The organism is Chromobacterium vaccinii, from assembly GCF_000971335.1.
In the GTDB taxonomy this organism is placed as follows: domain Bacteria; phylum Pseudomonadota; class Gammaproteobacteria; order Burkholderiales; family Chromobacteriaceae; genus Chromobacterium; species Chromobacterium vaccinii.
The window spans coordinates 1-56,431 of the sequence record NZ_JZJL01000004.1 but is presented as its reverse complement, the minus strand read 5'-3'; the positions used below and the strand labels follow the sequence as shown (position 1 = coordinate 56,431).

General features: G+C 63.2%; 55 protein-coding genes and 2 riboswitches (1 of these 57 cut by a window edge). Of the genes, 16 read left to right on the top strand and 39 right to left on the bottom strand.

Features of this window, described 5'->3' with window-relative positions; genetic code table 11:
- The 3 genes from VL52_RS03035 to VL52_RS03025 all read right to left on the bottom strand — a co-directional run.
- Positions 1-264 carry the beginning of a pyridoxal-phosphate dependent enzyme gene (locus VL52_RS03035; protein ID WP_046155657.1) on the bottom strand. It extends 1,107 nt beyond the left edge of the window, so the window shows 264 of its 1,371 coding nt (coding positions 1-264); it begins with the start codon at positions 262-264; the stop codon falls past the left edge of the window.
- A gap of 107 nt (positions 265-371) precedes the next feature.
- Complete coding sequence (locus VL52_RS03030) at positions 372-1,208, bottom strand: class I SAM-dependent methyltransferase (protein ID WP_046155745.1); 837 nt, start codon at positions 1,206-1,208, stop codon at positions 372-374.
- A 172-nt stretch (positions 1,209-1,380) separates the two neighbouring features.
- Complete coding sequence (locus VL52_RS03025) at positions 1,381-2,568, bottom strand: DesA family fatty acid desaturase (protein WP_235429184.1); 1,188 nt, start codon at positions 2,566-2,568, stop codon at positions 1,381-1,383.
- 160 nt (positions 2,569-2,728) lie between these two features.
- Here VL52_RS03025 and VL52_RS03020 point away from each other — a divergent pair, with 160 nt between their 5' ends.
- Positions 2,729-4,330: a YdgA family protein gene (locus VL52_RS03020; RefSeq protein ID WP_235429183.1), complete on the top strand. Its 1,602-nt coding sequence runs from the start codon at positions 2,729-2,731 to the stop codon at positions 4,328-4,330.
- Between the two features lie 60 nt (positions 4,331-4,390).
- Here the strand turns inward: VL52_RS03020 and bfr are convergent, their stop codons facing one another.
- Together bfr and VL52_RS03010 are read right to left on the bottom strand one after the other, a co-directional pair.
- Entirely contained in the window at positions 4,391-4,867 is a 477-nt protein-coding gene (gene bfr / locus VL52_RS03015) for a bacterioferritin (protein WP_046155655.1), read from the bottom strand.
- Between the two features lie 121 nt (positions 4,868-4,988).
- Positions 4,989-5,189, bottom strand: a complete 201-nt coding sequence (locus VL52_RS03010; RefSeq protein WP_021478607.1) for a (2Fe-2S)-binding protein — start codon at positions 5,187-5,189, stop codon at positions 4,989-4,991.
- Positions 5,190-5,249: 60 nt separating this feature from the next.
- Between VL52_RS03010 and VL52_RS03005 the strand changes: the two genes are divergently transcribed.
- From VL52_RS03005 to mnmA, 3 genes are read left to right on the top strand one after another with little or no spacing between them, the layout of a single operon-like run.
- Entirely contained in the window at positions 5,250-5,717 is a 468-nt protein-coding gene (locus tag VL52_RS03005; protein WP_046155654.1) for an NUDIX hydrolase, read from the top strand.
- Between the two features lie 22 nt (positions 5,718-5,739).
- Positions 5,740-6,333 carry a hypothetical protein gene (locus VL52_RS03000; protein ID WP_046155653.1) on the top strand — a complete coding sequence of 198 codons (594 nt, stop codon included), beginning with the start codon at positions 5,740-5,742 and terminating at the stop codon, positions 6,331-6,333.
- Positions 6,330-7,406: a tRNA 2-thiouridine(34) synthase MnmA gene (gene mnmA, locus VL52_RS02995; RefSeq protein ID WP_046155652.1), complete on the top strand. Its 1,077-nt coding sequence runs from the start codon at positions 6,330-6,332 to the stop codon at positions 7,404-7,406. The genes VL52_RS03000 and mnmA overlap by 4 nt, the downstream gene beginning before the upstream one ends.
- A 48-nt stretch (positions 7,407-7,454) precedes the next feature.
- On the opposite strand, the gene VL52_RS02990 is transcribed toward mnmA, so the two are convergent.
- Positions 7,455-8,702 (bottom strand): MFS transporter, encoded by a 1,248-nt coding sequence (locus VL52_RS02990; RefSeq protein ID WP_052729076.1) that lies wholly within the window; start codon positions 8,700-8,702, stop codon positions 7,455-7,457.
- A 100-nt stretch (positions 8,703-8,802) separates the two neighbouring features.
- On the opposite strand from VL52_RS02990, the gene VL52_RS02985 reads away from it, so the two are divergent.
- A complete protein-coding gene (locus tag VL52_RS02985; protein ID WP_046155651.1) occupies positions 8,803-9,687 on the top strand; it encodes a LysR family transcriptional regulator in 885 nt (294 codons plus the stop codon).
- Here VL52_RS02985 and VL52_RS02980 read toward each other — a convergent pair.
- Together VL52_RS02980 and VL52_RS02975 are read right to left on the bottom strand one after the other, a co-directional pair.
- On the bottom strand, positions 9,684-10,424 hold the full coding sequence (locus VL52_RS02980) for an SDR family oxidoreductase (RefSeq protein ID WP_046155650.1): 741 nt from the start codon (positions 10,422-10,424) through the stop codon (positions 9,684-9,686). The genes VL52_RS02985 and VL52_RS02980 overlap by 4 nt on opposite strands.
- A gap of 2 nt (positions 10,425-10,426) precedes the next feature.
- Complete coding sequence (locus VL52_RS02975; RefSeq protein WP_200895947.1) at positions 10,427-11,317, bottom strand: prephenate dehydrogenase; 891 nt, start codon at positions 11,315-11,317, stop codon at positions 10,427-10,429.
- 81 nt (positions 11,318-11,398) lie between these two features.
- Here VL52_RS02975 and VL52_RS02970 point away from each other — a divergent pair, with 81 nt between their 5' ends.
- Positions 11,399-11,659 carry a DUF4936 family protein gene (locus VL52_RS02970; protein ID WP_046155649.1) on the top strand — a complete coding sequence of 87 codons (261 nt, stop codon included), beginning with the start codon at positions 11,399-11,401 and terminating at the stop codon, positions 11,657-11,659.
- Positions 11,660-11,831: 172 nt separating this feature from the next.
- Here the strand turns inward: VL52_RS02970 and VL52_RS02965 are convergent, their stop codons facing one another.
- From VL52_RS02965 to VL52_RS02915, 11 genes are all read right to left on the bottom strand, one after another.
- On the bottom strand, positions 11,832-13,013 hold the full coding sequence (locus VL52_RS02965; RefSeq protein WP_046155648.1) for a dicarboxylate/amino acid:cation symporter: 1,182 nt from the start codon (positions 13,011-13,013) through the stop codon (positions 11,832-11,834).
- Positions 13,014-13,167: 154 nt separating this feature from the next.
- Positions 13,168-13,980, bottom strand: a complete 813-nt coding sequence (pabC, locus tag VL52_RS02960) for an aminodeoxychorismate lyase (protein ID WP_046155647.1) — start codon at positions 13,978-13,980, stop codon at positions 13,168-13,170.
- The gene (locus VL52_RS02955) at positions 13,980-15,272 is read right to left on the bottom strand and encodes an aminodeoxychorismate synthase component I (protein ID WP_046155646.1); all 1,293 of its coding nucleotides are present in this window, start codon (positions 15,270-15,272) and stop codon (positions 13,980-13,982) included. Before VL52_RS02955 ends, pabC begins: the two co-directional genes overlap by 1 nt.
- A 131-nt stretch (positions 15,273-15,403) precedes the next feature.
- Positions 15,404-16,645: a beta-ketoacyl-ACP synthase II gene (gene fabF / locus VL52_RS02950; protein ID WP_046155645.1), complete on the bottom strand. Its 1,242-nt coding sequence runs from the start codon at positions 16,643-16,645 to the stop codon at positions 15,404-15,406.
- A gap of 165 nt (positions 16,646-16,810) precedes the next feature.
- Complete coding sequence (gene acpP / locus VL52_RS02945) at positions 16,811-17,050, bottom strand: acyl carrier protein (protein ID WP_021478594.1); 240 nt, start codon at positions 17,048-17,050, stop codon at positions 16,811-16,813.
- Positions 17,051-17,160: 110 nt separating this feature from the next.
- Positions 17,161-17,898, bottom strand: coding sequence for a 3-oxoacyl-ACP reductase FabG (gene fabG / locus VL52_RS02940; RefSeq protein ID WP_046155644.1), 738 nt, complete (start codon positions 17,896-17,898; stop codon positions 17,161-17,163).
- A 91-nt stretch (positions 17,899-17,989) separates the two neighbouring features.
- Positions 17,990-18,919: an ACP S-malonyltransferase gene (gene fabD, locus VL52_RS02935; RefSeq protein WP_046155643.1), complete on the bottom strand. Its 930-nt coding sequence runs from the start codon at positions 18,917-18,919 to the stop codon at positions 17,990-17,992.
- Positions 18,920-19,044: 125 nt separating this feature from the next.
- The gene (locus tag VL52_RS02930) at positions 19,045-20,004 is read right to left on the bottom strand and encodes a beta-ketoacyl-ACP synthase III (RefSeq protein WP_046155642.1); all 960 of its coding nucleotides are present in this window, start codon (positions 20,002-20,004) and stop codon (positions 19,045-19,047) included.
- A 5-nt stretch (positions 20,005-20,009) separates the two neighbouring features.
- Positions 20,010-21,047 (bottom strand): phosphate acyltransferase PlsX, encoded by a 1,038-nt coding sequence (gene plsX / locus VL52_RS02925; protein WP_046155641.1) that lies wholly within the window; start codon positions 21,045-21,047, stop codon positions 20,010-20,012.
- Between the two features lie 57 nt (positions 21,048-21,104).
- Positions 21,105-21,284, bottom strand: coding sequence for a 50S ribosomal protein L32 (gene rpmF, locus VL52_RS02920; protein WP_011136965.1), 180 nt, complete (start codon positions 21,282-21,284; stop codon positions 21,105-21,107).
- Between the two features lie 45 nt (positions 21,285-21,329).
- A complete protein-coding gene (locus tag VL52_RS02915) occupies positions 21,330-21,833 on the bottom strand; it encodes a YceD family protein (protein ID WP_046155640.1) in 504 nt (167 codons plus the stop codon).
- A 118-nt stretch (positions 21,834-21,951) separates the two neighbouring features.
- Here VL52_RS02915 and VL52_RS02910 point away from each other — a divergent pair, with 118 nt between their 5' ends.
- The 3 genes from VL52_RS02910 to pncB are packed head-to-tail and all read left to right on the top strand — an operon-like array spanning position 21,952 to position 24,472.
- Positions 21,952-22,533 carry a Maf family protein gene (locus tag VL52_RS02910; RefSeq protein ID WP_046155639.1) on the top strand — a complete coding sequence of 194 codons (582 nt, stop codon included), beginning with the start codon at positions 21,952-21,954 and terminating at the stop codon, positions 22,531-22,533.
- Positions 22,530-23,234: an SAM-dependent methyltransferase gene (locus VL52_RS02905; protein ID WP_046155638.1), complete on the top strand. Its 705-nt coding sequence runs from the start codon at positions 22,530-22,532 to the stop codon at positions 23,232-23,234. The genes VL52_RS02910 and VL52_RS02905 overlap by 4 nt, the downstream gene beginning before the upstream one ends.
- A gap of 8 nt (positions 23,235-23,242) precedes the next feature.
- Complete coding sequence (gene pncB / locus VL52_RS02900; protein WP_046155637.1) at positions 23,243-24,472, top strand: nicotinate phosphoribosyltransferase; 1,230 nt, start codon at positions 23,243-23,245, stop codon at positions 24,470-24,472.
- A 92-nt stretch (positions 24,473-24,564) separates the two neighbouring features.
- On the opposite strand, the gene VL52_RS02895 is transcribed toward pncB, so the two are convergent.
- Positions 24,565-25,419 (bottom strand): Rossmann-like and DUF2520 domain-containing protein, encoded by an 855-nt coding sequence (locus tag VL52_RS02895; RefSeq protein ID WP_046155636.1) that lies wholly within the window; start codon positions 25,417-25,419, stop codon positions 24,565-24,567.
- A 651-nt stretch (positions 25,420-26,070) separates the two neighbouring features.
- Between VL52_RS02895 and VL52_RS02890 the strand changes: the two genes are divergently transcribed.
- Positions 26,071-27,120 (top strand): porin, encoded by a 1,050-nt coding sequence (locus tag VL52_RS02890; RefSeq protein ID WP_046155635.1) that lies wholly within the window; start codon positions 26,071-26,073, stop codon positions 27,118-27,120.
- Positions 27,121-27,334: 214 nt separating this feature from the next.
- Here VL52_RS02890 and VL52_RS23085 read toward each other — a convergent pair whose 3' ends face one another.
- The 9 genes from VL52_RS23085 to gluQRS all read right to left on the bottom strand — a co-directional run bounded on the left by VL52_RS23085 (position 27,335) and on the right by gluQRS (position 40,575).
- Positions 27,335-27,985, bottom strand: a complete 651-nt coding sequence (locus VL52_RS23085) for a TetR/AcrR family transcriptional regulator (RefSeq protein ID WP_082106974.1) — start codon at positions 27,983-27,985, stop codon at positions 27,335-27,337.
- A gap of 369 nt (positions 27,986-28,354) precedes the next feature.
- Positions 28,355-29,938, bottom strand: coding sequence for an ABC transporter substrate-binding protein (locus VL52_RS02880; RefSeq protein WP_046155634.1), 1,584 nt, complete (start codon positions 29,936-29,938; stop codon positions 28,355-28,357).
- A gap of 185 nt (positions 29,939-30,123) precedes the next feature.
- On the bottom strand, positions 30,124-32,118 hold the full coding sequence (locus VL52_RS02875) for a putative bifunctional diguanylate cyclase/phosphodiesterase (RefSeq protein WP_046155633.1): 1,995 nt from the start codon (positions 32,116-32,118) through the stop codon (positions 30,124-30,126).
- A 205-nt stretch (positions 32,119-32,323) separates the two neighbouring features.
- Positions 32,324-32,884, bottom strand: coding sequence for a class I SAM-dependent methyltransferase (locus tag VL52_RS23080; RefSeq protein ID WP_052729074.1), 561 nt, complete (start codon positions 32,882-32,884; stop codon positions 32,324-32,326).
- Between the two features lie 290 nt (positions 32,885-33,174).
- Positions 33,175-36,027, bottom strand: a complete 2,853-nt coding sequence (gene gcvP / locus VL52_RS02865; RefSeq protein WP_046155632.1) for an aminomethyl-transferring glycine dehydrogenase — start codon at positions 36,025-36,027, stop codon at positions 33,175-33,177.
- Between the two features lie 92 nt (positions 36,028-36,119).
- A complete protein-coding gene (gene gcvH / locus VL52_RS02860) occupies positions 36,120-36,506 on the bottom strand; it encodes a glycine cleavage system protein GcvH (protein WP_021478577.1) in 387 nt (128 codons plus the stop codon).
- A 64-nt stretch (positions 36,507-36,570) separates the two neighbouring features.
- Positions 36,571-37,659: a glycine cleavage system aminomethyltransferase GcvT gene (gene gcvT / locus VL52_RS02855; RefSeq protein ID WP_046155631.1), complete on the bottom strand. Its 1,089-nt coding sequence runs from the start codon at positions 37,657-37,659 to the stop codon at positions 36,571-36,573.
- Between the two features lie 41 nt (positions 37,660-37,700).
- Positions 37,701-37,799, bottom strand: a riboswitch (glycine riboswitch).
- Between the two features lie 14 nt (positions 37,800-37,813).
- Positions 37,814-37,904: riboswitch (glycine riboswitch) on the bottom strand.
- Positions 37,905-38,076: 172 nt separating this feature from the next.
- Complete coding sequence (locus VL52_RS02850; protein ID WP_046155630.1) at positions 38,077-39,360, bottom strand: amino acid permease; 1,284 nt, start codon at positions 39,358-39,360, stop codon at positions 38,077-38,079.
- 330 nt (positions 39,361-39,690) lie between these two features.
- Positions 39,691-40,575, bottom strand: a complete 885-nt coding sequence (gluQRS, locus tag VL52_RS02845; RefSeq protein WP_200895950.1) for a tRNA glutamyl-Q(34) synthetase GluQRS — start codon at positions 40,573-40,575, stop codon at positions 39,691-39,693.
- A gap of 106 nt (positions 40,576-40,681) precedes the next feature.
- Between gluQRS and fdxA the strand changes: the two genes are divergently transcribed.
- The gene (fdxA, locus tag VL52_RS02840) at positions 40,682-41,005 is read left to right on the top strand and encodes a ferredoxin FdxA (RefSeq protein ID WP_046155628.1); all 324 of its coding nucleotides are present in this window, start codon (positions 40,682-40,684) and stop codon (positions 41,003-41,005) included.
- Positions 41,006-41,073: 68 nt separating this feature from the next.
- Here fdxA and cheD read toward each other — a convergent pair whose 3' ends face one another.
- From cheD to VL52_RS02795, 10 genes are all read right to left on the bottom strand, one after another.
- On the bottom strand, positions 41,074-41,685 hold the full coding sequence (cheD, locus tag VL52_RS02835; RefSeq protein ID WP_046155627.1) for a chemoreceptor glutamine deamidase CheD: 612 nt from the start codon (positions 41,683-41,685) through the stop codon (positions 41,074-41,076).
- The gene (locus VL52_RS02830; protein ID WP_046155626.1) at positions 41,682-42,758 is read right to left on the bottom strand and encodes a protein-glutamate methylesterase/protein-glutamine glutaminase; all 1,077 of its coding nucleotides are present in this window, start codon (positions 42,756-42,758) and stop codon (positions 41,682-41,684) included. Before VL52_RS02830 ends, cheD begins: the two co-directional genes overlap by 4 nt.
- Positions 42,755-43,609 (bottom strand): CheR family methyltransferase, encoded by an 855-nt coding sequence (locus VL52_RS02825; RefSeq protein WP_046155625.1) that lies wholly within the window; start codon positions 43,607-43,609, stop codon positions 42,755-42,757. The genes VL52_RS02830 and VL52_RS02825 overlap by 4 nt, the downstream gene beginning before the upstream one ends.
- A 68-nt stretch (positions 43,610-43,677) precedes the next feature.
- Positions 43,678-45,939, bottom strand: a complete 2,262-nt coding sequence (locus tag VL52_RS02820; protein ID WP_052729071.1) for a methyl-accepting chemotaxis protein — start codon at positions 45,937-45,939, stop codon at positions 43,678-43,680.
- Entirely contained in the window at positions 45,936-47,306 is a 1,371-nt protein-coding gene (locus VL52_RS23075) for a PAS domain-containing protein (RefSeq protein WP_052729069.1), read from the bottom strand. The genes VL52_RS02820 and VL52_RS23075 overlap by 4 nt, the downstream gene beginning before the upstream one ends.
- A gap of 27 nt (positions 47,307-47,333) precedes the next feature.
- Complete coding sequence (locus VL52_RS02815) at positions 47,334-47,834, bottom strand: chemotaxis protein CheW (RefSeq protein WP_046155624.1); 501 nt, start codon at positions 47,832-47,834, stop codon at positions 47,334-47,336.
- 16 nt (positions 47,835-47,850) lie between these two features.
- Positions 47,851-50,103 (bottom strand): chemotaxis protein CheW, encoded by a 2,253-nt coding sequence (locus VL52_RS02810; RefSeq protein ID WP_046155623.1) that lies wholly within the window; start codon positions 50,101-50,103, stop codon positions 47,851-47,853.
- 27 nt (positions 50,104-50,130) lie between these two features.
- Complete coding sequence (locus tag VL52_RS02805; protein ID WP_021478565.1) at positions 50,131-50,496, bottom strand: response regulator; 366 nt, start codon at positions 50,494-50,496, stop codon at positions 50,131-50,133.
- 523 nt (positions 50,497-51,019) lie between these two features.
- The gene (locus VL52_RS02800) at positions 51,020-51,334 is read right to left on the bottom strand and encodes an STAS domain-containing protein (protein ID WP_031296840.1); all 315 of its coding nucleotides are present in this window, start codon (positions 51,332-51,334) and stop codon (positions 51,020-51,022) included.
- Positions 51,335-51,399: 65 nt separating this feature from the next.
- Positions 51,400-52,557, bottom strand: a complete 1,158-nt coding sequence (locus VL52_RS02795; protein ID WP_235429182.1) for a sensor histidine kinase — start codon at positions 52,555-52,557, stop codon at positions 51,400-51,402.
- A 176-nt stretch (positions 52,558-52,733) separates the two neighbouring features.
- Between VL52_RS02795 and VL52_RS02790 the strand changes: the two genes are divergently transcribed.
- The 5 genes from VL52_RS02790 to VL52_RS02770 form a co-directional block, all read left to right on the top strand.
- Positions 52,734-53,687, top strand: coding sequence for a chemotaxis protein (locus VL52_RS02790; RefSeq protein WP_021478562.1), 954 nt, complete (start codon positions 52,734-52,736; stop codon positions 53,685-53,687).
- A 39-nt stretch (positions 53,688-53,726) separates the two neighbouring features.
- The gene (locus VL52_RS02785) at positions 53,727-54,668 is read left to right on the top strand and encodes a chemotaxis protein (RefSeq protein WP_021478561.1); all 942 of its coding nucleotides are present in this window, start codon (positions 53,727-53,729) and stop codon (positions 54,666-54,668) included.
- 51 nt (positions 54,669-54,719) lie between these two features.
- A complete protein-coding gene (gene cheY / locus VL52_RS02780; RefSeq protein WP_021478560.1) occupies positions 54,720-55,115 on the top strand; it encodes a chemotaxis response regulator CheY in 396 nt (131 codons plus the stop codon).
- A 44-nt stretch (positions 55,116-55,159) separates the two neighbouring features.
- On the top strand, positions 55,160-55,918 hold the full coding sequence (gene cheZ, locus VL52_RS02775; RefSeq protein ID WP_046155740.1) for a protein phosphatase CheZ: 759 nt from the start codon (positions 55,160-55,162) through the stop codon (positions 55,916-55,918).
- Positions 55,919-55,960: 42 nt separating this feature from the next.
- Positions 55,961-56,431, top strand: a 471-nt coding sequence (locus tag VL52_RS02770) for an Hpt domain-containing protein (protein WP_046155621.1), incomplete at its 3' end; no start/stop codon positions are given.

The window sequence follows — 56,431 nt, the reverse complement described above, 5'->3', positions numbered from 1 at the left end:
CAGCGGGTAGCCCTTCTGCGCCGCCACCAGCGCGAGGCCGAGCCCGGTGTTGCCAGCGGTGGCCTCGATGATGGCGCCGCCGGGCTTCAGTTTGCCGTCGCGCTCGGCCGCCTCGATCATGGTCAGCGCGATGCGGTCCTTGATCGAGCCGCCCGGGTTGTGGCTTTCCAGCTTCAGATACAGCTCGCACGGACCGGTGTCCAGATGGCTGACGCGGACCAGCGGCGTATTGCCGATCAACGATAGAACGCTATTGTCCTGCATTTCAATACTCCTGGCTATTTTAAAATTACTTTTAGTAATTTTTTGTTATATAACAATTGCAAAATCTTCTACAAAATCGAAGTAGTCCTACTAAATATAATAAGCCTTCACACCACCGCACTGGCCTGCATGAAGCTATAGAAGAATACCAGTTCCGGGTCGCTCCTCAGCAATCTTAATTCCCTTGTCATTGACTCGACCAGCTCGGCGTCCACCCTGCCCGCTTCTATCAGCTGGTCGGCGGCGGACAGCAAGAGCTCGGTCCAGTAATCCAGCACCAGCTGGCGCCGGTGCGGCTCGCGGCTATCCAGATGCCAGGTTTTCACCTTGGTCTCCACATGGCGGAAGCCCAGCCGCATCAGGATGTTGCCCAGCTTGGCGCCGACGAAGGGATCGCCGCCCACCGACAGCTGGTGGTCGTTGAAAGCCATCCAATACTTTTGCAGATTGGCCGAATAGGGCGCCAGGAAGAAGGTGGCGTTCATCGCCTCCGTCGCGTACAGCCTGGCTCCGGGCTTCAGCACCCTCCGCACCTCGGCCAGCACGCGCTCCGGCGAATGCACATGCTCGAGAATCCAGCACAGGAAGGCGCCGTCGAAGCTTGCGGGCGGGAAGTCCAGATCCTCGGCATCCATGTGCAGCAGCGTCGCCCTGCCGTGCTCGGGGCTGCCCTGCAAGCGCTGGCGCGCCACCGCCAGCTGCCGCTGGCTGAAATCAAGACCGGTGATGTCGACGTCGGGGAAGCGGCGCAGCAGGATCTCGGTCTGCGCGCCCACGCCGCAACCGACCTCCAGCAACTTTTGCACGCCGGAAAAATCGACGTCGCGGTACACCATCGCCTCGGAAAAGCGCGCCTGGCGCACCAGCCTCGCCTGCTCGGTGGCGGAAAACCCGTGGATGTAAGGCAGATCGGACTGCGTCTGCGTCAATTGCAATGCACTCATCTCGATGACCTCGCTCGGATAGCAACAGGCCATCATTATATTTCTTTCAGCTATTTTGAAATCAAACTTTATTTTATATTTGAATATAGGAAAAAACTCTAACGGCATGCCGGACGATAAAAAACCCCGCATTGTCGGATGCGGGGTTGGCGATGAAAACGGGAATCAGGCTTCAGGCCAGCGCGGTCTGCCTCAGATTCTGCGAGAAACGCTGCAGCGCGGCGATGCCGGACGCTTCGGCGCGCGCGCACCAATCCTGCAACTCCTGCAGCAACTGCTCGCGAGTCAGGCTGGAACGCTCCCACAGGCGGGTCAGTTCCTGGCGCATGGTGTAGATGGTGGCCAGCACGTGGCTCTGCTCCAGGATGCGGGCCAACTGGTCGCGGTCGCACTCGGGCAGGTCTTTGGCGTCCCGCTTCAGCCACACCTTCATCTTGCGCGGCAGGTTGACCTGCGGCAACTCGGGCAGGCTCAGCTTGGCCAATTCCGCGCCGCACTCGGCCTTCAGCTCCCGCGCGTAACGCGAGGCGATCGCGTAGCGGTTGGCGATGATGGCCTGCAGGTGCTCCAGATCCAGCTGCGGGCGCGACGGATCGTGGGCCAGTTGCGGCGCCACCTTGCGCACCTTGGCCAGGCCGCAGATTTCCAGCATGCGGATGTACATCCAGCCGATGTCGAACTCGTACCACTTGTACGACAGTTTGGCCGAGGTGCCGAAGGTATGGTGATTGTTGTGCAGCTCTTCGCCGCCCACCAGGATGCCCCAAGGCACCAGATTAGTGGAGGCGTCCTCGTTCTCGAAGTTGCGGTAACCCCAGAAGTGGCCCAGGCCGTTGATCACGCCGGCGGCCCAGAACGGAATCCACACCATCTGCACGGCCCAGATCGACAGACCGATCGGTCCGAACAACGCCAGGTTGATGATCAGCATCAGCACGATGCCCTTGGCGTTGTGCTTGCTGTAGACATTGCGCTCCAGCCAGTCGTCAGGCGTGCCGTGGCCGAACTTGTCCATGATGGACTGGTCCTTGCAGGCGGCGCGGTACAGTTCAGCCCCTTCCCACAGCACCTTCTTGATGCCGAGCACCTGCGGGCTGTGCGGGTCTTCCTGGGTTTCGCAGCGCGCGTGGTGCTTGCGATGGATGGCCGCCCACTGCTTGGTGACCATGCCGGTGGTCAGCCACAACCAGAAACGGAAGAAGTGGCTGGGAATCGGGTGCAGATCCAGCGCGCGGTGGGCCTGGTGGCGGTGCAGGAAAATCGTGACCGAGGCGATGGTGATGTGGGTCAGGATCAGGGCGGCGACGATATTGCCCCACCATGGCAGATCCAACAGACCGTTGAGCCAGTTCAGGTTCATGTATTCGATGCGTCCGTTGACTTAGAGACAAAGCTCTATTCTATAACAAGCCCTGCAGCCATGCAGAATCAAATTTTCCGGTCAAGCGCGCCGAGAGCGCATCCGCCGGTGCATTGGTGTACCATAGGGCATCATTTCACCCTAGTTCAGAAAAATACTAGTGTTGCCAAAACGTCGACTGATCATTGCCGGCGCCGCCATCGGCGGCTTGTTCGTCCTGTACGCGGGCTCCAGCTACTGGGCCGGCGTCAAGGCCGAGGAAACCTTGCAGGAGCAGTACCGGATGCTCTCCGGCCTGCCGCTGTTCAAGGTCAAATCTCACAGCTATCAACGCGGCTGGTTCTCGTCCACCGAGACCACCGAGCTGGTGTTCAACCGCCATCTGTCCGGCCCGTACGAGAACATGCTTCCGGACAATATGAAGCCGCTGCTGAACTCCACTATCAAGTTCACCAACAACGTCAAGCACGGCCCGCTGCCGGGCTTGGCCGGCTTCGACTTCCGCCCGGGCCGCGCGCTGGTGCGCACCGAGTTCGCGATGAGCGACGCCACCCGCAAGACGCTGAAGACCTTCTTCGGCGACAAGGAGCCGATCGCCATCACCAACCGCATCGGTTTCGGCGGCGGCGGCCTGCTGGAAGTGGCGGTGCCCGCCTTCGACTACGAAGAGGCGCTGTCCGGCGTCAAGATGAAATGGAAAGGCTTCGACCTCAAGGTCGATTACGCCAACGGCTACAAGGAATACAAGACCGAGGCGCTGTCGCCGGGCTTCCTGCTGGAAGCCGCCAGCAAGGGCAGCATCTCGTTCGAAGGCGTGCGCTACGTGTCCGACATGCGTCCGGGCAACACCGGCGTCAAGCTCGGCACCAGCGAACTGACCATAGGCAATGTGCAGCTGAGCTCGCGTGAGAGCGTGCCGTACAGCATCAAGCTGAACGAGCTGATCTACCTGATGACCCGCGTCCGCGTCGGAGAGTTCGTCAATCCGTCCGGCGAGTTCAAGCCGTCGTCGGTGGTGCTGAAGAACTTCAGCTACCAGATCGTCACCAGCGAGCAGGACGAATTCGTCAACACCCGCGGCAAGGTGAACTTCGCCGAGCTGAGCTTCAACGCCAACCGCTACGGCCCGCTGCGGCTGGACGTGTCCGCCAACCACCTGCACGGCCCGACGCTGGTGAAGCTGGACAAGGCGATCAGCGAGATTCCGTTCGAAGGCGTGGACCCGGCGGTGCTGCGCAAGCAATACGTCGACACCATCAAGAAGAACGCGATCCCTCTGCTGGAAAACAATCCCAAGCTGCTGATCAACGAGTTCTACCTGAAGATGCCCGCAGGCGAAGCCAAGCTGCAAGGCAGCCTGGGCATCAACGGCTTCACGCCTGCGGACTTGAACGATATCACGCAGCTGGCCAAGCGCATCGAGGCCGACGCCAAGCTGAGCCTGCCGCGCCAGACGCTGGAAGAGCTGGTGCTGACCCAGGCCCGCAACCTGTTCACTGTCGACCAGAGCGCCGAAGAGCAGCCGAACATGCAGGAAGTGGAAGACCTGGCCAGAAGCCTGCTGGACAGCCAGTTGTCGCAATGGAAGTCGGGCGGCTATCTGGTGGAGGACAACGGTCAGATTTCCACCGACCTGAAATACGACGCCAAGGGCCTGACCATACACCAGCAGAAGGTGCCGCTGCCGTGGGAGGAAAGCGAGGAAGCCATCGACGCCTCCGCTCCCGCCGCGGAACCAAACAAGCCTCCGGCGAAGAAATAAGCCGGACGCAAAAAAAGGGCTGTCGTTGCGACAGCCCTTTTTTCTTGCGCTCCCGCAAAATCAGGAGGCGTCTTCCATCTGGCTTTGCAGGTAGTTCTGCAGACCGACCTTCTCGATCAGGCCCAGCTGGGTCTCCAGCCAGTCCACGTGCTCTTCCTCGCTCTCCAGGATGTCTTCCAGCATGTCGCGGCTGACGTAATCCTTGGAGGTTTCACAGTAGGCGATGGCCTCGCGCAGCAGCGGCAGCGCCTCCAGCTCCAGCTTCAGGTCGCACTCCAGCATTTCCTTCGGATTCTCGCCGATGTGCAGCTTGCCCAGATCCTGCAGATTGGGCAACCCTTCCAGGAACAGCACGCGCTCGATCAGCTTGTCGGCGTGCTTCATTTCGTCGATGGATTCTTCGTACTCGTGCTCGTTCAGCTTCTTCAGACCCCAGTTCTTGTACATGCGGGCATGCAGGAAGTACTGGTTGATCGCGGTGAGCTCATTCTTGAGAATCTGGTTCAGGTACTTGATGACCTTCTTGTCGCCTTGCATGTCATATTCTCCTGAAAAATCGTTCAGGCATTATGGCACAGCAGGCGCATAGCTCAAGGCATAAATGGGAATAGCCAGCTCGCAGGCTGGCAGGAGGGGCGCTTGCCCCTTTGGGAGAAAATCAGGCGGCGGTGCGGGCCACCGAACAGACGGTCAGTTCGCTTTGCGCGTCCTTGCGTATCTGGTTGGCCATGCAGGCGCACTTGCCGCAATCGGAGGCGACGCCCAGTTCCCGACGCAGGTCGCACATGCGCGTGGCACCGCCATGAACCGCCTGGCGGATCTGGCTGTCGGTCACTGCATTGCACAAGCAGACATACATCGGAAGCCCCCTCTGGCTTACAATCAAGAATAGTTATCATCATCATAGAAATAAACAAGAATGATTGTCAATAACAAAGAACGTCAGTGGAAGCCGAATGCAACAGTCGCCGCCATCATCGAGCGCGACGGCCGCTTCCTGATGATCGAAGAGGAGACGCCGTCCGGCCTGCGGCTCAACCAGCCCGCCGGCCATCTGGAGCGAGGCGAAACGCTGTTGCAGGCGGTGGCGCGCGAGGCCCTCGAAGAAAGCGGCTGGTTGTTCACGCCGCGCGGGCTTACCGGCATCTACCTGGCCGACGCCCAGGACGGCGACATCACCTATATGCGTTTCGCCTTCCACGGCGACGCCGTCCCGCCCGCCTCCCCACCGCGGCTGGACGAGGGCATCGTCGCCGTGCACTGGCTGGCCTACGAGGACATCGCCGCGCAGACTGCGCGGCTGCGCAGCCCGGTGGTGCTGCAATGCCTGGCAGACTATCGCAATGGCATCGCGTATCCTCTGCAACTGATACGCGACCTGCGCTGACCCGCCCGCCACAGGATGCCCGATGCGACTATTGATACCGCTGCTGCTCGCCCTGCTCCTTCCCGCCGCCCGAGCCGACGGGCTAAACATCTGTTATCATTACGGATGTTCCAGACACGCCCAGTTCGACATCTCCGACGAGGAGCATGACTGGCTGGCCGCGCGCATGAGCCGGTCCGACTCCGCCGCGTCCGAGCGCGAAGCGGTGGCCGACGCCGTGCTGACGCTGTATCGCATCGCCGCGCGCGACACGCCGATTTGGCAGGACAAAGGCGGCAATTTCCGCGACGGCCCGGCCCAAGGCCGGATGGACTGCGTGGACCACAGCAGCAACGTCACCACTTTCCTCAACTACCTGCAGCGGCAGGGATGGTTGAAATTCCACCGCGCGGCGCCACCTGAATGGCGGGCGCCGTGGATTCTGGATCTGCACTACACCGGCGTGCTGCACGACAACGCCGCCGATCAGGATTGGGCGGTGGACACCTGGTTCAAGGATTTCGGGGAACCGCCCGTGGTGGTTCCCCTTTCAGTTTGGATGACGGGATACGAGCCCCCGGCCGTATCCGAGCCTGTCAGACAGGCAAGCAAAAGCAAGGAAGGAAACGCCCCGTGACGGGTAAGAAACGCATAGTCGTCGGCATGTCCGGCGGCGTGGATTCGTCGGTGACCGCCTGGCTGCTGAAGCAGCAAGGCCATGAAGTGATCGGCGTGTTCATGCAGAACTGGGAAGACGACAACGACGACGAATACTGCTCGATCAAGCAGGATGCGCTGGACGCGATGAGCGTGGCCGACATCGTCGGCATCGACATGGAAATCGTCAATTTCGCCAAGGAATACAAGGACCGCGTGTTCTCGTACTTCCTGAAGGAGTACTCGGCCGGCCGCACGCCGAACCCGGACGTGCTGTGCAACGCCGAGATCAAGTTCAAGGCCTTCCTCGACTACGCGATGGAGCTGGGCGCCGACTGCATCGCCACCGGGCACTACGCGCGCAAGCTGGAACAGGACGGCACCCACTACCTGATGAAGGCGGTGGACCACACCAAGGACCAGAGCTACTTCCTGTACCGCCTGCAGCAGCATCAACTGGCCAAGGCCATCTTCCCGCTGGGCGACATCCGCAAGACCGAAGTGCGCCAGCTGGCCGAGCAAGCCGGCCTGCCGACCGCGGCCAAGAAGGACTCCACCGGCATCTGCTTCATCGGCGAACGCCCGTTCCGCGAATTCCTGCAGCGCTACCTGCCCACCTCGCCCGGCCAGATGGTGACGCCGGACGGCAAGGTGGTGGGCGAACACATCGGCCTGATGTACTACACGCTGGGCCAGCGCAAGGGCCTGACCATAGGCGGCTCGCGCGACGGCAACGGCGAGCCGTGGTTCGTCGCCGGCAAGGACATTCCTGGCAACAGGCTGATCGTAGTCCAGGGCCACGACCATCCGCTGCTGCTGAAGCCGACGCTGGCGATGGCCGACCTCAGCTGGACGCTGCCGGACGCGCCGCAGCCCGGCGACTACAGCGCCAAGAACCGCTACCGGATGGCGGACGCAGCCTGTTCGCTGTCGCCCATCGTCGATGGCCAGGCCACGCTTACCTTCACGGAAAAACAATGGGCGGTGACGCCAGGCCAGTCGGCCGTGCTCTACCACGGCGACATCTGCCTGGGCGGCGGCATCATCCGCTAAGCCCCGCAATAAAAAAGCCCCGCGACGCGGGGCTTTTTCACGGGCCGCTCAAGCCTGCGGCAAGGGCTGCAGCCGCCTCAGCCACAGGCTGACGCCCAGCTGTACCAGCAAAACCAGCGCCAGCGCCGTGGCCACGCCATGCCAGCCGCCACTCCCCCACATCAGGCCGGACATCGAACCGAACACGCTGGAGCCAAGATAGTAAGCGGTCAAATACAACGCCGAAGCCAGCGCCCGGCCCTCGCGAGCCCGCAAGCCCACCCAGCTGCTGGCCACCGAATGGGCGGCGAAGAAGCCGAAAGTGAACAGCGCCACGCCCGGCACCAGCAACCACAAGGTGTCGCCCAGCGTCAGCAGCAGTCCCGCCAGCATCATCAGCACCATCATCCACAACACGTTGCGCCGGCCCAGGCCATCGGCCAGACGCCCCACCCAGGCGGATGACCAGATGCCCACCACGTACAGCGAGAACACCAGCGCCAGCGCGCTCTGGCTCAGATGGAACGGCGCGGCCAGCAGGCGGAAGCCCAGGTAGTTGTACAGGCTGACGAAACAGCCCATCAGCAGGAAGGCGGTGAGGAACAGCCAAGGCAGTCCGCCGTCGCGCAGCATGCCGCGCAGCTCGCGCGCCATGCGGGCGAAGTCATGGCGGCGGGGCTGGAAATGGCGCGAGGCCGGCAGCCAGCGCCAGAACTGCCAGGCGCCGACGCAGCCGATCGCGGCCAGCGCCAGCACCGCGCCGCGCCAGCCTACGTGGTCGGCCAGCAGCGAGGCCAGCAGCCGGCCGCACATTCCGCCCAGCGCGTTGCCGGCGATGTACAGCCCCATCGAGTGGCCGAGCGACTTGGCATCCACCTCCTCGCTCAAATAGGCCATCGCCACCGCCGGCAAGCCGGCCATCACCAGGCCGAATACCGCCCGCAATTGCAGAAAAACGCCGAAGTCGGCAACGAAGGCCGACATCAGCATCAAGACCGCGCCCAGCGCCAGCGCCAGGTTCATCAACGCCCGGCGGCCGAAGCGGTCGGCCAGCAGGCTGGCCGGAATCAGCGCCAGCGCCAGGCCGCCGGTGGACATCGACACCACGCCGCTGGCCGCGGCCGGCGTCAGCGAGAAATCATGGGCGAACAGCGGCATCAAGGGCTGGGCGCCGTAAACCATGGCGAAAGTGCAGAAACCGCCGACGAACATCGCCCGCGCGGTGGAGCGGAAGGCTGGGGTCCCGGCATGGAGCTTGGCGGCGGCGGGCTCAGAAACGGTCTGGCTGTCTTGCAGCGCAACGGAGGGGGCGGACACGGCATCAATCTCTTCTTCAACGACACCGTCAGCTTAGGCTTGGGTAAAACGACAGTCCAATATATATTTCAACCATGATTAATACTTTTAAAATATCAATATGGAACTGCGCCATCTTCGCTACTTCATCGCCGTGGCCGAAGAGCTGCATTTCACCCGCGCCGCCGAGCGGCTGCACATCGGCCAGCCGCCGCTGAGCCAGCAGATCCAGTCGCTGGAGGCCGAGCTGGGCGCGCCGCTGTTCCGCCGCCACCAGCGCAAGGTGGAGCTCACCGCCGCCGGGCTGCAACTGCTGCCGCGCGCAAGACAGATCTTGGCAGACAGCGCGGCCGCCGCCGCCGCCGTGCGCCGCACCGCCGACGGCGAAACCGGCGAGCTGCGCATCGGCTTCACCTCCTCGCTGCCGCTGACGCCCATTCTACACCACAGCCTGCAGCATTACCGGCGCGACTATCCCGCGGTCAGGCTGACGCTGAGCGAAATGTTCACCGCCGGCCAATTCGACGCGCTGGAGCGCCGCCAGCTGGACCTGGGCTTCGTCCGCTTCAACGGTCCGACGCCCAGCCCCTTGATCCGGGTGGAGGAGCTGCACCGCGACCGGCTGCTGGCGGTGGTGCCCAGCGCCCATCCTCTGGCCGCGGAAAAAACGCTGGCGCTGAGCCGGCTGGCCGGCGAACCGCTGATCGGCTATCCGCGCGAATCCGGCTCCGGCCTCAGCGATGTGGTGCGCCAGCTGGCGCTGCAAAACGGACTGGAATTGAGAATGGTGCAGGAGGCGGGCGAGGCGATCACCCAGATCGGCCTGGTCGCGGCCGGCGTCGGCATCGCCATCCTGCCCTCGCCGCTGGAATGCGTGCAGATACCGGCGGTGCGCTACGTGCCGCTATCCGATGACGGCGCCTATCTATCGATGGGCATCGCCGTCCGCCGCGACGAGAACTCGCCGCTGGTGGCCAATTTCCTGGCCGGGGTGCGGGGAGACTAACGGCCGCCCGACACGTCCAGCAGACTGCCGGTGCAGAACGAGGCGGCGTCGGACAGCAGCCAGACAATGGCCTCCGCCACCTCTTCCGGCTGGCCGCCGCGCCGCAGCGGCACAGTCGGCGCCAGCCTGGCCACCCTGCCCGCCTCGCCGCTGGCGGCGTGGATATCGGTTGCGATCAGGCCGGGGCGCACCGCGTTGACGCGGATGCCTTCTTCCGCCACCTCGCGCGCCAGACCCAGGGTCAGCGTGTCGATCGCGCCCTTGCTGGCGGCGTAATCGATGTATTCGCCGGCGGAGCCCAGCCGCGACGCGGCCGATGACACGTTGACGATGGCGCCGCCGTCGCCGCCGCGGCGGGTGGACATGCGCCGCACAGCCTCGCGGCAGCACAGCAGCGGCCCCAGCACATTGACGCGCAACACCCGCTCCACCCGCTCGGCGCTGTAGTCCTCCAGCCGGCACATCGGCGCGGTGACGCCGGCGTTGTTGACCAGTCCATCCAGCCGCCCGTAATGGCACATCGCGTCATCGAACAGCCTGACGATGGCCTCCTCATCGGACGCGTCGGCGCGGAACAGCTGCACCGCCTCGCCCAGCTCGGCCTTCAGCGCGGCGGCGCTGGCCTCGTCCGAACGGTAATTGGCGGCCACCCGCCAACCGGCGGCGGCCAGCAAGCGCGTGGCGGCGGCGCCTATGCCGCGCGTGCCGCCGGTCACCAATGCCACCTTGCCGTCCATCGCTAGCCCTTCCTCAAGAATTGCTGATGCCAGCGCGTGCGCGCGGCGCGCGCCTCGCCGAACAGCCGGTTCAGGCCATCCGCGTCGCCGGCTTCCAGCAAAGAGGCCAGGCGATCCAGTCCTGCGCGGTAGTCAGCCAGCTCGGCCAGCAGCGCGTCGCGGTTGGCCAGGCTGATATCGGTCCACATCTCGGGGTGGCTGCCGGCGATGCGGGTGAAATCGCGGAAGCCGGTGGCTGCGAAATCGAAGCAGCGCTCGGCATTGGCCTTGGCCGCCACCCGGTCCACATAGGAGAAAGCCAGCAGATGCGGCAGGTGGCTGACGCTGGCGAACACCGCGTCGTGCTCGGCGGCGTCCATGCAGTGGATTTCCGCGCCGCAGGCGCGCCACAGCTCCGCCACCGTCTCCGCCGCCTCGGGCGCGGTTTCCGCCAGCGGCGTCAGCACCACGCGGCGGTTTTCGTACAGACCGTATTGGGCGGCCACCGCGCCCGACATGTCGGAGCCGGCGATCGGGTGAGCCGGAACGCACCATGGCAGATGGTCGGGCAGGTGCTGGCGATACAGCGCCGCCACGTCGCTCTTGGTGCTGCCGCCGTCTGTAACCACCGTCCCTGGACGCAGCTCCGGGGCCAGCGCCGCCATCAACGCGCCCATCTGGCCCACCGGCGAGGCCAGCAGCACCATGTCGGCGCGATGGGCGACGGCGCCGATGTCCTGGCTGATCTCGTCCGCCACGCCCAACGTCAGCGCTTTTTCCAGATTGGCCAGCGTGCGCCCGACGCCGATCACGGTCTTCACCCTGCCGGCGCGCTTGAGCGCCAGCGCGAACGAGCCGCCGATCAGGCCGACGCCCGCCACCACCAGGGTGTCTATCTGCTGCTGCACCTGCATCCCCCTTGTCCTGCCGCCACTTGCGCGGCGAGAAGGTCTATCATAAACAATTTTGCCGCCATGGCCAGTCTGGAGATTTGGATGACCGCGACGCTGTATTGTTACTTCAAGGCGCCTGCCGAGCCTGAAACCGTGCTGAACAGATTCCGCGCGCTGCAGATGGAGCTGGCCGCCGCCGGCTGGGCTGGCGAGCTGCTGCGCCGCTGCGACGACGCCGACACCTGGATGGAGGTCTACCCCGGCATCGCCGACCGCGACGTATTCCGCTCGGCCTGGCAGGCGGCCCGCCTGCGCCACGGTCTGTCGCTGCCGGCCAGCGAGGAATGGTTTCAGCCGCTGTAGCCGCAAAACGGACGGGCAAGAAAAAGCCGGGCGCGCGGCCCGGCCAAAACAAACACGATTAACGAGAGAAACCGAAACCCCCGCGCTAAGGCGGCAGCCAAACGGTCAGGCGAACACTATAACCAGCGCCGCCCATTCCCCCAAATCACTTGTTCTGCTTAGCAAATCACCGTCAGCCGCGCTGGACGGCAGCTTCGCCGGCCGGCTGCGGAACGCGGCCCACCAGGCGGTCCACCCACAGCGCGACCACCCCGTCGCCGGCCACATTGCAGGCGGTGCCGAAACTGTCCTGCGCCAGATAGAGCGCGATCATCAGCGCCAGGCTGGCTTCGGGGAAACCCAATACGCTGGACAGGATGCCCAGCGCCGACATCACGCCGCCGCCCGGCGCGCCCGGGGCGGCCACCATGGTCACGCCCAGCAGCAGGATGAAGGGCAGCATCACGTCCCAGCCCGGCACTTCCAGGCCATGGGTCATCAACATCACCGCGGTGGCGCAGCTCACCAGCGTGATGGTGGAGCCGCACAGGTGAATGGTGGCGCACAGCGGCATCACGAAATTCACCACCGGCGGCGACACCTTCATATTGCCGGCCGAACGCAGCGCCACCGGGATGGTGGCGGCGGACGACATGGTGCCCAGCGCGGTGAAATAGGCCGGCAGCATCGCGCGCAGCAGCGACAGCGGATTGCGGCCCAGCAGCGTGCCGCTGGCGCCGTACAGCACGGCTAGCCACAGCCAATGCAGGGCGATGGCCATCAGCAACACCACGCCAAAGGTTTTCAGCGTGGCGAAGGCGGTGCCGGCGGCGGCCATGTCCGCGAATTCGCAGGCGATGTAGGCCGGCAGCAGCGGCACCAGCACGCGCGCCAGCACCATCTCGACGATATCCTTGCCCTGATCGGCGATCTCGCGCAGACGCGCCGCACCGGTGGCGGCGATGCCCAGGCCGAAAACGAAGGCCAGCATCAGCGCCGTCATCACGTCGAACAGCGGCTTGATCTCCAGCTTGAACAGCGGCGCCAGCTTGTCGGCGGCGGCCGGAACGGCGGCGGCCTCGCCCAGCCATTGCGGCAGAAACGTGGATGCCGCGGCGAAAGCCAGCACGCCGGACAGAATGGTGGACGCGTAAGCCAGGCCCACGGTCCAGCCCAGCATGCGGCCGGAACCGGTCTCCAGCGCGGCGATGCCGCTCATGATGTAGAACACGATGATCAGCGGGATCATGAAGCCGATGAACTGGCTGAACAGTCCTTTGAAAGTCAGCATCAGCGTCAGCAGCGGTCCGGGCGCGTACAGGCCCAGCAGCAGGCCGACCGCCATGCCGGCCAGCAGTTTGAGAATCAATTTCACAGGCAACCTCTTCCGGGTTATCCAGCCCGCCGCGCCTGGCGCGACGCCGGACAAAACCCGTCCGCTCCGGCGCGATCGGATCGATTCGGAAGAAGAGAGGGGCCGGCCGGCGCGGCAAGCGGAACATCGCGCCGACGTTCCCCGGCGCCATGCATCAGGCTTGTTGTAGTAAGGCTTGCCGCAATGCCTGCAGCAAAGGTGAAGGCATCCACACACGCTCGCCCAGGTGGGCCAGCGGCCAGATGCCTATCAGGCTATTGGAGAGAAACACCGCGTCAGCGTCAATCAAATCGGCGGAGCAAAGTCGCTTTTCTGAAAATTTAAGTCCGAAATTTGAAACATTGACCGTCAACCAATCCCGCACCGCGCCGTTAACGCCGCAGCGATCCAACAAAGGAGTCTGGATCTCCCCTTCCCGCAGCAGGTAGACATTGCTCATCGTCCCCTCGGCCAGCCAGCCATCCTGGTCCAGCAGCAGGCCTTCCTGTATCGCCGGGTCGCTCCATTCGGACCGCGCCAGCACGCTCTCCAGCCGGTTCAGGTGCTTGACGCCGGCCAGGCGCGGCTGCAGCGACAGCCTCAGCTCGCACCAGCGCGCCTCGACGCCCCGCTCGCCGTATTCCGCCGGATAACCGGCCCACGGCACCGCCGATACGATGCGTGTCGGCGCGCCGGCACCGGCCATCGCGTAGCCGCGCGCGCCGACGCCGCGGGTGATCACGATCTTGCCCACCGCCAGCGCGTGTTCGCGGCCCAGCGCCATCAACTCGTCCAGCAACAGCTGCTCGTCCGGCAGCGTCAGCGCCAGCCGCGCGGCATCGTCCGCCAGCCGCGCGTACTGCCAGCGCCACATCCATGGCCGGCCGCGGCGCAGCTGCATGGTGCGGAACACGCCGTCGCCGTAACTGAAGCCGCGGTCCAGCGCCGATACCGCCTCGCCCGGCAGGCCGTTGACCAGCATCGCCATCAGGCCTGCTCCACGCCCAGCGCGCGCAGCAGGCCGCGCGCCTTGTGGCGGGTTTCCATCAGTTCGCGCTCGGGATCGGAGTCGGCGACGATGCCGCCGCCGGCGCGGAAGCGCAGCTTGCCGCCTTCCTGCATGAAGGTGCGGATCAGGATGTTGAAGTCCATGGTGCCGTCGCGGTTCAGATAGCCCAGGCTGCCGGTATAGGCGCGGCGCGCGCTGTTTTCCAGCTCGCGGATGATCTGCATGGTACGCACCTTGGGACAGCCGGTGATGGTGCCGCCGGGGAACAGCGCGCGCAGCACGTCCGCCGGCGCGACGTCGTCGCGCAGCTTGCCGCGGACATTGGATTCGATGTGGTGGACGTAGGCATAGCTGGCCACCGCCATCAACTCGTTGACTTCAACCGTGCCCGGCCGGCTGATGCGGCCCAGATCGTTGCGCTCCAGATCGATCAGCATCACGTGCTCGGCGCGCTCCTTGATGCTGGTGATCAGCCGCTTCTTCAGCTCTGCGTCCTCAGCCGGATCGGTCGAACGCGGATGGGTGCCGGCGATCGGCCGGGTCTCAGCCCAGCCGTCCTTCACCCTCACCAAGCGCTCCGGCGACGAGCTGACGATCTGCGCGTCGCCGAAGTCCGCCAGCGCCGAGAACGGCGCCGGGTTGGCCCGGCGCAGCGCGGCGAACAGATCGGGCGCGGCGATGCCCTCGGCCAGCTCGGCCCGCCAGCCGCGCGAGATGTTCACCTGAAACACGTCGCCCTCGTAGATGTAGCGCTTGAGGCGTGCCACCGCGTCGGTGTACCACTCGGGCGGATCCTCCTCCAGGCCGGCCAGCGCCACCGGCTTGGGCGCGAAAGCGGGCTTCGCCGCCACCAGCCGTTCCAGCGCGTGCCAGTCGTCGGCGGTCTCGCCGACCAGCCAGGCTTCGCTCTTGGCGCGGTCCACCAGCACCGCGGCCGGCGCGCGCGCCCACACCGCCAGCGGAAAGCTGTCCGGCAAAGCGGCGGGCACATGCGGCTCGAACTCCGACAACAGATCGTAAGCGAGGTAGACGAACCAGCCGCCGACGAAAGGCAGGCCGTGCGGATTGGCCACCGCCTGCGGCCTGAATGCGCGCACCTCGTCGAGAAAAGCCTGCCCCTCGCCCGCCATGAACACGCGCCGCTCGCCCTGCATCAGCAGCAGATCCCAGCCGCTGTCGCCGGACGATTGCATCAGATAGGGAAAGTGTTCGCGATCGGCGGCATGCAGCGCCAACAGATCGGGAATGAAGTCGAGTTTCTGAGTGAACATCTACGGTCCTGGGCCGGCAAGGCCCGGCACTGATTTGCAACACCGCCGCCCGCCTTGAGCGGCGGCGAAAAAAGAAAAACCGCTGCGAGTGTAACGCAGCGGTTCGCTCTGTCAATCGCCCGCGGCGACGATCAGACCCGTTTGAACACCAGGGTGCCGTTGGTGCCGCCGAAGCCGAAGGAGTTGGAAATGCCCACCTCGATCTTCATGTCGCGCGCGGTGTTGGCCGCGTAATCCAGATCGCAACCGGCTTCCAGATCCTGCTCGACCAGATTGATGGTCGGCGGGGACACCTGGTTGTGGATCGCCAGGATGGTGTAAATCGCCTCCACGCCGCCGGCGCCGCCCAGCAAGTGGCCGGTCATCGACTTGGTGGAATTGACCACGAGTTTCTTGGCGTGATCGCCAAACGCCATCTTGATGGCAGTCGTTTCGTTGGCGTCGCCCAACGGAGTGGACGTGCCATGAGCGTTCACGTACTGCACCGCGTCGGCGTTGATGCCGGCGTCGCGCAGCGCGTTGGTCACGCCGCGGGCCGGGCCCTCGGAACTTGGCGCGGTGATGTGGTGCGCGTCCGAACTCATGCCGAAGCCGATCAGCTCTGCATAGATCTTGGCGCCGCGCTTCACCGCGTGGTCATAATCCTCCAGCACCAGCACGCCGGCGCCTTCGCCCATCACGAAACCGTCGCGGCCCTTGTCCCATGGGCGGGACGCGGCCTCGGGGTCGTCGTTGCGGGTGGACATCGCCTTCATCGCGGCGAAGCCGCCGATGCCCAGGCGCGAAACCGCGCCCTCGGAACCGCCCGCCACCATGACATCGGCGTCGCCGTACTGAATCAGGCGAGCAGCATCGCCGATGCAGTGCGCGCCGGTGGTGCAGGCGGACACGATGCCGTAGCTGGGTCCCTGATAGCCCTTCAGGATGGAGACCTGGCCGGCGATCAGGTTGATCAGCGAGCCCGGAATGAAGAACGGGCCGATCTTGCGCGGACCGCCCTCCATCAGCGCCACGCCGGTATCCTCGATCAGCGGCAGGCCGCCGATGCCAGAACCGATGTTGACGCCGACGCGGGTCTTGTCCAGATCCGGGACCTCATCCAGCCCGGCGTCCGCGACGGCCTGCAGGGCCGCGGCGATGCCGTAGTGGATGAACAGGTCGTTGCGGCGCGCTTCCTTCGGCGAAATGTAATCGCCGATATTGAAGTCCTTGACCTCGCCCGCGATCTGGCAAGCCATGTCGCTGGCGTCGAATCGGGTGATCTTGGCTATGCCGCTCTTGCCGGCCAACAGGTTGGCCCAGCCGGTGGCGACATCGTTGCCGACCGGGGACACATGGCCCAGACCGGTGACTACTACTCTGCGTTTGGACACGAAGAATCTCCGTGATAGATGGGAGGGCAGTCTCCCGATGAAACCACGCGCGCCTGACAAGCACAAGCCAGGTTCAAACGCGCGTTTGGAACCTTCTTAACAAAAGAACCTCTGCAGGCGAGCCGAAGCACCACCACGCAGAGGTCCTGGTCCCGAAAAAAGGGATTACTTGTTCAGATGGCCAGTCACGTAGTCGATGGCTTGTTGAACCGTGGTGATCTTCTCGGCTTCTTCGTCCGGGATCTCGCACTCGAACTCTTCTTCCAGTGCCATCACCAGTTCAACGGTATCCAGGGAATCGGCGCCCAGATCGTCGACGAAGGAGCTTTCCACCTTGATTTCGGCTTCGTTCACACCCAGTTGCTCGGCGACGATCTTCTTTACGCGCTGTTCGATGTTTTCCATTTGTTTAAACCCTTGACCTTTCTGATTCGGGATCGCAAAACCCCGGTATTCTACAAAAAAAAATTAGAGCAGCCTACCTAAATCTCTATCCGACGCTAGCCGGACAGGAATTAAGGCATCAGCATGCCGCCGTTCACATGCAAAGTCTGGCCCGTAATATAGGACGCGCGGTCCGATGCCAGAAATACCACGGCATCGGCGATATCCTTGACGTCGCCCAGGCGGTTCAACGCGATCTGGCCGACCAGCGCCTCGCGCTGCGCTTCCGGCAGCGAGCGGGTCATGTCGGTGTCGATGAAGCCCGGAGCCACGCAATTGACCGTGATGTTGCGACTGCCCACCTCGCGCGCCATCGACTTGGTGAAGCCGATGATGCCCGCCTTGGCGGCCGCATAGTTGGCCTGGCCCGCATTGCCCATCACCCCGACAACGGAGGCGATGTTGATGATGCGGCCGGCGCGGGCCTTCATCATGCCACGCATTACAGCCTTTGAGGTCTTGAACACCGACTTCAGGTTGGTGTCCATGATCGCGTCCCAGTCCTCGTCCTTCATCCGCATCAGGAGGCCGTCGCGGGTGATGCCGGCATTGTTGACCAGAATCGCCACCGCGCCAAACTCCTTCTCCACCGATTCTACCAACGCCTCGACAGCGCCCTCCTCGGTGACGTTCAGCACGCGGCCGGCGCCGCCGGCGGCGGACAGGCGCTCATGAATGGCGGCCGCGCCGGATTCCGACGTGGCGGTGCCGATGACCACGGCGCCCTCGGCGGCCAGCGCGTCGGCGATCGCCGCGCCTATGCCGCGCGAGGCGCCGGTCACCAGCGCCACTTTGCCTTGCAGACTCATCAATGTGTCTCCTTGTTTTCAACGCCCCGCCCGGCTCTCGCCGAAAGGGGCGATGGCGGTCCGGCCTGCGCCGGTCCGCCGGAATTTCGCGTCAAACCAGTTCCGCGCGCGCGGCTTCCAGCGCCGCGCGGTCGGTCAGCGCCAGGCACTTGACGTTGCCGTCGATGCGCTTGGCCAGGCCCGCCAACACTTTGCCCGGGCCGCACTCCGCCATCATGGTCACGCCGTCGGCGGCCAGCTTCTGGATGGTTTCGGTCCAGCGCACCGGCATGTACAACTGACGGGTCAGCGCGTCGCGGATTTGCGATGCGTCGTTGTAACTGGCCACATCGGCGTTGTGCAGCACCGGGATTGCGGGCGCGCTCAAGTGCACGCCCTGCAGCGCCTCGGCCAGGCGCTCGGCGGCCGGCCGCATCAGCGAGCAATGCGACGGCACCGATACCGGCAACGGCAGCGCGCGCTTGGCGCCCTTGGCCTTGCACAAGTCCATCGCCCGCTCGACCGCGCCCTTGTTGCCGGCGATCACCACCTGGCCCGGAGAGTTGAAGTTGACCGCTTCCACCACCTCGCTCTGGGCGGCCTCCGCGCAGGCTGCGCGGATGTCGTCGTCGGACAAGCTCAGAATGGCGGCCATCGCGCCGACGCCGGCCGGCACCGCGGCCTGCATCGCCTCGGCGCGCAGGCGCACCAGCTTCACCGCTTCGGCGAACGGCAGCGCGCCGGCGGCCACCAGGGCGGTGTATTCGCCCAGGCTATGGCCAGCCACGATGGACGGCTGCTTGCCGTTCAACTCCTGCCACGCCAGATACGTGGCGTAGCCGGCGGCCAGCATGATGGGCTGGGTGTTCACGGTGGCGTTGATCTCGTCGGCGCCATCGGCCTGCAGCATCGCCCACAGGTCCAGCGACAGCGTGTCGGACGCCTCGGCGAAAGTATGCTGCACCACGGGCAGGTCGGCGAAGCCGTCCATCATCTTCAGGCTCTGCGAGCCCTGTCCCGGAAAAAGAAAAGCAAAAGCCATAGTCGACTCCACAGAATTCGACGCAAAGGATGACGCAAAGCGGCCGCTCGCGCCACGCCGCCGATCAATAAACTCTGTCATTATCGGCGATCATGCGGCGAAAAAGCCACTTTGCGGAATTCCAATCAGAAGGTCAGCAGCACCGCGCCCCAGGCAAATCCCCCGCCGATGCCTTCCAGCATCACGGTCTGGCCGCGCCGGATGCGCCCGTCGCGCACCGCGACATCCAGCGCCAGCGGAATGGAGGCGGCCGAAGTGTTGCCCTGCTCAGGCAGGGTGACGACCACCTTCTCCATCGGCAGGCCAAGATGCTTGGCCGTGGACTCGATGATGCGCAGATTGGCCTGGTGCGGCACCAGCCAATCCAGATCGGCCTTGTCGACGCCGGCCTCCGCCAGCGTGGCGGCGGCGATTTCGGACAGCGACTTGACGGCGAACTTGAATACGGCCGGGCCGTCCATGTGCAGGTAGGGCATGCCCTGAATCTTGCCGCCGGAAATTTGCGCCGGGGTATTCAGCAAGCCCTGATAACGGCCATCGGCCGCCAGCTTGGCATGCAGGATGCCCGGCTCGTCGGACGCGCCCAGCACCACCGCGCCGGCGCCGTCGCCGAACAGCACGCAGGTCCGGCGATCATCCCAGTCCAGCACGCGCGACATGATTTCGGCGCCGATCACCAGCGACTTCTTCGACATGCCGCTCTTGATGTAGGCGTTGGCAGTGGCCAGCGCGTAAGCGAAGCCGGCGCACACCGCCTGCACGTCGAAAGCCGGCACGCCGGGCAAGCCCAGCTTCTCCTGCAGGATGCAGGCGGTGCTGGGGAAAATCATGTCGGGAGTGGTGGTGGCGACGATGATCAGGTCGATCTCGCCCCTGTCGATGCCTGCGCTGGCGATGGCGGCTTCCGCCGCCCTCAGCGCCAGATCGCTGGTCTTGTGCCCTTCGTCGGCAATATGGCGCGCGCGGATGCCGGTGCGAGAGACAATCCACTCGTCGCTGGTTTCCACCCGTTCGGCCAATTGCGCATTGGTGAGCACCTGGGACGGCAGGAAGCTGCCGGTGCCGAGAATGCGGGAATAGCCCATATTTTTCAGTTCGCTTCCGCCTCGGATTGCTTGAGATTGTCTAGTTGTTTGGCAACCCGATCGGCGATGTGTGCAATCACGTCGGAACCGGCCTCCTCGCATGCCTGCGCCAACGCGTAACGGAATCCTGTGACATCGGCGCCGCCGTGGCTTTTCACCACGATGCCGCGCAGGCCCAGCAAGCTGGCCCCGTTGTAGCGGCGCGGATCGATGCGCTTCTTGAAAAGGCCCAGCACCGGCAATGCGGCCAACGCGCACAAACGCGTCCACCAGCTGCGGCCGAACTCTTCCCTCAGGAATACGGCGAACATGTGCGCCAGCCCCTCAGCTGTCTTGAGCGCCACATTGCCGGTAAAACCATCGCAGACTACCACATCGGTCGTGCCCTTGCAGATGTCGTCGCCCTCCACGTTGCCGTAGAAATTCAGCTCCGACTGGCGCAACAGCTCGGCAGTCTTCTTGATATTGTCGTTGCCCTTGATATCTTCGCTGCCGATATTCAACAGGCCGACGGAAGGATTGGCCTTGCCTTGCAGGCAGGCCATCAGTTCGGAACCCATGATGCCGAACTGCAAAAGTTGTTCTGGGGTGCAATCGACGTTGGCGCCCAGATCCAGCACGCAGGAAGTGCCCTTTACATTGGGCAGCAGCTTGGCGATGGCGGGACGGTCGATGCCCGGAATGGTCTTGAGGACGAAGCGTGCGGTAGCCATCAGCGCGCCGGTGTTGCCGGCGGAAACGGCGGCCTGCGCCTTGCCTTCCTTGACCAGATTGATCGCCACCCGCATCGACGAATCTTTTTTATTCTTGAGGGCGAGCTGAGGCGCCTCGTCCATGCCGACCACTTGAGTGGCGTGCTGGATGAGGATGCGCTCACGCACGGCGCCATCGTGCAGGGCCAATTCAGCCTCCAGGGCTGGCTGGTCGCCTACGAGAATCAGATGGATGTCGGGGTGGTCTTGCAGGAATTGGATCGATGCCGGGACGGTAACCTTGAGGCCAACGTCACCGCCCATAGCATCAACCGCGACGGTGATAGTCATCAACGATTGCGGTATAAAGTGCCTACCAAAAAAGGAAAGGAAGCGAGGACAGGGAGATTACTCGCCCTTGGTCTTCACAACCTTGCGGCCACGGTAGAAGCCGTTCGGGCTGATGTGGTGGCGCAGGTGGGCTTCGCCGGTGCTGGCTTCAACTGCCAGAGCCGGAGCGGTCAGAAAATCGTGTGCACGATGCATGCCGCGCTTGGACGGGGACTTTTTGTTCTGTTGAACAGCCATGGTCGACTCCTAAGAAATTCAAGTAGATTCTAATGCGAATCCGGGTTACTCGGACTTGGGTCTCTTAAGCGCCGCCAGCACCGCAAACGGGTTGGGCTTGTCAGCCTTGGCGAGCGAGAGAGTATCCCTGCTGCATTCGTCGTGTTTCGGCGAATGCGGCAAGCCCATGATGATTTCGTCTTCGATCAGCGCAATCACGTCCAGTTCGGGTTCGGCGAGAACCGCGTCCAGCTCTTCGTCCTGCTCGCAGGCTTCGTCCAGCTTTTCCTGGCTGGCGAACAGCGTGAGCACCGAATCGGTGTCCAGGCTGAACGGCATGCCGTCCAGGCAGCGCTGGCAGGTGACTCGCAGGTCCGCCGTCAGGCGGATGCGCAGCGTAAAACGCTGCAGCTCGTCTCGAGAGCCGTCGAGCTGATAAGACACCTCGCCAGAGGTGTCCGACAGGTCGCTATGAACGCGCTCGTCCAGCCCGCCGACCGGCAGCTTGCCGGACAGCGAGCGCCCTTCCCGGGCGAACTTGAGCGGATCGATCAAAATCGGTTTAGACATAAACTCCGCATGGTACAATCCATTCCCCTGATTTGTCAAAAGAAACAAGGCAAGGCCGAACCGTGGCCGCCGGCCGACGCGGCCGCGCCGCCGGCGTTGCCGTCAACCGGCTCGCATCATGCACATCGTACTGGCTTCCACCTCCCGCTACCGCCAAGAAATCATCGCCCGCCTGGGCCTGCCCTTCCTCGCCGAACCGCCGATCTGCGATGAAACGCCGCTGCCCGGCGAAACCGCGCTGGAAACCGCAGTGCGCCTGGCCCGCACCAAGGCCCAGTCGCTGGCCGGCAAGCATCCGGACTCCCTGATCATAGGCTCCGATCAGGTGGCGCTGCTGGATGGCAAGCAGATCGGCAAGCCCGGCGGCTTCGAGCAGGGCGTGGAGATGCTGATGTGGATGAGCGGCCGCACCGTGGTCTTCCACTCGGCGTTGGCGCTGTACAACAGCGCCAGCGGCCGGCTGCAGGAATGCGTGGGCATCACCCGCGTCACGCTGCGCGCATTGACCGAGGCCCAGATCCGCAATTACCTCGCCCGCGAACCGGACGCCCTCCACTGCGCGGGCAGCGCCAAGAGCGAAGGCCTGGGCGGCGCGCTGCTGGAGAAGGTGGAATCCGACGACCCCAACGCGCTGATCGGCGTGCCGCTGTTCCAGTTGATCACCATGCTGGGCAACGAGGGCTTGGAGGTGCTGAAATGAGCGGCACTCTGTTCCTGATTCCCGCTCCGCTGGGCGACGAAACCATCGCCTGGCTGCCGGAAGGCGAGCGCGCCAGAGTCGTCCACATCAGCCATTTCGTCGTCGAGGCGGAAAAAACCGCGCGCAAGCACCTGAAAGCGCTGGGTGTGACGACGCCGATCCGCGAGCTATCCATGAGCACGCTGAACGAGCACACCAAGGAGGCGGACGTCGGCGCGCTGCTGGCGCCGCTAAAGGCCGGACACGATGTCGGCCTGATCTCCGAGGCCGGCTGCCCGGCCGTGGCCGACCCCGGCGCGCAGCTGGTGGCGCTGGCGCACAAGCACGGCATCCGCGTCGAGCCGCTGATCGGCCCCTCATCCATCCTGCTGGCGCTGATGGCCAGCGGCGCCAACGGCCAATGCTTCGCCTTCCACGGCTACCTGCCGGTGGACGCCGCCGAAAAAGCCAAGCTGGTGCAAGAACTGGAACAACGCTCGCGCAAGAATAACGAGACCCAGCTGTTCATCGAAACGCCCTACCGCAACAACGCGCTGCTGCAACAGCTGCGCGAAACGCTGGCGCCCTCCACCCGGCTCGCGGTAGCCTGCGACCTGACCCTGCAGACGCAGACCATCGTCAGCCATCGGGTGCAGGATTGGCCGCAAACCCCGCCCGATCTGCACAAGCGGCCGGCCATCTTCGTGATCCACGCCGCCTGAGAAGCGCCATGCCCAAGAACACGCCCATCATCCAGTCGCTGCTGGATACCGATCTTTACAAGTTCACCATGCTGCAGGTGGTGCTGCACCAGTTTCCCGCCGCCCACGGCGAGTACGAATTCCGCTGCCGCAACCACCCGGACACGCCGCTGACCCAGCTGAGACAGCAACTGGAGGCCCAACTGGACATGCTGTGCGAACTGCGCTTCAGCCAGGACGAGCTGGATTATCTGCGCGGCTTGCGCTTCATCAAAAGCGACTATGTCGACTACCTGGAACTGTTCCACCTGCAGCGCCGCTTCATCAGCGTGAGCGAGGAAGGCGAGCAGTTGGCCATCCGGATCAAAGGCCCGATGGTGCAAGCGATGTTCTTCGAGATCTTCGTGCTGGCCATCGTCAACGAGCTGTATTTCCTCCCGCTGGACAGCAAGGCGGTGCGCGAGGAAGGCCATCGCCGGCTGGAGGCCAAGCTGGCCGAACTGGAGCGCTTCCAGCGCGAGGAAGCCGCCGGCCAGCGCTTTCCGCTGCTGATCGCCGACTTCGGCACCCGCCGCCGCTTCAGCCGCGACTGGCAGGCCCACGTGGTGGAGAGGCTGAACCACGCGCTGCCGCAGGTATTCCGCGGCACCAGCAACGTCTACCTGGCCCGCAAGCTGGGCATCACGCCGATCGGCACCATGGCCCACGAATTCTTCCAGGCCTTCCAGGCGCTGGGCGTGCGGCTGCGGGACTTCCAGACAGCGGCGCTGGAATCGTGGGTGCAGGAATACCGCGGCGACCTGGGCATCGCGCTGACCGACGTGGTCGGCATGGACGCCTTTCTCGCCGACTTCGACCTCTACTTCGCCAAGCTGTTCGACGGCCTGCGCCACGACAGCGGCGATCCTTATATATGGGGAGAGCGGGCGATCGCCCATTACCGCAAGCTGCGGATCGATCCGGCGACCAAGATGCTGACCTTCAGCGACGGACTCAGCGTCGACAGCGCGCTGGCGCTGCAGCGCCACTTCAGCCCGCACATCCAGGTCAGCTTCGGCATCGGCACCCACTTCACCAACGACATGGGGCTGGAGCCGCTGCAGATCGTGCTGAAGCTGGTCAGCTGCAACGGCCAGCCGGTGGCCAAGCTATCCGACAGCCCAGGCAAGACCATGTGCAGCGACGAAACCTTCCTCGCCTACCTGCGCCAGGTATTCAAGGCGCCCGCCCCGCGCCAAGAGCCGCCGACAAAACCCTGAGTCTGCGTTGCGTCCGCTCTACTGGCACCGCCTGCGTCAGCGCGCCTTGGCTCAGGCGCTCCGCGAGCTTCTGCCAGGCGCGCCAAGCCGGCTCAGTACAACAGCGCCAGCAACTGCCGGCGCGCCGGCTCCTGCAGGCGATCTCCAGCCAGCGCCACCACCTGGCGGCCCAGCGCGCGGTAGGCGGGGAGCAAGCCGGTACCGGCCAACACCTCCAGATGGCGTTCGACAGTGCCGATATCGCCGCGCAGGATAGGCCCGGTCAGCGCCTCGTACGGCCCCATCTCCAGCGCATTGTCCAGCGTCTGCCGCATCAAGATGCCCAGCAAAGGCTGCGTCAATTCCGGCGGCACGCCGGCGCGGGCCGTCAGCTGCCGCGCCATCTCGGTCAGCGCCACCAGAAAATTGGACGCCACCGACAAACCTGCGTGATAGGCGGCCTTGCCGCCGGGCGCCAGCCGGAACGGCCGCCCGCCCAGCGCGCGCGCGAAAGCCTCCAGCCTGCGGCAAGCCTCCTCGTCGCCCTCCAGCGCGCACAGCGTGCCGGCAAAGCCCTCTACCGCCCGTCCGGGATCGGCGAAGGAAAACGCCGGGTGCAGGCTGGCGGTCAACACCCCCTGCTCCGCCAGCGGCTGCAACAACGAAGCGTCGCCCGCGCCGCTGGCGTGAAACACCACAGCGCCCTCAGGCGCCACGCCCGCCGCCGCCAGCGCGCGCGCGCAGGATGCGATGGCGGCATCCGGCACCGCCAGCAGATACAGATCCGCCGGCGCCAACTGTCTCATGTCGCTCACCAGCCGCCCGGCGCCGACAAAGGCGCGCGCCTCCTCCAGCGGCGGCAAGCGCCGCCCCATCACATCGAGCAGACGATAGGCGCCGCTCAGCGCCGCCAGCCTGGCCACGCTGCGCCCCAATCTTCCCAGCCCCACCACTGTCAGTGTTTGCATACCTTATATATACCTGGCCTCAGCCTCGGGTCCGAAGGCGACATTGTAGGGGATTTCCGCCACCCCCAGCCTCTACGCCAAGCGCCCACCCAGCTGGGATGCGCCCGATTCCGTAGCCAAAACGCATCACCATCTGGTGACAGGTGCATATTTATGCAACTTACTCCACATGTAAATTTTCCAATAGAATCAATGCGTTGAATACAATCTGCATTAACAAATAATTCAAAAATGGAATATCTAATCCATTTACAGAGCTAACGCTTTCTTTTATCATGATTGAAAGCGAATTCATGCGGATGCAATCCGCGCCTGCTGGATTCACTTCAAGTCACGTTGATTTTTCAGCCCGCCCCTTCCGGACGGGCTATTTTTTTGCCAATTGCAGGCAGCCTTCCTTACAAAACCCAATAATCATAAGCATTTCATAACATTGATGCTTTTTTGCAACAGCATGCAAAGCACCATAAAAGCACAGTAACAATCCTGACAATTCAGCAACTTACAACAAACAAAATCGAATTCAAGGCTGCGCAAAACACAACATCAGTTGCTTGATAGCAACACAATTCGGCAGGTGAAGTTGCATTTTCACAACCCAGCCAATAGCATTTGCTCACATTCCTAAACCTAAAAAAGGATGACTTGACCATGAAAAAGAGTCTGATCGCCCTGCTGGTAGCCACTCTGCCGGCTGCCGCATTCGCCGACGTAACCATCTACGGCAAAATCAAAGGCGGCGTTGAGTACAACGACAACGGCGTTACCAAGCAAACCAACATCGATGACCTGGGTTCCCGTATCGGCTTCAAGGGCACCGAAGATCTGGGCAACGGCCTGAAGACCATCTGGCAAGTTGAAACCGGCTTCGCTATTGACGGCAACAAGGATCAATACAGCAAGTCCAGCAGCGGCACCTTCGCTAACCGCAATTCCTTCATCGGTCTGCAAGGCGGTTTCGGTACCGTGCGCCTGGGTAACGTGTCCAACTTCCTGGACAGCGATATGGGCACCGTTGATACTTGGGAATACAACAGCGACGCGCTGGGCCTGAGCATCTTCACCCGCGACGGCGTTCGTCTGAAGAACTCCGTGCGCTACGACCTGCCGACCGTGGTTCCGGGCCTGACCGCCGCCATCCAGTACGGCACCAAGGAAGACAAGACCACCGGTTCGCAAGACCGCGAAACTTCGGTTGTTGGCCTGGGTTACGAAAACAGCGGCTTCTTCGGCAAGTACGCTTACACCCACCAATCCAAGGCTTCCACCACCAACTCCTACAAGGCTAACGACAAGCACCGCCTGGAAGTTGGCTACAACGCCAACAACCTGTTCGTGGGCCTGGGCTACCAGCAAGAGAAGGGTGGCTACGATGTGGTCGGTTGGAACAACTACGTTGCTGCCTCCTTCACCAACGTCAGCATCAAGCCGACCGACGACGTGAAGACTCAAGAAGTCGCACTGACCGCCGGCTACACCTTCGGCGCTATCACCCCGAAATTCACCTACGCTCACGCGAATAACGTGAAGGTGAATGGCGTATCCATCAGCAACACCAAGTACGATCAATACGTTCTGGGTGCTGACTACGCTATCTCCAAGCGCACCACCTTCGGCGCTCAATACGGCCAAATCGCCGTTAAGGGCACCGGCAACAAGGATCTGAAGTCCTTCGGCCTGAACATGGTTCACGCCTTCTAATTCAAAGGTTCGACGCAAGAACCTGCGAACTAGACGCAAAAAAGACCCGCTTCGGCGGGTCTTTTTTCATGTCCGTTTCAAATGGATAAAACAATCCGAGCGGCTAGCGCCGCACAACCGCATATCCCGCTCCAGCTAGCCGATCAACTCCAAATTCAATAGATAAAGAAAATCCCGCCGCAAGCGACGGGGTTTTCAGCTGAGAAACGGATATTCAGAACGGCAGCTGGTAGACCGGGTTGCGGGTATCCGCCCCCTCCTGCCGTATCCGCTCCAGCTCGGCCCTCAATGCGGACAGCAGCCATTGCTCGCGCATCTTGTCGCCCTCCGGGTGCTCGGCCAGCGTGCGGTACAGCGCCATGCCGTGCATCGTGGTCATCATGGTGAGCAGGGTGGCGAAGAAGCCGGTGGAGATCGCATAGCGCGGAAACAGCGAGGCCATCATCGCGACGAAGCGGTCGCGGAAATAGGTGCTGGAGCTGCCCAGGAAGATGTCGCGCAGATCCGGCGTGGTGCGCGCCGCCATCAGCAGCTCCAGCAGCACGATGTGACGCGGCGACATCACCAGCGCCTTCATCAACGCGATGATGCGCTCCTCCTCGGACATGCCGGCCGGCAATTGCGCCGCCAGCGTCAGAGCGGACTCGAAAATGTCGTCCACCACCTTGCGCCCCACTGGCTGCATCAACTCGTTCTTGGTGGCGAAATGGCGGAACAGCGCGCCCTGGGACACCCCGGCCCTGCCGCAGATCAGCTGCACGCTGGTGCCGTGGTAGCCGCTTTCCAGCAGGCATTCGATCGCCGCCTCCACCAGTTTGCCTATGGTGGACTCCCTGCGGCTTTGCTGTGTTCGTCTAGTTTGCATCTATTGTTTTATCATTTATCGGCCCGAGCCCGGCGCATGATACGCGAAAGCGCATGTTCAAGCGAGGGCGGGCACATTCTAAGAACAAGCAAGACACGCCAACGGCAAGGCGCTCCTCTCTCTCCCATCGGCCGCGCCAAACGCGACCGCTCCAGCAATACTACCAAATACCGACGACCTGCATGCAACTGGCAATACAGTGCCATTCCAAGCATAGGCACTTTGTCGCGACAACCACTCATCCTGCGCGCCGCCGAGCATTATCGCCGCCCGGAACGAATTCGGCTTTGCTTTGGCGCAAGCCCTAAAAAAGAAAGAGACCACTCTGTTTATAAAAACGGAGTGGTCTATTCTTACTCGAGAAACCGCTTATTTCAAGCCAACACTAGCGAAATTGACCCGTCCATAAGGATTAACCGCGTAGCCCGTCACCTCCTTGCGCGCCAAACCATAAGCGATGGGATGCGCCAGCGGCAGCCACAACGCCTGCTCGTGGATGGCGTGCTGGGCGGCTTGGTACAATTTGGCTCTGGTCTTGAAATCGCTGGTCTTCTTGCCGTCGGCGATCAGCTTGTCCAGCTTGCCGTCGCAATAACGGGCGAAATTGGTGCCGGACTGCACCGCGGCGCAGGAAAACTGCGGCGTCAGGAAGTTGTCCGGATCGCCGTTATCGCCGGCCCAGCCCATGAACAGCATCTCGTGCTCGCCGGCCTTGCCGCGCTTGATCAGCTCGCCCCACTCCAGCACCTTGATCTGCAGCCGGATGCCCACTTTGGCCAAGTCGGCCTGCAACAGCTCCGCGCCGGCCTTGGGATTGGGATTCAGCGTGCTGCCGCTGGGTCGCACCCACACCGAAACATCAAAACCGTTGGGATAACCCGCCTGGGCCAGCAGCTTCTTCGCCTGCGCCGGATCATAGGCGTAAGGCTTGATGGTCTTGTCGTAGCTCCAGGTATTGGGCGGATAGACCAGGTTGGCGGCGCTGGCGGCATTGCCGAACACCGTCTTCAAATAACTGGCCTTGTCGAAGGCGAGATTGATCGCCTGGCGCACCTGCGGGTTGTCCAACGGCTTTTTCTGGCTGTTGAAAGCGACGAAGGCGGTCATGAAAGCAGGAGTCTGTGATATCTGCAGCTTGCCGTCCGCTTTGGCCGCCTGCACGTCCTGCGGCTTGGGCGACAGCGCGATCTGGCATTCGCCGGCGCGCAGCTTCTGCAGCCGCACATTGGAATCCGGCGTGATCGCGTAGATCAGCGCGGATACTTTGGGCTTGGCGCCGAAATAAGCCGGATTGGGCGCGTAGCGCACCAGGGCGTCCTTGGCGAAGCTCTTGAACACGAAAGGCCCGGTGCCGACAGGCTTGCTGTTGAGTTCGCCGGTCTTGCCGGCAGCCAACAGCTGCGACATGTATTCGGCGGAATAGATGGAGGCGAAGCCCATGGTCAGGCTGGACAGAAAGGTGGCTTCCGGATAATTGAGCTCGAAGCGCACCGTCAGCGGATCGAGCTTGCGCACGGCCTTGATCAGCTTGGGAAACTGCATCGCCTGCGCGTGCGGATAGCCGGCCGGCGCGGTCTTGTACCAGGGATTGTCGGGGTTCAGCATCCGGTCGAAGGTGAGCGCCACGTCGTCGGCGTTCAGCTTGCGCGTCGGTTTGAAGTAGTCGGTGTTGTGGAAGCCGACGTTGGGCCGCAGGTGGAAGGTGTAGCTCAGGCCATCCGCGCTCACTTCCCAGCTGCTGGCCAGCCCCGGCTGCAGCTTGCCGGCGGCGGCGTCGTACTCCACCAGGCGGTTCATCAATACGTCGGCGGAAGCGTTGGTGGTGACCAGCGAGTTGTACTGCACCACGTCGAAGCCTTCCGGATTGGCGTCGGCGCATACGGTCAGGGGCTTGGCCGCGAAAGCGGCCATAGGCAGCAGGGCCGCCAGCGCGGCGGCGCACAATGTCTTCATCTCGTTCTCCTTGCCGCAGGCCGGAACATGCCGCCTGCATTACCGGCATAGGGTAAGCGAAGAATGCCGCGAATCCAACGATTTAATCCACATATTGATATAAAGACGCCGTCCATGACGCCCGGCAACCGTGGAGGAAAAAGGATAATCGGGGGCCGCTCTCGCCTCCCCCGCTATCGATAGCGCTAGAACAAGCGCTGCAGAAACTCCTGCGCGGACAAGGCCGGGCTGCACAGATAGCCCTGGTATTCCTGGCAGCCGCGCTCGGCCAGCCAGGCCAGCTGCGCTTCGGTTTCCACGCCTTCCGCCACCATGTTCAGCCCCATCATCCGGCACAGAGTCGTGATCAGTTCGGTGATGGCCGGCTTGTCGTCCAGATCGGCGATGAAGGAACGGTCTATCTTCAGCGAAGTAAGCGGATAGCGCTGCAGGTAGGCCAGATTGGAATAGCCGGTGCCGAAATCGTCCACCGCGATGCGCAGCCCCAGCGCGCGCAAGGCCTGCAAGGTGTGCATGGTTTGCTCATCGTGCCCCAGCAATACCGACTCGGTGATCTCCAGCTCCAGCTTGTCCGGCTGGCAGCCGCTGTCGGCCAGTATCTGCTCCACCAGGCCAGGCAGGCCGGGATCGACAAACTGGCTGGCGGACAGGTTGACAGACACCAGCAAGTCCAGCCCCCGGTCGCGCCACAGGCGCTGCTGGCGCGCGGCCTGTACCAGGATCTGCCGCCCCAGTTCCATCACCATGCCGCAGTCCTCGCAAATGGGAATGAAGCTGTCCGGCATCAACAGGCCGCGCAAAGGATGGCGCCAGCGCGCCAAGGCCTCGGCGCCGACCACCTGTCCGCTGGCGATGTCCACCCGCGGCTGGAAATAGGCGATGAATTCGCCGTGCTCCAGGCCCCGGCGGATATCGTTCTCCAGGGCCAGTTGCGCCTGGCTGCGCGCCTCCAGCGCCGGCGTGAAGAACATCAGGTTGTTGCGCCCCGCGTCCTTGGCGGCGTACATCGCCAGATCCGCATGGCGCATCATCTGCTCCAGGTCCAGCGTCCGGCCCTCGCACACGCTGACGCCGATGGACGCCGACACGCCGACGTCCATGCCCTCCAGCCGCATCGGCACCGCCAGCGCCTGCAGGATGCGGCGCCCCAGCGCCTCGGCCCGCTCGGTCACCTGCGGCGCGCTCAGCATCACCAGGAACTCGTCGCCGCCCAGCCGCGCCGCCTTCTCGTCATGGCCAAGCAGGCCGACCAGCCGTCCGGCCATCCGGATCAGCAGCTCGTCGCCGCAGGCGTGGCCCAGCGAATCGTTGACATTCTTGAAGCGGTCCAGGTCGATGAACATCAACGCCACCTGGCGGCCATTGCGCAGCGCCTGCTGCAGATGGGGCAACAACTCGCTGCGGATGCCGTTGCGGTTGGGCAAGCCGGTCAGCACATCGTGATTGGCCAGGAAGCTGGCGCGCGCCTCGGCATGCTTGAGATCTGTGATGTCCACCTCGCTGACCAGCAGCGCGTCTTGCCCGGTGACCGCGTCGCGGCAGGCTCGGGCCGACACTTCGTGCCAGCGCATGCCTTCCCGCGTATTCACCCGCGCCAGCAGCCGCGATTCGCCGCACGCGGCCACGCCTTGCCGCAATTGCTGCCAGTCGCTGTCGTGGACGAAATGCTGGCGCCAGCCTTCGCCGGCCACCGCCACCTGCTCGCGCGAGGCGGGGTTGCGATACAGCGCGTTGCCGTTGCCGTCGTAAAGCGTGATCAGCACCGAGGTGTGCAACAGCGCTTCCGTGCTGCGCAGGGACGCCGGGTCGGCGCTGAGGCTGTTCTGCGCCTCGCAGAACATCAGCATCCGGCCATTCACCCGTATGCCGCGGAACTTCACCTTGAGCACGCTGGGCCGGCCGTTGGGATACAGCGTCCAGCTTTCCACGAAACAAGCGCCTTCGCGTTCGAAGTCCTGCTGATACTGGGCCAGCCTTTGCGCCACCGACACCGACATGTCCTGCGACATGTCGCGCGCCTGCAATTCCAGCAAGCTGGCCGCTCCCCACACCTGCAGCCCGGCCTCGTTGGCCCAGAACACCCGCTTGTGGTCGATATCGAAAATCCATACCGGCAGGCTCAAGGCCTCCAGCAGTTCCAGGTCGCCCCCCTGCCAGGAAAGTACGCTTCTTATCGGCATGTCCGCCGCTAACCTTTTATTTATTCATCAAAAAAGCGCCGCGCGACTGCCATCGCGAGCGCCTGCCATTGTAACAAACACGTCTCATTTCCTGACGCGTTTTTTGCTCACCGAGAAATCCGGCTCGGGCGATCCTGGCCCGATGCGCATCCCCGCAATGAAAAACAGGGCTGACGCCCTGTTTTCTTGGTTTGCGATCGCGCGCTCAGGCGGCCTGCTTATGGGCGAACAACCTGGCCATGCTGTGATGGTGCGGATGCCCATGGCTGAGATCCAGCGCGAACTCTTCCTGGTACGCCAGAGGCGTCAATCCGGAGAACTGCTCGCGCAGCTCGCCCGGCTGGTAGTAGTGGCGGACATAAGCCGCGGTTTCGCTGACGCCCCCGCCCGTTCCGGCGCAGCCGGGGTCGTCCACCATGAACACCGCGGCGAACAGATAGCCGCCCGGCTCCAGCCCCGCCATCATCGCCTGGGCCAGCCGCTCGCCGGCGGCGGCGTCGACATGGTCCAGCGCGGTATAGGCGACAATGATGCGGTAACGCTGCGGCTCGATTTCCAGCTCGGTCAGATTGACCACCTTGCCGCTGACATCCAGGCGCCGCCTATCGGCCTGCTCGCCCATCTTGGACACGGCCTCGGACGACTCGTCCACGCCGAACATGGAGAATCCGCGGTTCGCCAGGTACAGCGCGTTGCGTCCCTGGCCGCAAGCCAGGTCCAGCCCTCTGCCGCCGCCGCCCACGCCGTACTTCTCCAGGAAATACATCAGCGACAGCGCCGGCCGGTCACCATAAAACGAATCGTTCCCTCGATAAAAAGCATCAAAATTAGCGACACACATTTCCACTCACTCCCGCTCGCCTCTTGCTCAAATATGCGCCTGCGCGTCGTTCCCGCCAGGCGGCTTTGCATCCTTCTTAAGTGATAGTTCGAACGTGAACGTATGACTACTTAGTTATTATTTCTAAGTGTTTACCCTTATACATTTATCAGACATAAAAAAACCGCCGGCAAAAACCGGCGGGTTGAGGCGGAACCGGCCAGGCCGGCAGGCGTTTACGCGTAGTTTTCCATGCCCGGGCAGCTGCATACCACGTTGCGGTCGCCGTAGACGTCGTCGATGCGGTTCACGCTCGGCCAGAACTTGTTCTCCAGCACGTAAGGCAGCGGGAACAGGCCCTGCTCGCGGCTGTACGGGCGGTTCCAGTCGCCGGCGATATCGGCCTTGCTGTGCGGCGCGTTGCAGAGCGGATTGTTGTCCGCCGGCCATGCGCCGCTTTGCACCTGGTCGATTTCGGCGCGAATGGAAGCCATCGCCGCGATGAAGCGGTCCAGCTCGGCCTTGGGCTCGGATTCGGTCGGCTCTATCATCAGCGTGCCCGGCACCGGGAAACTCATGGTCGGCGCGTGGAAACCGTAGTCCATCAGGCGCTTGGCCACGTCCACCTCGGTCACGCCGGAGGCGGCCTTCAGCGGGCGCAGGTCGATGATGCACTCATGGGCGACGCGGCCGTTGGCGCCGGTGTACAGCACCGGGAAGTGCTCGGCCAGGCGGGTGGCCAGGTAGTTGGCCGACAGCAGCGCGTTTTCCGTCGCCTGTTTCATGCCCTCGGCGCCCATCATCGCGATGTACATATAGGAGATGGGCAGAATCGAGGCCGAGCCGAACGGCGCGGCCGACACCGCGGTCTGTCCTTCCACCGCGCCCGGCACCGGCGCCACCACGTGGTTGGCGATGAACGGCGCCAGGTGGGCCTTGAGGCCGATCGGGCCCATGCCCGGCCCGCCGCCGCCGTGCGGGATGCAGAAGGTCTTGTGCAAATTCATGTGCGACACGTCGGCGCCGATGTCGGCCGGGCGGGTCAGCCCCACCTGGGCGTTCAGGTTGGCACCATCCATGTAGACCTGGCCGCCGTGGGCGTGGACGATCTCGCAGATCTGTTTGATGCCCTGCTCGAACACGCCGTGGGTGGACGGATAGGTGATCATCAGCGCGGCCAGATTGGCGGCGTGCTGCTCGGCCTTGGCCTTCAGATCGGCCACGTCGACGTTGCCGGCATCGTCGCACTTCACCACCACCACCTGCATATTCATCATCTGCGCGGTGGCCGGGTTGGTGCCGTGCGCCGATTGCGGAATCAGGCAGATGTCGCGGTGGCCCTCGCCGCGCGACTCATGGTAGCGGCTGATGGCCAACAGGCCGGCGTATTCGCCCTGGGCGCCGGAGTTGGGCTGCATCGAGATCGCGTCGAAGCCGGTGATCGCCTTCAACTGCGTCTGCAGGCCTTCGATCAGCTGCAGATAGCCCACCGTCTGCTCGCGCGGCGCGAACGGGTGCATATTGGCGAATTCCGGCCAGGTGATCGGGATCATCTCGCTGGTGGCGTTCAGCTTCATGGTGCAGCTGCCCAGCGAGATCATCGAGTGGTTCATCGCCAGGTCGCGGTTTTCCAGCTTTTTCATATAGCGCAGCATCTCGTGCTCGCTATGGTGGGTGTTGAACACCGGGTGGGTCAGGATGGCCGACTCGCGCTTGAGGCCTGCCGGAATCGCATCCTGGGCGGCGGCGTCCAAGGCGGCGAGGTCAGCCGGCTTGCCGGTGAACAGCTCGATCAGCTTGGCCAGGTCCGCCTCGGTGGCGGCTTCGTGGAAGGCCACGCCCAGCACGGTCTTGCCCACGCGGCGCAGGTTGTAGCCAGCGGCCAGCGCGGCGGCGTAGATGGCGTCGGCCTTGGACGCGTCCACCTGCACGGTGTCGAAGAAGCGGTCGAACGCCAGCTTGCCGCCGGCCTCTTTCACCGCGTGGGCGAAGATGGCGGCCAGGCGGTGGATGCGGGCGGCGATGCGCTGTACGCCTTCCGCGCCGTGGTAAACGGCGTACAGGCCGGCGATATTGGCCAGCAGCACCTGGCTGGTGCAGATGTTGGAGTTGGCCTTCTCGCGGCGGATGTGCTGCTCGCGGGTCTGCAGCGCCATGCGCAGCGCGGTCTTGCCCTTGGCGTCGATGGACACGCCGATGATGCGGCCCGGCGCCGAGCGCTTCATCTCATCCTTGAACGCGAAGTAAGCCGCGTGCGGGCCGCCGAAGCCCATCGGCACGCCGAAGCGCTGGGTGTTGCCCAGGGCGATGTCGGCCCCCATCTCTGCCGGCGACTTCAGCGCCACCAGCGCCATCACGTCGGCGGCGACGGCTACCACGCCGCCCTTGGCCTTGATGGCCGCGATGTGCGGGGTCAGGTCGATCAGATCGCCGGCTTCGCCCGGATACTGGAACAGCGCGCCGAAGTAATCGCCGTTGCCGGCCTCTTCCGGATGGCCTTGCACCAGCTCGAAACCGAAGTACTTGGCGCGGGTCTTCATCACGTCCAGCGTCTGCGGCAGCACGCGGCTGTCGACGAAGAAGCTGGCGGACTTGGACTTGGACACGCGCTTGGCCATCGCCATCGCCTCGGCGGCGGCGGTGGCCTCGTCCAGCAGCGAAGCGTTGGCCATTTCCAGGCCGGTCAGGTCTATCACCATCTGCTGGAAGTTCAGCAGCGCCTCCAGCCGGCCCTGGGCGATCTCGGCCTGGTACGGGGTGTATGCGGTGTACCAGCCGGGGTTTTCCAGCACATTGCGCAGGATGACGGTGGGCGTCAGCACCGGGTAGTAGCCCAGGCCGATGAAGGACTTGTTGACCACGTTCTTGGACGCTACCGCCTTCAGCGCGGCCAGCGCCTCGGCTTCCGGCTGCGGCGAGGGCAGATCCAGGCGGCGGTTCAGGCGGATGTCAGCCGGCAGGGTCTGGTCGACCAGCGCGTCGATGGACGGCACGCCGACAGCGGCCAGCATCTCGGCGCGCTCGGCGTCGGACGGGCCAATGTGGCGGGCGATGAATTCGTGGCGATTGAAGAGTTCGGAGAGCGGCATGCTTGGGACTTCCTTCGTTGCGGCGGCCTGCGCGAGGCCGCGCCGGGAAAAACAACGCCCCGGCGTCTTGCGACGGCGGGGCGGTCAGGCTATCAGGCGCCGATTTCCTTGGCGTAGGCGGCGGCGTCCATCAGGCCGTCCAGATCCGCGGCGTTGGCCGGCTTGATCTTGAAGAACCAGCCGTCGCCGTACGGGTCGGAGTTGGCCAGTTCCGGCTCGCCTTCCAGCTCCTCGTTGACGGCGAGCACTTCGCCGGCGATCGGACAGTAGACGTCGGAAGCGGCCTTCACCGACTCCACCACGCCGGCCTGCTCATCCTTGGCCAGATTCGCGCCGGCTTTCGGCAGCTCGACGAAGACGATGTCGCCCAGCAATTCCTGCGCGTGCGCGGTGATGCCCACGGTGACGGAACCGTCGGCTTCCAGGCGCAGCCACTCGTGGCTGTCGACGTATTTCAGTTCGGCGGGAATGTTGCTCATCTTGAAGTTCTCCAGCTTAAGATCAGATCAATGGTGACGGCAGTCGCCTTGAGGCGCTGCCCGATTATTCGAAAACTTTCTTGCCGTTGCGCACGAAGGGCATCTTCACCACGCGCACATCGGTCAGCGTGCCGCGCAGGTCCACCTGGGCGCCGGCGCCGGTGGCGGCCGGCACGCGGGCGATGGCGATCGAGTGCTTGAGCGTCGGCGAGAAGGTGCCGCTGGTGATCACGCCTTCGCCCACGCCGTCCACCACCACCTTCAGTCCCTCGCGCAACACGCCGCGGCCTTCCAGCACCAGGCCCACCTGCTTCATCTTCACGCCGGCGGCTTTTTGCGCTTCCAGCGCCTCGCGGCCGTTGAACTTGCGCTCGGCCGGCTCCCAGGCGATGGTCCAGCCCATGCCGGCTTCCAGCGGCGACACGGTCTCATCCATATCGTGGCCGTACAGATTCATGCCGGCCTCCAGGCGCAGCGTGTCGCGCGCGCCCAGGCCGATCGGCGACACGCCGGCGGCTTGCAGTTGATTGAAGAAGGCGATGGCCTGGTCGGCCGGAACCATGATTTCCAGGCCGTCTTCGCCGGTGTAGCCGGTGCGGGCGTAGAACCATTCGTCCTGCGGCAGGCCCTGGAACACTTTCAGCGCGCGGATGGCGTCGGCCAGTTCCGGCTTCACAGCGCAGACTTTGTCTATGGCCTGGGGGCCTTGCACCGCCAGCATCGCCAGATCGCGGCGCACCTTGAGCGCCACGTCGAAGCCGGCCTTCTGGCTTTCCATCCAGGCCAGGTCTTTCTCGGTGGTGCCGGCGTTGACCACCATGCGGTAGCCGTAAGCAGTGAGATAGACGATCAGGTCGTCGACGACGGTGCCTTCCGGGGTCAGCATGCCGGAATACAGGGCCTTGCCCTCGAAGCCGAGCTTGGAGACGTCGTTGGCGATCAGTTTTTGCAGCCAGGCTTTGGCGTCGGAGCCGGTGATGTCGACCACCGTCATGTGGGAGACGTCGAACATGCCGGCGTCCGTGCGGACGATTTCGTGCTCTTTCAGCTGGGAACCGTAATGGATGGGCATTTCCCAACCGGCGAAATCGACCATCTTGGCGCCGGCGGCGAGGTGGGCTTCATACAGCGGAGTACGTTTCGGGGCCGTCATGGCGCGGTTCCTTCGAGCAAAGTGTGGATATCCTCTATCAACCACACCCCTCTGTCCCTGCACCTGAGATTTTCCGGCCGGATAAGCCGTTAGCCCCTTCGGTGGACGCCGCGCGGGCGCCGCTCTCCAGATTGCGCGAACCGGCTGCCGCCGGCCCGATGATACAGTCCTTTTGCCTGAGCGATTGCGGGTGCGCTTGCGCCTTCGGCGGCGGCCGAAAAGCCGCTCTCTCCTGTATGACCCGGCGATTATGGTGTCAATATCCGGGGCTTGGCAAGCCAATATTATTTCTATATCAAACAGTCTGAATAAATGTTTTTCAAGGAAAAAAACCGCTCATTTTCATGCATCAAAATGGTTCGAAAACGAAAAAGCGCAGGCTGTCGCGCTGCGCTTTTTCACTGATCGGCACGCCGGTCAATCTGCGGCAAACCGCTCCTTCAACTGCCAGACATAGATGGGCAGGCCCATCAGCAACAGCAGCATGCCCCACATCACAATGTCGGCGCCGGAGCCGTACAGCGCCCACAGCGAGTAGACGAAGCCGATGCCGGCGAAGAAGCCGGGGGCGACGTAATCCTTGGGCGCGAACTCCTTGCCGCGCATCAGCATGATGGCGATCAGCGCCATCGAACAGAACGCATACGGCAGCAGCGTGGTGGCGGTGGCCAGCAGGATGATGAATTCGAAGATCTTCACCCCGCTGTCACCGCCGGCGTACTTCATCGCCATCAGGATGGTGACCAGCGCGCTGGACAGCACCAGGCCGAAGATGGGCACGCCGGCCGCGTTGCGCTGGTCGAAGCGGCGGGGAAACAGGCCATCCTTGGCCGCGGCCGCCGGCACGTGCGCCTGCATCAGGCTCCAGCCGTTGAGCGCGCCGAAGCAGGACACCACTGCGCCGAAGCCCACCAGCCAGTAGCCCCAGTCGCCCCACATCAGCTTGGCCGCGTCGGCGAACGGCGCCTGCGAGGCGGCCAGCACATCGGCCGGCATCAGGCCCATCAGCGACACCGTGGACAGGATGTAGAGCACGGTGGCCAGCAGGGTGCCGATCACGGTGGCGCGCGGAATGGTCTTCTCCGGCTCCACCACGTCGCCGGCCGGCACCGACGCCGACTCCAGGCCGAGGAAGGCCCACAATGTCAGCGCCATGGTGGCGGACAACGAGGACAGCAAGGGCTTGTTGTGCGGGTTGAATGCGAGATTATCCGGCTGGAAATGGAAGAAACCGATGAAGGTAACCGCAGCCAGCGGCAGCAGCTTCAGCAGCGTGGTCACCACCGCCACAACGCCGGAGCTGCGCGCGCCGCGGCTGTTGATCCAGGTGACGATCCAGATCAGGCCGATGGCGACCGCGCCGGCCAGCGGCTCGTTGTGCCCCAATGCCGGGAAAAACACCTGCATATAGCTGGTGGCCGCCACCGCCAGCGCGGCGTTGCCGGCCCATAGCGCGATCCAGTAGCCCCAGGCGATCCAGAAGCCGGCGAAATCGCCGAAGCCCGCGTGGATGTAGGCGTACGGCCCGCCTTCGCGCGGCAGGATGGCGGACAGGCGGGCGAACACCAGCGCCAGGCAGATGGCGCCGCAGGAGGTCAGCAGCCAGCCCAACATCGACACGCCGCCGAACGGCGCCAACGAGGCCGGCAGCAGGAAAACGCCGGAGCCTATCATATTGCCCACCACCAGGGCGGTGCACATCCAGACTCCGAGCGAGCCCTTCTTTTGAGTGGAACTGTTTTCGTTCAAACCTGACTCTCCGTGGGAACGAAAGCATCGCGCGCCGGGGTAGTCGCACCCGGCGTCAGACATGCGGAAAAGGTCAAAACCGCATCGGCAGGCCTATGGCCATGGCTTCAAGATAGCCGAAGCTGGAACGCTCGGCTGCGCCGCAGCCGGGTGCGGCCTGCCGCCGCGCCAAAAAAAGGGCGCATTAAAACACAGTTTTGACGTAAAAACATGTCGCATTGACGATTTTTTCAACAAAAACCGTTAGCAGACAGATGCTTATGCCATTCAAATGAAAAGTCGTCAGGAATGAGGGAGTTGCAAGGGACCGGCCGGCACGCGGCTCAATGACCAATTCGCCACCGCCCAGCGCCACAGCTCGTCCAGGCTCTCGCAACCCGCCGGCGGGCAATGGCCCAGCAGCTCAAGCGCCGCGCTCAGCTGCCGCGCGGCGTCGCGGGCCGATATCGCCGGCGCCAGCGTCTGCTTGGACAATTTCTCGCCGGCTGCGTTGGTCAGCACCGGCAGGTGGCAATAACCGGGCGCGGGCCGGCCAAGCGCGTCGTAAACCGCCAGCTGGCGCGGTGTGGACACCAGCAGATCGGCGCCGCGGACGATGTCGGTGACGCCCTGATCGGCATCGTCCACCACCACCGCGAGCTGATAAGCCCAGAAGCCGTCGGCGCGCAGCAGCACAAAGTCGCCTATGTCGCGCGCCAAGTCCTGCCGGTACGCGCCCTGCAGCCTGTCCCCCACCCCCCGCTCCCCCTCGGCTACGGCCAAGCGCCAGGCCCGGCCCGCGCGGCCATCGGGACAGCCCTGCCGGCAGGTGCCCGGATAAACGTAGCCATCCAAGCCGCGCCGGGCGTGCGCGGCGATCTCCTTGCGGGTGCAGCAGCAGGCGTAGGCATGGCCGGAGGCGGCCAACTGCTCCAGCGCGGCCCGGTACAAATCATGACGGCGGCTCTGGTAGACCACCTCCCTGTCCCATTCAAAGCCGAAAGCTTCCAGCGTGCGCAGGATGTCGTCGGCCGCGCCCGGCACCTCGCGCGGCGGATCCAGGTCCTCCATGCGCAGCAGCCACTGGCCGCCGCGGCTGCGCGCTTCCAGGTAGCTGCCGACGGCGGTGCTGAGCGAGCCCGCGTGCAGCAGGCCTGTTGGACTGGGGGCGAAACGGCCCCGATAGATTACATTGGACATCATGAGGGATTTGCCGGAGCGTCAGAAAGGAAATTTATCGCTAAAATAACGATTATCCCGAATCACGATCCAGTCTTAAACTGAGGGTACGCGAATGACGTACGTTGTAACCGATGCCTGTATCAAATGCAAATACACCGACTGCGTGGAAGTCTGCCCGGTCGACTGCTTCCGCGAAGGTCCCAACTTCCTGGCGATAGACCCGGACGAATGCATAGACTGCTCGCTGTGCGTGCCCGAATGTCCCGTCAATGCCATTTACGCGGAGGACGACGTGCCCAAGGGCCAGGAAGGGTTCATCGCGCTCAACGCGGAGCTGGCCAAGAGCTGGCCGAGCATCGTCGAGCGCATCGATCCGCTGCCCGACCACGCGGACTGGGCCGACGTGAAGGACAAGCTGCCCCACCTGGAGCGCTAGCCAGCTTCCCGGTCAAAACCAGAGGCGGCCTTCCGGCCGCCTTGTTCATTACGGGCCTGTTCGCCGGTTCAGATGAACAAATCGATATCGCCGGTCCTGGCGCCCTCGTTCTGATCCACGATGCGGCCGCGGTACGGTTGCTCTTGCTTGATCGCCGTGCTGGTGCGCTTCAGCTTCTTGATCAGCACCTTGCCCGTCTCCGTGAAGAAATACACCTTGCGCGCGCACTCGCCCAGCAAATCCTCGGCCAGAACGGGAATCTGCTCGTTGGCTAGATAGCTGCGGATGAAATTGCTGTTGCGCTCCCCCACCCGGACTACCGTCATGCCATCCAGCACATTGCCAGCTCCGAAGATCTTGGCCTCCAGCCGGTTGCGCATCGCGCCCAGCTTCTGCATGTCGGTGATCAGCAACTCCATCGCGTTGACGCCGAACCGGGCGGCGGACGCGCCTGACCCCAGGTCCAGCGAGCCCTCGGGCAACAGGAAGTGATTCATGCCGGCCACGCCGGAAATGCGGTCGCTCAGGCATACCGACACGCAGGAGCCCAGCAGCGTCATCAGGAGCCTGGGCTGGTTGGTGGCGTGGAACTCGCCGGGAAACACCTTGACCGCCATGATCTGGAAGTGCTTGTCGTAGTACTGATGGCTGTTGCTGTTCATCGCATCGGCATGACTCATGTAATCGCCCTTTCGGCTTGGCCCTGCAGGCAGCAAACCACCGTTTCCGCCAGTTTGCTCAATGGCAGGACATGCATCACCGCGCCGATTTTGAACGCCTCCCGCGGCATGCCGTACACCACGCAGCTGGCCTCGTCCTGGCCGAAGGTGATGGCCCCGGCATGGCGCATCCGCAACAATCCTTCCGCCCCATCCTTGCCCATGCCGGTGAGGATCACGCCGATCGCGCTCTTGCCCAGGACGCGGGCGGCGGAATCGAACAGAGGGTCTACCGCCGGGCGATGACGGTTGACTTTCTCCCCCTGATCCAGCGCGATCCGATAGCCGCCTCCAGCGGCCGGCGCCACCCGCATATGGGAATGGCCAGGCGCGATGTAGGCGACCCCCGGCTTCACCGCTTCTCCATCCTCCGCCTCCTTAACCCGTATCGGGCACAGCCGGTCCAGCCGCATCGCGAAAGTGAAAGTAAAGTGCTCGGGCATATGCTGAACGATCAAAATGGGCGGTCCATCAGCCGGCATGCCCATCAGAAAGTCCTTGATCGCCTCCGTGCCGCCGGTGGAGGCGCCGACGAATACCAGCACGTCCTTTCTCAGCTGCGCGGCGACGGCCAGCGGCCGGGACGACAGCGGCTGGCGGAAACGCCGCGGCTGCCGCAATCTGGCCTCGGCTGCGCCTCTGAGCTTTTCCCGTATATCCTCCGCGTATTCCTGCATATGCCGCGCGATGTCGTTGGCCGGTTTATGGATGAAGTCGACGGCGCCGATCTCAAGCGCCGCGAGCGTGGTTTCCGATCCCGCGTCGGTAAAGGACGAGATCATCAGCACCGGCGTCGGCCTCAGCCGCATCAGGCGGCGCAGGAACTCCAGCCCGTCCATCCTCGGCATTTCCACATCCAGCGTCACCACGTCGGGATTGGTTTCCCGTATTTTCTCCCGGGCGATGATGGGGTCGGCCGCCGTCGCCACCACCTCCATGTCCGGCGCCTCGTTGACGATGGCGGTCAGCAGACTGCGCACCAGCGCCGAATCGTCCACCACCACCACCCGTATCCTCCTGCCCGCCGCGCTCATCCGCCCTCCTCCCCTGCGCCAGAGTGCGCCAGCCGATAGGTGGTTCTGCCGCAGCCGGCGTAGGCGTCGGTCAGGTGCGTGATGTTTTCCGAATGCCCGAGCATCAGCAAACCATCCGGCCGCAGACAGGCGGCCATCCGGTTCAGGATGCCGACCTGGGTGGGCTTGTCGAAATAGATCATCACATTGCGGCAGAAGATCGCGTCGAAGCGGCCGATGTCCGGCCAGCTTGGCGCCACCAGGTTGAACTGGAAGAAGGACACCGCCTCCCTCACCTGCCGCTTGAGCCTAATCATGCCTTCGTTGCGGCCCACGCCCTTGTCGAAATATCGCTGGAGCTGGGCGCCGGACACCTTCTCGGCCCGCTCTCTGGCATAGACGCCATGCGCCGCCTGCTGCAACACATTGGTATCGATATCGGACGCCAGCAGCTGAAAGGCCCCGCCGCCGGCCTCTCGCCACAGCTCGAGCAAGGTGATGGCGATCGAGTACGGCTCCTCCCCGGTGGACGACGCCGCGCTCCATACCCGAAACGTTTCTCCTGCTCTCCGGCGCGCTCTAGCGTGCTCGCGCAAAATATCGAAATGATGGGACTCGCGGAAGAACGAGGTCAGATTGGTGGTCAGCGCATTGATGAAGCCTTGCCACTCGTCGCTTTCCTCACCGTGCTGCAGCAAGTCCAGGTAGTCGGAAAAGCTGCGCAGCCCGCGCGAGCGCACCCGCTTGGACAGCCGGGCGTACGCCATATGGGTTTTGGAATCGCTGAGCGAAATGCCTACCCTCTGATAGATCATCTCGCGAACCCGCTTGAAGTCGTTGCGGGTGAACTTGAGTTCCGTTTCGTCGGCCATGCCGCGTCCCCCCGCGCAGTCGCCATTCCGGCGGCTACGCATCCCATATTCAGCCAGTCTTCAAGTCCTCAGAACTCCTCCCAGCCGTCTTCGCCGTCTTTTTGCGGCTGGATGGGCTCAATCGCCTTGGGCTTGATCTGGTAGTGGCCGGAATGCTGGCTTGCCTTGCGCTCCAGCGCGCCGGCCAAGCCAATCTGCGGCAGGGCCCCGCCCGCCGGGCGCGAAGCCGGCCTGGCCGCGGCAGGCGACCTGCCGGGCAATGGCTTGTCTTCCAGCTTGAACACCGCCACCGCGCCGGACAGATAACGGGCCTGCTCCTCCAGCGACTCCGCCGCCGCCGCCGCCTGCTCGACCAGCGCCGCGTTTTTCTGGGTGTTCTCGTCCATCTGGGTGACAGCGAGGTTGACTTGCTCGATGCCGGAGCTCTGCTCCATCGACGCCGCCGAAATATCGCTCATGATGTCGGCGACGCGACGGATCGACACCACGATCTCGTTCATCGTGCGGCCGGCTTCGTCCACCAGCCGGCTGCCGGACTCCACCTTGTCCACCGAGTTGCCGATCAGCGACTTGATCTCCTTGGCCGCGGCCGCGGAACGCTGGGCCAGGTTCCGCACCTCGCTCGCCACCACCGCGAAGCCGCGGCCCTGCTCGCCGGCCCGCGCGGCCTCCACCGCGGCGTTCAGCGCCAGGATATTGGTCTGGAACGCGATGCCGTCGATCACGCTGATGATATCGACGATCTTCTTCGCGCTCTCGTTGATCTCGTTCATCGTCGACACCACATCGCCGACCACCTTGCCGCCGCGCGCGGCGATGTCGGATGCGCCGGTGGCGAGAGAGTTGGCCTTCTTGGCGTTCTCGGCGTTCTGTTTGACGGTGCTGGTGATCTCTTCCATGCTGGACGCGGTTTCCTCCAGGCTGGCCGCCTGCTGCTCGGTGCGGTTGGACAGGTTGGAGTTGCCGGCGGCGATTTCCTTGGCCGCGGTGTTGATCGCGTCGGTGGAGTCCTTGATATTGGTGACGATCTCCAGCAAACGCTCGACCGTGGCATTGCTGTCCGTCTTCAGCTGGCCGAACAGGCCATCGTAATCGGAGCTGATGGTCTTGGTCAGATCGCCGCCCGCCAGCGCGCCCAGCACGTTGGCGATATCGTTCAAGCCGCGGCTGGTGACATCCAGCAACTGGTTGATGCCCTCGCCCAGCAAGCGGAAGAAGCCCTGCTTGCCTTCCGATGCGATCCGCTTGCCGAACTCGCCCGCCGACGCGGCCCTGACGATCTCCGACACCTCGCGCTCGATCTCCACTTCGGCGGTGCGGTCCTTCCATTCCACCACCGATCCCAGGCGTTCGCCGTCGGCGTCGAACACCGGATTGGCCACCAGGGAGAAGGTCCGGCCCGCAACCTGGATTTCCGTACGATAGGTGGAGCGCAAATTGGCCAGCAGCTCGCGCTGATGGGCCGGGCTCTTGTGGAATTCGTCGATGCTGGCGCCTATCAGCCGGCGCACGTCGAAATTGGGCAGCGCCTTGCGCAAGTCCGACTCCACCCCGCTCAGCATGTCGGTCACGCTGTGGTTCATGTAGATGATCTTGCGCTCGTTGTCGGCGATCATCACATTGGTGGTGCAGTTGTCAAGCGCGCTGCGGATGCGCGCGTTCTCGCCGGCAACGCGGGCGACCTCGACGGCCTTGGCGTCGGCTTCCTCTTGCAGCCGCAGCGTCTCGGTATTGTCCTGCCACTCAACCACCGCGCCCAGCCGCTCGCCCTCGGCATTGACGATGGGCGACAGAATCAGGCTGAAAGTCCGTCCGCCGACCACGATGGATGAGCGGTGCGTGCTTCTGACCTGCTGCAACACGCCATGCTGGTAAGATGGATTCTTGTGGAATTCATCTATCTTGCCGCCCAGTAGCCCGGCGGCCGAGAAGCGGGGAATTTCGCGCCGGATGTCGGCTTCCGCCTGCTGGAACATTCTCAGCACCGCCTGATTAGCGTAGATGATGTGATGAGTCTCGTCCGCGATCATCACATTGGTGGTGCAGACGTCCAGCGCGCTGCGGATGCGGGCGTTCTCCGCCGCCAGCTTGCTTTCCTTGTCTGCGCGCAGATCCGCCTCGCGCTTCAACCTGAGCATTTCGGTATTGTCCTGCCATTCCACCACATCCCCCAGGCGCTCTCCCCTAGGACCGATGATGGGCGTCAGGATCAGGCCGAAGGTGCGCCCGCCGACGGCGATGGATGAGCGGTGCGTCTCCCTCACCTGCTGCAGCAGGCCCCGCTGGTACGACGGGTTCTTGTGGAAGTCATCGATATTGCTGCCGATCAAGCCGGCAACCGAGAAACGGGGATGTCGCGACGGATGTCGGCCTCCGCCTGCTGGAACATTTTCAGCACCGACTGGTTGGTATAGATGATGCAGTGGTCCTCATCCGCGATCATCACATTGGTGGTGCACACATCCAGCGCGCTGCGGATGCGGGCGTTCTCCGCGGCCGCGCGCCGGTCGGCCGCGAGGCGGGCCTCCTCTGCGGCCTTCAGCTCCAGTTCCCGGGTGGTGTCCAGCCATTCCACCACCGAGCCCAATTTGCGGTTCTGGCCATCGCGGATAGGCGTCAGCACCAGACTGAAGGTGCGCCCGCCCACCCTGATGGTGCCTCGATGGGTGCCGCCCAGCTGCTGCAGCATGCCGCGCTGATACGAGGGATTGCGATGGAAATCGTCGATATTGCTGCCCAGAATGGCCCGGGCGGAAAACTGCGGCAATTCCTGGCGGATATCGGACTCCGCCTGCTGGAACATGTCCAGCACCGCGCGGTTCGCGTACACCACCTGATGGCTGTCGTCGGCGATCATCACATTGGTGGTGCAGACATCCAGCGCGTTGCGCACCCTCAGGTTTTCCCGGGCATGCGCGACCACCTCGGCCAGACAGGCGAGCAGGCTGCTCCGATCGCCCAGCCGCACCTGGAACTCGGTCCGCACCTCGCCGTCGGCCAGCTCGCGCAGCACGGCGGCCAGCAATTGCGGATCGCCGCCGAACTGGCGGTCCAGCGCGCGGCGCAACAGCCAGGCCAGCGCGGCGGCCAACAACAGCAGCGCGGCGCCCATGCTGATCAGCTCATTGCTTATCATCCCGGCGGAAACGGCGCCGTCCTCGGGCGCGGCGTTCGCCGCCTGCTCGCCTTCGAAACGGGCGTACTGGGCGATGGCGTCCTGATACTTGAGCGCCGCCGGCCACAGCGTGGTCGACAGGTAGCCGCTCGCCTCCTCCGTCTTTCCTCCCGCCAGCAACTGGCGGTAGGCGGCGATCTGGTTGCGCAGCGGGCCGTCGAGATTGCGGGCCGCGTCCAACCGGGCCTTGGCATCGGCAGAAGCATGCGCCGACAGGCTGTTGAGACGCCCGGTCACGCCGTCCAGCGCATTGTCCAGCGGAGGCTGCGCCGCGCGCTGCGCCGCCAGCGCGGCCTCGGGCAGCAGGCCGCCCAGCTGCCGCACCAGCAATTGCGATGCCTGCTGGGCCTGGCCGGCCAGCGCCAATTGGCCGATCCGGGCCGCCTGGCCGCCGGCCAGATCGTCGGCGGCGCCCTGCAGGCGGTGCAGCTGCGCCAGGGCGAGATACAGCGCGGCCGCCATCGCCACCATCAGCAAGCCGATACCCAGCGTCAACTGCTGCTTCAACCTGATGTCGCTCATGCTCCCCTCCCCACTTGGTACCCGGCCTCAGGCCCGGGCAGCCACTTCGTCGGTCAGCGCCATTTCTTCGCTGCGCATCAGACGCTCGATGTCGACGACGATGATCATCTGTTCCCCCACCGTCCCCAACCCTTTGATATAAGCAGTATCGACGGCCGAACCGAACTCCGGCGGCGCGCGCATCGCATCCTCGCCCAGCTGGATCACGTCGGACACGCCGTCCACCACGATGCCGACCGTGCGCTTGCCGATATTGAGGATGATCACCACGGTGAACTCGTTGTAATGCGGTTCGCCCAGTCCGAACTTGAGGCGCAGATCGACGATGGGCACGATGCTGCCGCGCAGGTTGATCACGCCCTTGATGAACTCCGGCGCGTTGGCGATGCGGGTGACCGTGTCGTAGCCGCGTATCTCCTGCACCTTGAGGATGTCCAGGCCGTACTCCTCGTTGCCCAGCGTGAACACCAGCAGCTCTCTGACGCCCTCGCCCCTCGCTTGGGCATCGCTCAGATTGTCCAGTTGCATATCGCGTCTCCGGCTGTCATTCCGCGGCGGCCGCCATCTGCGCGGCCGATCCGCGCGGGCCGCTGTTGCTGCGGGCGATGGTGGAAATGTCGAGGATCAACGCCACCTGTCCATCCCCCAATATCGTGGCGCCGGACAAGCCATCCACCTTGCGGTAGTTGGTTTCCAGATTCTTCACCACGAACTGCTGCTGCCCGATCAGATCGTCCACCAGCAAGGCCACCCTGGCGCCGGACGCCTCCACGATCACCAGAATGCCCTCGTCCGCCCGCAGCCTGGCCGTGCCCACATTGAAATACCGCCCCAGCGCGACGATGGGCAAGTATTCGCCGCGGATGTGCACCACTTCGCCGCGCCCGGCCACCGTCTTGATCGCCGCGGGCTCAGGCTGCAGCGACTCCAGGATGAAGCCCAGCGGCAATACGTAGATCTCGTGCCCCACCCTAACCGACATGCCGTCCATGATCGCCAGCGTCAGCGGCAGCCGTATGCTCATCGTGGTGCCGACATCGGCCATGGAGTCGATCTCGATCCGGCCGCCCATGTTCTGGATGTTGCGCTTGACCACGTCCATGCCCACCCCGCGGCCGGACACGTCGGTCACTTCAGCCGCGGTGGAGAAGCCGGCCTCGAAGATCAGCCCCCACACTTCGGCATCGGACATATTGTCGCTGACCGGCATGCCGCGCTCGCGCGCCTTGGCCAGGATGCGTTCGCGGCTAAGCCCCGCGCCGTCGTCGCTGACCTCGATCACAATGCTGCCGCCCTGGTGGAAAGCCCGCAGCGTCAGCCGGCCGGCCGGCGACTTGCCCTTGGCCACCCGCGCGTCCGGCGGCTCGATGCCGTGGTCCAGGCTGTTGCGCACCAGGTGGGTCAAAGGGTCGGATAGTTTTTCGATGAAGCCCTTGTCCAGCTCGGTGTTCTCGCCCACCATTTTCAGGTCGATCTGTTTCCCCAGCTTGCCTGCCAGATCGCGGACTACGCGGGGGAAGCGGTTGAACACGAAGGCGATGGGCGTCATGCGGATGGACATTACCGCTTCCTGCAGTTCGCGCGAGTTGCGCTGCAGTGAACTGATGCCGTTGAGCAGGCGTTCATGCTCCACCGGGTCCAGCGCGCTGCCGGACTGCATCAGCATGGACTGGGTGATCACCAGCTCGCCTACCAGATTCAGCAGCATGTCGACTTTCTCGATATTGACCCGGATCGAGTTCTCACCCGCGGCTGCGCCCTTGTCCAGCTGCGGCCGCGCCGGCGCTGCCGGCTTCGCCTCCGAAGACGCGGCATCAGGCGCCTTTTCGACGCCCACGCCCGGCGCGCCGCCGAACAAGCCGAAGCCATCGCCCTCGAGATCCTTCGCGTCCCCCTTGCCTGGAGCAGTCAACGGTTCGAACAAACCGAAGCTGCCGTCGCTCTCCATCTGCGCCAGCCTCTGCGATCCGGCATCCTCGCCTGGCGCATGCAGCCCGGGCAGCGGCTCGAACAAGCCGAAACCGCCATCCTCATCCACATAGGACACGCCTCCGGCCACCCCGCGCGCGCCTGGCTCCACGCGATCATCCGGCAGGAAAAAGCCGTACTCATCCCCGCCTTCGCCGCAACGATCCACACTGACGCGGAACTGCTCCGGAGACAGCGAGAACGCCAGCGACTCGGCGACCTCGTCCGCGGCCAGAGACGAGGTGAATACCGCCACCCAGGGCAGCTCGTCATCCAGCCGGCCCTCCTGCACGATGGTCAGATCGCCCTGCGCCGCCAGATTCGCCAACAAGGGATGAATATCCTGGCCAGCGGCGGGCGTCAGTTCGAGAAACAGCGTCCATAGCGACTCCGCCGCCTGGATGGTTTCCTGCGCGGACGCCGGGACGCTAATTTCCGCCGCCCGGCCTTCCATCTCTTCCAGGCGCCGTTGAATTTCGCCCCGCCGCTCGCCATCCAGCGCCTCGCCGTTTTTATACGCGACCAGCATCGCCTGCAGCGCGTCTTTAGCCTGCAGAAAGGCATCCACCATCTGCGCCGTCAGCTCCATCGCGCCTTTGCGCACCCTGTCCAGCAGGTTTTCCAACACATGGGTCAGTTCGGCCATCTCGGCGAAGCCGAAAGTGGCGGCGCCGCCCTTGATCGAATGGGCGGCTCGGAATATCGCATGAAGATCTTCTTGTTCCGGCTGAGCCACATCCATCGCCAACAGAAGCGACTCCATCGTGGCCAGATGCTCTTCCGCCTCGTCGAAGAATACTTGGTGAAACTGGGACATATCGATCGTCACAATCGTCCCCTCTTGGCGATGGCCGCGTTAGCCGACCAGGCGCTTCACGACGTCCAACAGCTTCTGCGGATCGAAGGGCTTGACCAGCCAGCCGGAAGCGCCAGCGGCCCTGCCCAGCGCCTTCATCTGATCGCTGGACTCAGTAGTCAGCATCAGGATAGGGGTGGCGTTGTAGGAGGGTTGCTTGCGCAGCGAACGGATCAGCGTCAACCCATCCATGCCCGGCATGTTCTGGTCGGTCAGAACCAGATCGAACTGCGTGCCCTGCGCCTTGCTCAAGCCTGCGTTGCCGTCCACCGCCTCCGCCACGTCATAGCCGGCACTCTTCAGCGTGAAACTGACCATTTGGCGAATCGACGCGGAGTCGTCCACCGTGAGAATTTTCTTAGGCATGGCGTTCCCGCTATCGAGAGACTCCGGTTGAAATACACACGGCCCCATGTGCACGGCTTCCACCAGACCAGCCGTGCCGGTGGGGACAATCATCGGGATCGTCCCCGGTCCGGAAAGCAAGCAGCGGCCTGCCAACACATGCTGGCGCGTCACCTCAATGTCATCAATCTTCAACGACACTATCGGAACAACACAATGAGGCTGACCTGCCATCCGCCTCCCCGAATGAATAACCGAGCGCTCCGAACCCGCTGTCGCCTTTAATTACGTGATCAACCATAAAGACGGGCGAATCAAGCGGCATATGCTGAAAATCAAGAATTTTGCGCGGATGGCATGTCTCAGCGACAGAAAACAGGCATTCCCGGCAAAACCTAAAGCCGCAAACCCGCAGCCGTGATAACGCTTTGGCTGCGCCAGAAAGCGCCTCTGGCCCTGCGCCCGAGACCGGGCTAGAAGCACAAGGAAGAAACGCTCGCGCGCCGCTCAAGCATGCCGACGGCGGCGCAAGCAATGGCCATGCTCAGGCCGCCGGCCGGATCGTGAACATCTTGTTGAAGCAGGCGATCTCGAAGACCTGCATCACCGCTTCCCGGCAATTGACCAGCACCATCGTTTTCTTCTGTCCCGCAGCCCGTTCCTTCAGCAGCAACAACATGCCCAGCGCGGAGCTGTCAAGAAACGGCACCTGATCGAAATCGACCTGGATTTCCTGAACATCGGGGGTGTCCAGCAATTCCTGGCTGGCTTGGCGGAATTCCTTGTGCAGGTTGAAATCAAACTGCCCAATCAGCACCATCTTCCCGACACTCCCCTCGACTTTGACTATCGGTCTCATCACTGATCCTCGGCTTTCCATAGGTTCGCTGACAAATTGAACGGGCGCCTCTGCCGCATCCGGCCTCACTCCCGGGATGCCGGCAGCCTCAATTCGAAACAGGCGCCGCCCGCCACCTTGTTGTAACAACGTACACTTCCCCCCAACTCTTCAGCCACCTTCTTCACGATCGCCAGTCCCAGGCCAGTTCCGCCGGGACGCTGCGTGAAGAATGGTTCGAAAATCCGCTCCCGCACCGCGTCGTCCACCCCCGGGCCATCGTCATCGACACGGAATACGACGTCATCGCCATCGGGGGCCACCGCCAAACCGACCCTTCCGCCGGGCGACGCGAACTGCAAAGCGTTTTCCAGCAGATTGATCAATGCTCCCTGCAGCGCCTTGCGGTCTATCAAGACCGTTATGGCAGAATCGGCGGGCAGATTGCAATCAAAAAACACACCTTTGTCATGACATTGCGGCGCCAGCACCGCGCAAACATCCTCCAGCAGCGGCGCCACTTTCGCCGTCTCCAACGACGACACCTGGCCGCGCACGAACCCCAGCATGTTCTGGATCAGCCCCTCCAGAGCCCGCATCCGCGCCAAGCTCTTGTCGACAAAGCGCGCCCGGTCTTCCGGACGGGGAATATCCTGCTTCAAGTTGGCCGTATACAACATTGCGCTGGCCAGCGGCGTGCGCAGCTGATGCGCCAGCGATGCCGCCATGCTGCCCATAGACGCCAGATTCTGCTGCTGAGCGAGCTCGCTATTGAGTTGATGCAGCCGGGTCACGTCGTGAATAAGCACAATTCGCCCGCCCGACGCCGGCAGGTCCTGATACTGCAGCGTCAAACGCCTGGACTCGCCATCTCCGCCCAGAGCGAAGCTGCCATCCGCCTCCTGACTCAGCAAGCGCCCCAGCAAACCGCCCCACTCTTCCCCTATATAACAACCACTTAGCAGAGACTCCGCCGCCAGATTCTCAGCGGTCACCCGGCCTTCCGGCGATAGCTCCACCACGCCTGCCGGCAGCATCTTGAGCAACGACGCCAGTCGTTCGGCGAGCTCGGCATTCTCATCGCGCTGTTTTCGCAACTGACTGTTCGCCTCATCCAGCTGGGCGTTCAAAACATTGACCTGAACCTCAAGTTGTCTATATGCATCAATGAGTTGACTGGAAACCGCATTGAATTGTTCGAACGCGGCCTCGAGCTGCTGCTGATCCTTCAGGCTTGAAACCATAGTAGGCATCGCTTCACTGTCATTTGTAAAAACCACTTAAACGGTATGATAATGATCAGCCCATAGCGCGCCAACATGCAGTTGACGTCGCCAAGAGCAAAAAAAACGGGAAAAACCAATATCTGGCGTATAAAGGGAAGTAGTGCGCCATTTCAAAAGATGCTGTGGAGGTTTCTGTGTCAGAGCTTCTCAAAAAAATCGACGCCAGAACCAAACTGGCAGGCACCAACAAGCTGGAAATCCTTCTGTTCTCCTTGGGGCATGACCAGCGTACCGGTCGCAAAGAAATTTTTGGTATCAACGTATTCAAGGTCCGCGAAGTGATGCGCACCCCGGAGATTACCTCGGCTCCGGAAATGCCCTCTTCGGTGGAAGGCATGGTCAGCCTGCGTGGCGCGCTGGTTCCCGTGATCGACTTGGCCAAATACTCCGGTATCGTGACCAGCAATCGCCCGGAAATCATGATCGTTACCGAGTACAACGGTCATACCCAGGGTTTCCTGGTTGAAGCCGTGGACACCATTCTTCGCCTGGATTGGTCTGCGATGCGCGTGCCGCCGGACATGATCACCAACCGCATGGCCGGCCTGGTGACCGCTGTCACCGAGCTGGACAACGGCACGCTGGTGATGATGATGGACGTGGAAAAGGTGCTGGCGGAAACCAGCATCATCGACGACGGCCACAGCTTCATCAATATCGAGCCGGTCAAGGAAGACCGCCGCATCTTCTTCGCCGACGACAGCGCAGTCGCCCGCAAGCAGATCGAGCGCACGCTGGAAGTGATGAACATCCGCTACACCTCGGCGATCAACGGCATGCGCGGCTGGGAAGATCTGCAGAAGATGGCTCAGCAGGCGGAAGCCGCCGGACGCAAGCTGTCCGACGAGCTGCACCTGGTGCTGACCGACGTGGAAATGCCTGAGATGGACGGCTATATGCTGACCAAGATGATCAAGAGCGACCCGCGCTTCGCCGGCATTCCGGTGCTGATGCACTCCTCGCTTTCCGGTTCGTCCAACCAGAAACTGGGAGAATCCGTCGGCGTGGACGCCTATGTATCAAAGTTTGAACCGCAGAAGCTCGCCAGCAAGCTGCGCCAGATGCTGAAACTGGAACCCAGCAACTAACAGGCCTTCTTCAAGATTTTCAAGGGATAGGGATACGACATGCCTAGCACCGACGCCTCCTTGCTCGCCAGTGTTGACGCCAGGACCAAGCTAGCCGGCTCCAACAAGATGGAGATTCTGCTGTTCTCGCTGGGAACGCGCGAAACATTCGGCATCAATGTGTTCAAGGTGCGCGAGGTCTCGCAGACGCCGACCATCACCAAAACGCCCAATATGCCGTTCGGGGTGGAAGGGGTGCTGTCGCTGCGCGGCAATATCATCCCGGTGATCTCGCTGGCCAAGTTCATCGGCCATGACCACGGTGGCAGCAAGTTCGACACGATGATCGTCACCGAGTTCAACAAGAGCACTCAAGCTTTTCTGGTGGACTCGGTTGACCGCATCATCCGCGTCGATTGGGACAAGGTTCGGGCGCCGGAAAACATCATGGCGGCAGCCGGCACCAATCAAACCCTGATCACTGCGGTTACCGAACTGGAAAATGGCAAGCTAGTTTCCATTCTGGACGTCGAACAGATCCTGGCCAGCGTAGTCGGCGAGCCCCGGCTGCCCGATGTGCCCACCGCCCAGCTGGAAACCGACCAGTACATCTTCTTCGTCGACGACTCGGTGGTCGCCCGCAAGGAAATCACCGGCGTGCTGGAAAAGATGGGCATCAAATTCCAGCAGGCGACCAACGGCCGCGAAGCCTGGGATCGCCTGCAAGTGCTGGCCGGCCGAAACTGGGCCGATGGAGAATGCCTGCACGACTACCTGAAAATCATTTTGGTCGATGCCGAAATGCCGGAAATGGACGGCTACGTGCTGACCAAGCTGATCAAATCCGATCAGCGTTTCAAGGGCATTCCGGTGATCATGCACTCGTCGCTGTCGTCCAACGCCAACCGCGCAATGGGCTCCAGTGTCGGGGTGGATTCCTACGTTGCCAAGTTCGACCCGGGCGTACTGGCAGAAACTTTGATTCCATTCCTGCAAAGGTAGTCGCTACAATGTGCGCCTTGATGGAACATAGATAATTCAGGATATACCTCGATGTCAGACAAGAATATGCGATTCCTGGTCGTGGACGACTTCTCCACCATGCGCAGAATCGTCCGCAACCTGTTGAAAGAGTTGGGCTTCACCAACGTCGACGAGGCCGAAGACGGCCAGGTCGCGCTGCACAAGCTGAAAACCCAAAGCTTCGACTTCGTCGTCTCCGACTGGAACATGCCCAATATGACGGGCATCGAGCTCCTCAAAGCAGTGCGGGCGGATCCCCAACTGAAGCATCTGCCGTTCATGATGATCACCGCCGAGGCCAAAAGAGAAAACATCATCGAGGCGGCCATGGCTGGTGCCAGCGGCTACATCGTAAAACCGTTCACCGCCGCCACCATGGAAGAGAAGATGAGCAAAATCTTCCAGAACATGAACAAACCAGCCTGAGCATCGCGCAAGGTTGCCCGCATTTGCATTGAGGAGGATTGAACGTGCCGGACCATATTATGGAGAACGGAGACTCGCCGGAACTGGAGGCGCTGTTCAACAGCATCGCCCAGCAGCAAGGTAGCGAACCCGAACCGCCCGCCGCTGCTGCCCCCGCAGGCGAAGAGGCTGGTGCCAAATTGTTCTCGAGCGAGACCAGTCCTTCGACGATGTATGAGCATATCGGACAGATGACCCGCAAGATGCACGACGCCCTGCGCGATCTGGGCTACGACAAGTCGCTGGAAAAAGTGGCTGAAACCATTCCCGACGCGAAAGACCGCCTGGCCTACATCGCCACGCTGACTGAAAACTCGGCAGAACGCGTGCTGAACGCCACCGATATCGCCAAGCCATTCCAGGACAAACTGGAAAGCCGGGCCGCGGCGCTGAGCGAGCGCTGGGAAAAGCTGTTCGCCAATCTGCTGAGCATCGAAGAGTTCAAAAACCTGGCTGCCGAAACCCAGCTGTATTTGAAAGACGTGCCCAATCAAACCCAGGCTACCAATGCCCAGCTGCTTGAAATCGTCATGGCTCAGGACTTTCAGGACCTGACCGGCCAAGTGATCAAAAAAATGATGGGCATGGTCAAGATCCTGGAAACCGAGTTGGTCAGTTTCCTGATTGAGTTCTCCCCCGATGAAAAGAAGGGAGAGCTGAATACCAGCCTGCTCAACGGTCCGGTCATCAATCCGGAAGGCAGGACCGATGTGGTGAACAGCCAGCAGCAAGTGGACGACCTGCTGGAAAGCCTGGGCTTCTAAAGCAACGCAAGCAAGACAACGCAGAACGCGTGGGGTGGAAAAATGAGCGAATTTGGCGGCATGGAAGAGTTGCTAGGTGACTTCCTGATGGAGTCTACCGACCTCCTGTCCGATGTGGACAACAAGCTGGTCGAACTTGAAAAGCGCCCGGAAGACAAGGCTCTGCTCAATGACATCTTCCGCGGCTTCCATACCATCAAGGGCGGCGCAGGTTTCCTCAACGTCATCCCGATGGTGAATTTGTGCCACCGCACGGAAAACCTGTTCGACAAGCTGCGCAACGGAGAAATGCACATCACGTCGGAAGTGATGGATGTGATTCTCGACGCCACCGGCATTGTCCGCGACATGTTCGGCACGCTGGGCCAAGGCTTGATGCCCGGCGACGCGGACGCCCGCGTGCTCGCCGCGCTTGACGCCGCGCTTGCCGGCCAGCCCGTCACTGCCGAAGCTCCAGCGGAGCCGGCCGCCGCGGCCCCCGCCCCCGCAGCGCCGTCCGCGCCCGCCGGCAAC

Excerpts from the sequence above, each read along its gene's own strand:
- VL52_RS03010 (WP_021478607.1), bottom strand. The coding sequence starts at position 5,189 with ATGTATGTCTGCTTGTGCAATGCAGTGACCGACAGCCAGATCCGCCAG.
- bfr (WP_046155655.1), bottom strand. The coding sequence starts at position 4,867 with ATGCAAGGCGACAAGAAGGTCATCAAGTACCTGAACCAGATTCTCAAG.
- VL52_RS02825 (WP_046155625.1), bottom strand. The coding sequence starts at position 43,609 with ATGGCCGACGAAACGGAACTCAAGTTCACCCGCAACGACTTCAAGCGG.
- VL52_RS02905 (WP_046155638.1), top strand. The coding sequence starts at position 22,530 with ATGAGCGGCACTCTGTTCCTGATTCCCGCTCCGCTGGGCGACGAAACC.
- VL52_RS02890 (WP_046155635.1), top strand. The coding sequence starts at position 26,071 with ATGAAAAAGAGTCTGATCGCCCTGCTGGTAGCCACTCTGCCGGCTGCC.
- VL52_RS03005 (WP_046155654.1), top strand. The coding sequence starts at position 5,250 with ATGATTGTCAATAACAAAGAACGTCAGTGGAAGCCGAATGCAACAGTC.
- VL52_RS02815 (WP_046155624.1), bottom strand. The coding sequence starts at position 47,834 with ATGCAACTGGACAATCTGAGCGATGCCCAAGCGAGGGGCGAGGGCGTC.
- gcvP (WP_046155632.1), bottom strand. The coding sequence starts at position 36,027 with ATGCCGCTCTCCGAACTCTTCAATCGCCACGAATTCATCGCCCGCCAC.
- VL52_RS02875 (WP_046155633.1), bottom strand. The coding sequence starts at position 32,118 with ATGCCGATAAGAAGCGTACTTTCCTGGCAGGGGGGCGACCTGGAACTG.
- VL52_RS02880 (WP_046155634.1), bottom strand. The coding sequence starts at position 29,938 with ATGAAGACATTGTGCGCCGCCGCGCTGGCGGCCCTGCTGCCTATGGCC.
- VL52_RS02895 (WP_046155636.1), bottom strand. The coding sequence starts at position 25,419 with ATGCAAACACTGACAGTGGTGGGGCTGGGAAGATTGGGGCGCAGCGTG.
- fdxA (WP_046155628.1), top strand. The coding sequence starts at position 40,682 with ATGACGTACGTTGTAACCGATGCCTGTATCAAATGCAAATACACCGAC.
- plsX (WP_046155641.1), bottom strand. The coding sequence starts at position 21,047 with ATGACTATCACCGTCGCGGTTGATGCTATGGGCGGTGACGTTGGCCTC.
- VL52_RS02795 (WP_235429182.1), bottom strand. The coding sequence starts at position 52,557 with ATGGTTTCAAGCCTGAAGGATCAGCAGCAGCTCGAGGCCGCGTTCGAA.
- acpP (WP_021478594.1), bottom strand. The coding sequence starts at position 17,050 with ATGGAAAACATCGAACAGCGCGTAAAGAAGATCGTCGCCGAGCAACTG.
- VL52_RS02980 (WP_046155650.1), bottom strand. The coding sequence starts at position 10,424 with ATGGACGGCAAGGTGGCATTGGTGACCGGCGGCACGCGCGGCATAGGC.
- VL52_RS02785 (WP_021478561.1), top strand. The coding sequence starts at position 53,727 with ATGCCTAGCACCGACGCCTCCTTGCTCGCCAGTGTTGACGCCAGGACC.
- VL52_RS02985 (WP_046155651.1), top strand. The coding sequence starts at position 8,803 with ATGGAACTGCGCCATCTTCGCTACTTCATCGCCGTGGCCGAAGAGCTG.
- VL52_RS02970 (WP_046155649.1), top strand. The coding sequence starts at position 11,399 with ATGACCGCGACGCTGTATTGTTACTTCAAGGCGCCTGCCGAGCCTGAA.
- fabG (WP_046155644.1), bottom strand. The coding sequence starts at position 17,898 with ATGAGTCTGCAAGGCAAAGTGGCGCTGGTGACCGGCGCCTCGCGCGGC.
- VL52_RS02915 (WP_046155640.1), bottom strand. The coding sequence starts at position 21,833 with ATGTCTAAACCGATTTTGATCGATCCGCTCAAGTTCGCCCGGGAAGGG.
- pncB (WP_046155637.1), top strand. The coding sequence starts at position 23,243 with ATGCCCAAGAACACGCCCATCATCCAGTCGCTGCTGGATACCGATCTT.
- rpmF (WP_011136965.1), bottom strand. The coding sequence starts at position 21,284 with ATGGCTGTTCAACAGAACAAAAAGTCCCCGTCCAAGCGCGGCATGCAT.
- VL52_RS03000 (WP_046155653.1), top strand. The coding sequence starts at position 5,740 with ATGCGACTATTGATACCGCTGCTGCTCGCCCTGCTCCTTCCCGCCGCC.
- VL52_RS02805 (WP_021478565.1), bottom strand. The coding sequence starts at position 50,496 with ATGCCTAAGAAAATTCTCACGGTGGACGACTCCGCGTCGATTCGCCAA.
- cheY (WP_021478560.1), top strand. The coding sequence starts at position 54,720 with ATGTCAGACAAGAATATGCGATTCCTGGTCGTGGACGACTTCTCCACC.
- VL52_RS23080 (WP_052729074.1), bottom strand. The coding sequence starts at position 32,884 with ATGTATTTCCTGGAGAAGTACGGCGTGGGCGGCGGCGGCAGAGGGCTG.
- VL52_RS02930 (WP_046155642.1), bottom strand. The coding sequence starts at position 20,004 with ATGGGCTATTCCCGCATTCTCGGCACCGGCAGCTTCCTGCCGTCCCAG.
- VL52_RS02800 (WP_031296840.1), bottom strand. The coding sequence starts at position 51,334 with ATGAGACCGATAGTCAAAGTCGAGGGGAGTGTCGGGAAGATGGTGCTG.
- VL52_RS23085 (WP_082106974.1), bottom strand. The coding sequence starts at position 27,985 with ATGCAAACTAGACGAACACAGCAAAGCCGCAGGGAGTCCACCATAGGC.
- pabC (WP_046155647.1), bottom strand. The coding sequence starts at position 13,980 with ATGGCGATGCTGGTCAACGGCCTGCCGGGCGAGGCGGTATCGGCGCTG.
- VL52_RS02955 (WP_046155646.1), bottom strand. The coding sequence starts at position 15,272 with ATGTTCACTCAGAAACTCGACTTCATTCCCGATCTGTTGGCGCTGCAT.
- VL52_RS02910 (WP_046155639.1), top strand. The coding sequence starts at position 21,952 with ATGCACATCGTACTGGCTTCCACCTCCCGCTACCGCCAAGAAATCATC.
- VL52_RS03030 (WP_046155745.1), bottom strand. The coding sequence starts at position 1,208 with ATGAGTGCATTGCAATTGACGCAGACGCAGTCCGATCTGCCTTACATC.
- gcvH (WP_021478577.1), bottom strand. The coding sequence starts at position 36,506 with ATGAGCAACATTCCCGCCGAACTGAAATACGTCGACAGCCACGAGTGG.
- VL52_RS03025 (WP_235429184.1), bottom strand. The coding sequence starts at position 2,568 with ATGAACCTGAACTGGCTCAACGGTCTGTTGGATCTGCCATGGTGGGGC.
- VL52_RS02830 (WP_046155626.1), bottom strand. The coding sequence starts at position 42,758 with ATGAGCGCGGCGGGCAGGAGGATACGGGTGGTGGTGGTGGACGATTCG.
- VL52_RS23075 (WP_052729069.1), bottom strand. The coding sequence starts at position 47,306 with ATGAGCGACATCAGGTTGAAGCAGCAGTTGACGCTGGGTATCGGCTTG.
- cheD (WP_046155627.1), bottom strand. The coding sequence starts at position 41,685 with ATGAGTCATGCCGATGCGATGAACAGCAACAGCCATCAGTACTACGAC.
- VL52_RS02975 (WP_200895947.1), bottom strand. The coding sequence starts at position 11,317 with ATGCAGGTGCAGCAGCAGATAGACACCCTGGTGGTGGCGGGCGTCGGC.
- fabD (WP_046155643.1), bottom strand. The coding sequence starts at position 18,919 with ATGGCTTTTGCTTTTCTTTTTCCGGGACAGGGCTCGCAGAGCCTGAAG.
- gcvT (WP_046155631.1), bottom strand. The coding sequence starts at position 37,659 with ATGACGGCCCCGAAACGTACTCCGCTGTATGAAGCCCACCTCGCCGCC.
- VL52_RS02850 (WP_046155630.1), bottom strand. The coding sequence starts at position 39,360 with ATGTGCACCGCCCTGGTGGTGGGCAATATGATAGGCTCCGGCGTTTTC.